This window comes from Streptomyces millisiae, assembly GCF_031845425.1.
Classification (GTDB): Bacteria; Actinomycetota; Actinomycetes; order Streptomycetales; family Streptomycetaceae; genus Streptomyces; species Streptomyces millisiae.
In genome coordinates, this window is record NZ_JAVREM010000011.1 from 1 (window position 1) to 57333 (window position 57333).

The 57333-nt window shown below is 72.5% G+C and carries 47 protein-coding genes and 1 tRNA gene (1 of these 48 only partly in view); 31 read left to right on the forward strand and 17 right to left on the reverse strand.

The window, feature by feature from the left end; all coding sequences use genetic code 11:
• Positions 1-240: 240 nt before the first annotated feature.
• Genes RNC47_RS12015 through RNC47_RS12025 form a run of 3 tightly spaced genes read left to right on the forward strand, consistent with a single transcriptional unit; the run spans position 241 to position 3357 of the window.
• Positions 241-1557, forward strand: coding sequence for a sugar ABC transporter substrate-binding protein (locus RNC47_RS12015; protein WP_311598117.1), 1317 nt, complete (start codon positions 241-243; stop codon positions 1555-1557).
• Positions 1547-2536, forward strand: coding sequence for a carbohydrate ABC transporter permease (locus RNC47_RS12020; RefSeq protein ID WP_311598118.1), 990 nt, complete (start codon positions 1547-1549; stop codon positions 2534-2536). The genes RNC47_RS12015 and RNC47_RS12020 overlap by 11 nt, the downstream gene beginning before the upstream one ends.
• The gene (locus RNC47_RS12025; protein ID WP_311598120.1) at positions 2533-3357 is read left to right on the forward strand and encodes a carbohydrate ABC transporter permease; all 825 of its coding nucleotides are present in this window, start codon (positions 2533-2535) and stop codon (positions 3355-3357) included. Before RNC47_RS12020 ends, RNC47_RS12025 begins: the two co-directional genes overlap by 4 nt.
• Before the next feature lie 10 nt (positions 3358-3367).
• Here the strand turns inward: RNC47_RS12025 and RNC47_RS12030 are convergent, their stop codons facing one another.
• Positions 3368-3751, reverse strand: coding sequence for a VOC family protein (locus RNC47_RS12030; RefSeq protein WP_311598121.1), 384 nt, complete (start codon positions 3749-3751; stop codon positions 3368-3370).
• A gap of 22 nt (positions 3752-3773) precedes the next feature.
• On the opposite strand from RNC47_RS12030, the gene RNC47_RS12035 reads away from it, so the two are divergent.
• Positions 3774-4112 carry a chorismate mutase gene (locus RNC47_RS12035; RefSeq protein WP_311598122.1) on the forward strand — a complete coding sequence of 113 codons (339 nt, stop codon included), beginning with the start codon at positions 3774-3776 and terminating at the stop codon, positions 4110-4112.
• 42 nt (positions 4113-4154) lie between these two features.
• Here RNC47_RS12035 and RNC47_RS12040 read toward each other — a convergent pair whose 3' ends face one another.
• Complete coding sequence (locus RNC47_RS12040; protein ID WP_311598124.1) at positions 4155-4364, reverse strand: hypothetical protein; 210 nt, start codon at positions 4362-4364, stop codon at positions 4155-4157.
• A 191-nt stretch (positions 4365-4555) separates the two neighbouring features.
• On the opposite strand from RNC47_RS12040, the gene pepN reads away from it, so the two are divergent.
• A complete protein-coding gene (pepN, locus tag RNC47_RS12045; RefSeq protein WP_311598126.1) occupies positions 4556-7060 on the forward strand; it encodes an aminopeptidase N in 2505 nt (834 codons plus the stop codon).
• On the opposite strand, the gene RNC47_RS12050 is transcribed toward pepN, so the two are convergent.
• Positions 7057-7704: an NAD(P)-dependent oxidoreductase gene (locus tag RNC47_RS12050; RefSeq protein ID WP_311598128.1), complete on the reverse strand. Its 648-nt coding sequence runs from the start codon at positions 7702-7704 to the stop codon at positions 7057-7059. The genes pepN and RNC47_RS12050 overlap by 4 nt on opposite strands.
• Positions 7705-7770: 66 nt before the next feature.
• Here RNC47_RS12050 and RNC47_RS12055 point away from each other — a divergent pair, with 66 nt between their 5' ends.
• The 4 genes from RNC47_RS12055 to pyk all read left to right on the forward strand — a co-directional run bounded on the left by RNC47_RS12055 (position 7771) and on the right by pyk (position 12796).
• Positions 7771-8154, forward strand: a complete 384-nt coding sequence (locus RNC47_RS12055; protein WP_311598129.1) for a winged helix-turn-helix transcriptional regulator — start codon at positions 7771-7773, stop codon at positions 8152-8154.
• A 143-nt stretch (positions 8155-8297) separates the two neighbouring features.
• The gene (locus RNC47_RS12060; protein WP_311598131.1) at positions 8298-9827 is read left to right on the forward strand and encodes a pyridoxal phosphate-dependent decarboxylase family protein; all 1530 of its coding nucleotides are present in this window, start codon (positions 8298-8300) and stop codon (positions 9825-9827) included.
• Positions 9814-11217 carry a lysine N(6)-hydroxylase/L-ornithine N(5)-oxygenase family protein gene (locus RNC47_RS12065; protein ID WP_311598132.1) on the forward strand — a complete coding sequence of 468 codons (1404 nt, stop codon included), beginning with the start codon at positions 9814-9816 and terminating at the stop codon, positions 11215-11217. The genes RNC47_RS12060 and RNC47_RS12065 overlap by 14 nt, the downstream gene beginning before the upstream one ends.
• Before the next feature lie 145 nt (positions 11218-11362).
• Positions 11363-12796: a pyruvate kinase gene (gene pyk, locus RNC47_RS12070; RefSeq protein ID WP_311598133.1), complete on the forward strand. Its 1434-nt coding sequence runs from the start codon at positions 11363-11365 to the stop codon at positions 12794-12796.
• A 63-nt stretch (positions 12797-12859) separates the two neighbouring features.
• On the opposite strand, the gene RNC47_RS12075 is transcribed toward pyk, so the two are convergent.
• Positions 12860-12942: transfer RNA gene (locus RNC47_RS12075), tRNA-Leu, on the reverse strand.
• A gap of 93 nt (positions 12943-13035) precedes the next feature.
• Here RNC47_RS12075 and RNC47_RS12080 point away from each other — a divergent pair.
• From RNC47_RS12080 to RNC47_RS12105, 6 genes are all read left to right on the forward strand, one after another.
• Positions 13036-13713 (forward strand): ANTAR domain-containing response regulator, encoded by a 678-nt coding sequence (locus tag RNC47_RS12080; protein WP_311598135.1) that lies wholly within the window; start codon positions 13036-13038, stop codon positions 13711-13713.
• A 366-nt stretch (positions 13714-14079) separates the two neighbouring features.
• Complete coding sequence (locus RNC47_RS12085; protein ID WP_311598137.1) at positions 14080-15207, forward strand: branched-chain amino acid ABC transporter substrate-binding protein; 1128 nt, start codon at positions 14080-14082, stop codon at positions 15205-15207.
• Between the two features lie 111 nt (positions 15208-15318).
• The gene (locus RNC47_RS12090; protein ID WP_311598138.1) at positions 15319-16242 is read left to right on the forward strand and encodes a branched-chain amino acid ABC transporter permease; all 924 of its coding nucleotides are present in this window, start codon (positions 15319-15321) and stop codon (positions 16240-16242) included.
• On the forward strand, positions 16239-17609 hold the full coding sequence (locus RNC47_RS12095) for a branched-chain amino acid ABC transporter permease (RefSeq protein ID WP_311598139.1): 1371 nt from the start codon (positions 16239-16241) through the stop codon (positions 17607-17609). The genes RNC47_RS12090 and RNC47_RS12095 overlap by 4 nt, the downstream gene beginning before the upstream one ends.
• Complete coding sequence (locus RNC47_RS12100; RefSeq protein WP_311598140.1) at positions 17606-18574, forward strand: ABC transporter ATP-binding protein; 969 nt, start codon at positions 17606-17608, stop codon at positions 18572-18574. Before RNC47_RS12095 ends, RNC47_RS12100 begins: the two co-directional genes overlap by 4 nt.
• An 8-nt stretch (positions 18575-18582) precedes the next feature.
• A complete protein-coding gene (locus RNC47_RS12105; protein WP_394814764.1) occupies positions 18583-19341 on the forward strand; it encodes an ABC transporter ATP-binding protein in 759 nt (252 codons plus the stop codon).
• Positions 19342-19348: 7 nt separating this feature from the next.
• Here the strand turns inward: RNC47_RS12105 and RNC47_RS12110 are convergent, their stop codons facing one another.
• Together RNC47_RS12110 and RNC47_RS12115 are read right to left on the reverse strand one after the other, a co-directional pair.
• Complete coding sequence (locus tag RNC47_RS12110; RefSeq protein ID WP_311598142.1) at positions 19349-19846, reverse strand: PaaI family thioesterase; 498 nt, start codon at positions 19844-19846, stop codon at positions 19349-19351.
• A gap of 13 nt (positions 19847-19859) precedes the next feature.
• Complete coding sequence (locus tag RNC47_RS12115) at positions 19860-22169, reverse strand: FdhF/YdeP family oxidoreductase (RefSeq protein WP_311598143.1); 2310 nt, start codon at positions 22167-22169, stop codon at positions 19860-19862.
• A gap of 132 nt (positions 22170-22301) precedes the next feature.
• Here RNC47_RS12115 and polA point away from each other — a divergent pair, with 132 nt between their 5' ends.
• The 5 genes from polA (at position 22302) to coaE (ending at position 30313) form a co-directional block, all read left to right on the forward strand.
• Positions 22302-25016, forward strand: a complete 2715-nt coding sequence (gene polA / locus RNC47_RS12120) for a DNA polymerase I (protein WP_311598332.1) — start codon at positions 22302-22304, stop codon at positions 25014-25016.
• Positions 25017-25133: 117 nt separating this feature from the next.
• Positions 25134-26579 (forward strand): lytic transglycosylase domain-containing protein, encoded by a 1446-nt coding sequence (locus RNC47_RS12125; protein WP_311598144.1) that lies wholly within the window; start codon positions 25134-25136, stop codon positions 26577-26579.
• A gap of 525 nt (positions 26580-27104) precedes the next feature.
• Positions 27105-28607: a 30S ribosomal protein S1 gene (gene rpsA / locus RNC47_RS12130; protein WP_311598146.1), complete on the forward strand. Its 1503-nt coding sequence runs from the start codon at positions 27105-27107 to the stop codon at positions 28605-28607.
• A gap of 149 nt (positions 28608-28756) precedes the next feature.
• Positions 28757-29710 carry a proteasome assembly chaperone family protein gene (locus RNC47_RS12135; protein ID WP_311598148.1) on the forward strand — a complete coding sequence of 318 codons (954 nt, stop codon included), beginning with the start codon at positions 28757-28759 and terminating at the stop codon, positions 29708-29710.
• Between the two features lie 9 nt (positions 29711-29719).
• Entirely contained in the window at positions 29720-30313 is a 594-nt protein-coding gene (coaE, locus tag RNC47_RS12140) for a dephospho-CoA kinase (RefSeq protein WP_311598150.1), read from the forward strand.
• Between the two features lie 80 nt (positions 30314-30393).
• Here the strand turns inward: coaE and RNC47_RS12145 are convergent, their stop codons facing one another.
• From RNC47_RS12145 to RNC47_RS12160, 4 genes are all read right to left on the reverse strand, one after another.
• Positions 30394-31677 (reverse strand): YrhB domain-containing protein, encoded by a 1284-nt coding sequence (locus RNC47_RS12145; RefSeq protein WP_311598151.1) that lies wholly within the window; start codon positions 31675-31677, stop codon positions 30394-30396.
• Entirely contained in the window at positions 31670-31954 is a 285-nt protein-coding gene (locus RNC47_RS12150) for a YrhB domain-containing protein (RefSeq protein ID WP_311598152.1), read from the reverse strand. Before RNC47_RS12150 ends, RNC47_RS12145 begins: the two co-directional genes overlap by 8 nt.
• A gap of 29 nt (positions 31955-31983) precedes the next feature.
• Entirely contained in the window at positions 31984-33471 is a 1488-nt protein-coding gene (locus RNC47_RS12155) for a toxin glutamine deamidase domain-containing protein (protein WP_311598154.1), read from the reverse strand.
• A 145-nt stretch (positions 33472-33616) separates the two neighbouring features.
• A complete protein-coding gene (locus RNC47_RS12160; protein ID WP_311598155.1) occupies positions 33617-34864 on the reverse strand; it encodes an FUSC family protein in 1248 nt (415 codons plus the stop codon).
• Positions 34865-35074: 210 nt separating this feature from the next.
• Here RNC47_RS12160 and RNC47_RS12165 point away from each other — a divergent pair, with 210 nt between their 5' ends.
• Both RNC47_RS12165 and RNC47_RS12170 read left to right on the forward strand, forming a co-directional pair.
• Entirely contained in the window at positions 35075-37765 is a 2691-nt protein-coding gene (locus tag RNC47_RS12165; RefSeq protein WP_311598157.1) for an AAA family ATPase, read from the forward strand.
• Positions 37766-37804: 39 nt separating this feature from the next.
• Positions 37805-38173: a 6-pyruvoyl trahydropterin synthase family protein gene (locus RNC47_RS12170; RefSeq protein ID WP_311598158.1), complete on the forward strand. Its 369-nt coding sequence runs from the start codon at positions 37805-37807 to the stop codon at positions 38171-38173.
• Here RNC47_RS12170 and RNC47_RS12175 read toward each other — a convergent pair.
• Both RNC47_RS12175 and RNC47_RS12180 read right to left on the reverse strand, forming a co-directional pair.
• Positions 38170-38631, reverse strand: coding sequence for a hypothetical protein (locus RNC47_RS12175; protein ID WP_311598160.1), 462 nt, complete (start codon positions 38629-38631; stop codon positions 38170-38172). The two genes, RNC47_RS12170 and RNC47_RS12175, sit on opposite strands and share 4 nt — an antisense overlap.
• Positions 38632-38692: 61 nt before the next feature.
• On the reverse strand, positions 38693-39061 hold the full coding sequence (locus tag RNC47_RS12180) for a VOC family protein (RefSeq protein WP_311598162.1): 369 nt from the start codon (positions 39059-39061) through the stop codon (positions 38693-38695).
• Between the two features lie 28 nt (positions 39062-39089).
• Here RNC47_RS12180 and RNC47_RS12185 point away from each other — a divergent pair, with 28 nt between their 5' ends.
• Both RNC47_RS12185 and RNC47_RS12190 read left to right on the forward strand, forming a co-directional pair.
• Entirely contained in the window at positions 39090-39731 is a 642-nt protein-coding gene (locus RNC47_RS12185) for a nucleoside/nucleotide kinase family protein (RefSeq protein ID WP_311598164.1), read from the forward strand.
• Between the two features lie 111 nt (positions 39732-39842).
• Positions 39843-40283, forward strand: a complete 441-nt coding sequence (locus tag RNC47_RS12190) for a DUF6224 family protein (RefSeq protein ID WP_311598166.1) — start codon at positions 39843-39845, stop codon at positions 40281-40283.
• 13 nt (positions 40284-40296) lie between these two features.
• Here the strand turns inward: RNC47_RS12190 and RNC47_RS12195 are convergent, their stop codons facing one another.
• Complete coding sequence (locus tag RNC47_RS12195) at positions 40297-41292, reverse strand: zinc-binding alcohol dehydrogenase family protein (RefSeq protein ID WP_311598333.1); 996 nt, start codon at positions 41290-41292, stop codon at positions 40297-40299.
• Between the two features lie 108 nt (positions 41293-41400).
• Between RNC47_RS12195 and RNC47_RS12200 the strand changes: the two genes are divergently transcribed.
• From RNC47_RS12200 to RNC47_RS12220, 5 genes are all read left to right on the forward strand, one after another.
• A complete protein-coding gene (locus tag RNC47_RS12200; RefSeq protein WP_311598167.1) occupies positions 41401-42687 on the forward strand; it encodes a VWA domain-containing protein in 1287 nt (428 codons plus the stop codon).
• Positions 42687-43484: a hypothetical protein gene (locus RNC47_RS12205; RefSeq protein ID WP_311598169.1), complete on the forward strand. Its 798-nt coding sequence runs from the start codon at positions 42687-42689 to the stop codon at positions 43482-43484. Before RNC47_RS12200 ends, RNC47_RS12205 begins: the two co-directional genes overlap by 1 nt.
• An 84-nt stretch (positions 43485-43568) precedes the next feature.
• On the forward strand, positions 43569-44024 hold the full coding sequence (locus RNC47_RS12210; protein ID WP_311598170.1) for a type II toxin-antitoxin system PemK/MazF family toxin: 456 nt from the start codon (positions 43569-43571) through the stop codon (positions 44022-44024).
• Between the two features lie 34 nt (positions 44025-44058).
• Entirely contained in the window at positions 44059-44811 is a 753-nt protein-coding gene (locus RNC47_RS12215) for a PIG-L deacetylase family protein (protein WP_311598172.1), read from the forward strand.
• Positions 44812-45210: 399 nt separating this feature from the next.
• Complete coding sequence (locus RNC47_RS12220) at positions 45211-45933, forward strand: M23 family metallopeptidase (protein ID WP_311598174.1); 723 nt, start codon at positions 45211-45213, stop codon at positions 45931-45933.
• Between the two features lie 118 nt (positions 45934-46051).
• Here RNC47_RS12220 and RNC47_RS12225 read toward each other — a convergent pair whose 3' ends face one another.
• The gene (locus tag RNC47_RS12225; protein ID WP_311598176.1) at positions 46052-46645 is read right to left on the reverse strand and encodes a methylated-DNA--[protein]-cysteine S-methyltransferase; all 594 of its coding nucleotides are present in this window, start codon (positions 46643-46645) and stop codon (positions 46052-46054) included.
• A 38-nt stretch (positions 46646-46683) separates the two neighbouring features.
• Entirely contained in the window at positions 46684-47661 is a 978-nt protein-coding gene (locus RNC47_RS12230; protein ID WP_311598178.1) for a glycerophosphodiester phosphodiesterase, read from the reverse strand.
• A 183-nt stretch (positions 47662-47844) separates the two neighbouring features.
• Here RNC47_RS12230 and uvrB point away from each other — a divergent pair, with 183 nt between their 5' ends.
• The gene (gene uvrB / locus RNC47_RS12235; RefSeq protein WP_311598179.1) at positions 47845-49965 is read left to right on the forward strand and encodes an excinuclease ABC subunit UvrB; all 2121 of its coding nucleotides are present in this window, start codon (positions 47845-47847) and stop codon (positions 49963-49965) included.
• Between the two features lie 54 nt (positions 49966-50019).
• Here the strand turns inward: uvrB and RNC47_RS12240 are convergent, their stop codons facing one another.
• Complete coding sequence (locus tag RNC47_RS12240; RefSeq protein WP_394814762.1) at positions 50020-53469, reverse strand: phosphodiester glycosidase family protein; 3450 nt, start codon at positions 53467-53469, stop codon at positions 50020-50022.
• 145 nt (positions 53470-53614) lie between these two features.
• On the reverse strand, positions 53615-56548 hold the full coding sequence (uvrA, locus tag RNC47_RS12245; RefSeq protein ID WP_311598180.1) for an excinuclease ABC subunit UvrA: 2934 nt from the start codon (positions 56546-56548) through the stop codon (positions 53615-53617).
• 197 nt (positions 56549-56745) lie between these two features.
• Between uvrA and RNC47_RS12250 the strand changes: the two genes are divergently transcribed.
• On the forward strand, positions 56746-57333 hold the 5' portion of the coding sequence (locus tag RNC47_RS12250; RefSeq protein WP_311598182.1) for a maleylpyruvate isomerase family mycothiol-dependent enzyme. The gene runs 102 nt beyond the window's last position; the window shows 588 of its 690 coding nt (coding positions 1-588); its start codon is at positions 56746-56748; its stop codon lies beyond the right edge, outside the window.

Sequence of the window (57333 nt, forward strand, 5' to 3'; positions counted from 1 at the left end):
GTCGGGCAGCTCGCCGCCGGCCATGGCGGTCGTGATCCGGTCGTGGGCGTCGGCCCACTGGATGAACTGCACGTCGAGCGTCGCGCCGGTCGTCGCGTCAGTGGTCCAGTCCACAAACGGTGCCGTTCCGTGATCCGCGGGCCTGGATCGGGTGAAGTGGGCGCTGTCACAATCGACCCTCAGCCGGCCGGTGATCTCACTGGTCGTCGAAGCGTGTGCGCCGTCAGGAGGGGACAGGTCATGTTGCGAACTCCCGGGGGTGCCTCCCCCCTTGCCCGCCGCCGGCGTCTGGTCGCCGGGGTCGCCGCGTTGTCGCTCGGCGCGCTGACCGCCTGTGGCGGCGGTGGTGACGAAGAGGGCGACGGTTCGGGCGAGGGCACCACGATCGAGCTGTGGATCATGGAGGGGACCAACCCCGACGCCGAGCCCTATGTCGCGGACCTGCAGGCCGCGTTCGCCGAGCAGACCGGCGCGACGCTCGACGTGCAGTTCATCCAGTGGGCCGACGCCCACGACCGGATCACGACCGCCATGGCCGGCGGCGAGCTGCCCGACGTGGCGGAGATAGGCACCACCTGGGCGCCGGAGTTCGGCGCCGCGGGGGCGCTGACCGACCTCGCCGGCAGCATCGAGGAGAGCGGCCTCGCCGACGACCTGGTGCCCGCGCTCTCCGAGGCGGCCACGGTGGACGGCGCCGTCTACGGCATGCCGTGGTACGCCGGCACGAGGTCGCTGATGTACCGGGCCGACGTGTTCGCCGAGCACGATCTGCAACCCCCCACCACCTGGGAGGAGTTGCGGGAGGTGGCGCTCCAGCTCAAGGAGCTGGAGCCGGACATGATCCCGTTCCCGGTGATCGGCGGCGGCGAGTACAGCGTGGACGCCTTCATCTGGGGGGCCGGGGGCCAGATCGCCGAGCAGGGCTCGGACGGGCAGTGGGCGTCCACCATCAACTCCCCGGAGGCCGTGGAGGGCATCGAGTTCTACACGTCGCTCGCCACCGAGGACGAACTGTCGGTGGCCGCGGCCAGCACCTGGCTGGAGACGGACCAGCTGGAGAGCTTCCAGAACGGCGAGGCCGCCATGGTCATCAACGGCAACTGGACCGTCAACACCCTGCTGGAGGCGGACGCCTCGTGGGCCGACCGCATCGGCGTGGTGCCCATCCCCGGGCAGACCGGCGGCTTCAGCCCGTCCTTCGTCGGCGGCTCGCTGCTCGGCGACTTCAGCAGTGACGAGCCCGAACTCGCCTGGCAGCTCATCGAGTTGATGAGCACCGGCGAGTTCGCCAGCCAGTGGGCCGAGTCCTCGGGCTACTTCCCGGGACAGCAGTCCCTGTTGGAGGCCGTGCAGCAGGAGGACGACCCGCTGGTGGCGCCGTTCGCGCGGCAGATGGCCGAGGCCGGCGCGAGCGTGCCGGTGACCGAGCAGTACGGGGCGATCCAGGGCGAGCAGGTGATCCCGCAGATGCTCCAGTCCATCCTCTCCGGCGACAAGAGCGTTCAGCAGGCGGCGGACGACGCCGCGGCGGCCATGGACCAGACCTTTGGCGGCTGAGCTCACCCGATCGGACCGCGAGCGGGCGCCGGCTCCGGCCGGCGCCCCCGCGGGCCCGCGCGCCTCCGGGGCCAGGCGCGCCACCTGGACGCGCGCCCTCCGCCCCTGGCTGCTGCTCACGCCGGCGCTTGCCGTGCTGGCCGTCCTGCTCTTCTGGCCCCTGGTCAGGGTCCTGCTGCTCTCGTTCCAGGACTATGGCCTGCGGCAGATCAACACCGGCGAGAGCAACTACACCGGCTTCGACAACTACCGCGAGATCCTGGGCGACTCGTTCCTGTGGCGCACGGTGCTGCCCAACACCGTGCTCTTCGCGGTGACCTGCGTCGTGCTGACCGTCGTCGTCGGCACCCTCGTCGCGCTGCTGCTGCAACGCCTCGGCCGCGTCTGGCGCGTCATCTGCTCCAGCGTGATCATGATGGCCTGGGCCATGCCCGCGGTCACCGGCACCTACGTCTGGATCTGGGTCTTCGACCCGCTCAACGGCGTGGTCAGCGGCGGTCTCGACGGCCTCGGCGTGATCGAGCCCAGGGAGACCAACTGGTTCACCGACCGCTGGTCCTTCTACGCCATCGCCGCGCTCAACGTCGTCCACCACGGCTTCCCCTTCGTGGCCATCACCGTGTTCGCGGCGCTTCTCACCATCCCCAGGGAGCTGCCCGAGGCCGCCATCGTCGACGGCGCCAACGCCTGGCAGCGGTTCTGGCGCATCACGGTCCCCACCATCAGGCCGGTCTTCCTGGTGGTCACCATCCTGTCGACCATCTGGGACTTCAAGGTCTTCGCCCAGATCTACCTGATGCCGGGCGGCGCCGGCTCCAACCAGGAGGTGCTCAACCTCGGCGTCTGGTCCTACATCCAGTCCTTCAGCCGCAACCAGTACGGCATGGGCTCGGCCATCGCCGTGCTGCTGACGCTGCTGCTGCTCGCCATCACCGTGGGGTACGTCAGGGCCCTGTCCAACGAGAGGGACGAACTGTGAACCGCACGTCGACCGCGGGGCGGCTCGGGCTCGGCGTGGCCGTCGTCGCGCTGCTCGGCTTCACGCTCTTCCCCGTGTACTGGATGGTCTCCTCGGCCTTCGACCCGGGCGCCGACCACCGCGGGTCCGCCGTGCTGCCCTCCGGGTTCACCCTCGACCACTTCCGGTACGTCCTCGACACCGGCGAGTTCGGCCGCTACCTCGCCAACTCGGCGCTCGTCGGCGTCGGCACGGTGTTGCTCTCCGGGGTGCTCGCGCTCTTCGCCGCCATCGCCGTCGCCCGCTTCCAGTTCCGGATGCGCACCAAGGTGCTGGTGATGATCCTGGTCGTGCAGATGGTGCCGCTCGAAGCGCTGGTCATCCCGCTCTTCCTGCAGATGCGCAGCCTCGACCTGCTCAACAGCCTGCTCGGCCTCACCATCGTCTACCTGGCGTTCTCCCTGCCGTTCGCCATCTGGACGCTGCGCGGCTTCGTCGCCACCGTGCCCAGGGAGGTCGAGGAGGCCGCCTACCTGGACGGCTGCGGCTGGTGGCGGATGTTCCGCAGCGTGCTGCTGCCCCTGGTGGCCCCCGGGCTGGTCGCCACCAGCATCTTCGCCTTCATCGTCGCCTGGAACGAGTTCGTCTTCGCCTTCACGTTCATGCAGGACGACGGCAACTACACCGCCGCCGTCGGGCTGCACCGCTTCTTCGGCCAGTACAGCACCGACTGGGGCGCCGTGATGGCCGGATCCACGCTCATCACGCTGCCCGTGCTGGTGTTCTTCGTCCTCGTGCAGCGGCGGCTCGCCGGCGGCCTCGCCGCCGGCGCCATCCGCTGACCGCCGTGGCTCAGCCGTTCTGCCCGTAGCACAGGCAGAACGGCTTGCCCGCCGGGTCCGCGTACACCCGGAAGCCGCTCCGCTCCCCGCCGCTGTCGTGCAGCAGCGTCGCGCCCAGCGCCAGGACCCGCTCCTGCGCCTCGGCCATGTCCTCGATCCTCGGGACGTCGAAGTCCAGGTGGAACTGCTGCGGATGGTCGGGGTCCGGCCAGCGCGGCGGCCGGTACTCGCCGTACACCTTCTGGAAGGCGAACCTGGCGCCCGTGGGCGGCGTCAGCCACACCCAGTCCTGGTCCGAGTCGTCCACCTCCCCACCGAGGATCTCCCGGTAGAAGCGGGCCAGCGCCGCCGGGTCGGGACAGTCGATCACCGTGGACTGCAGAGTCGCGATCATGCTCGCAGCATAGGGTGGACGCATGAACAGCAGCACCCAGCTCGACGAGAGCGTCCGCGCGGAGCTGACCGCGCTGCGCGACAGCATCGACAACATCGACGCCGCCGTGGTCCACATGCTCGCCGAGCGTTTCAAGTGCACCCAGCGTGTCGGCCGCCTCAAGGCCGAGCACAACCTCCCCGCCGCCGACCCGGCGCGCGAGGCCCGGCAGATCGCCCGCCTCCGCCAGCTGGCGGAGAGCGCCAAGCTCGATCCGGCCTTCGCCGAGAAGCTGTTGAACTTCATCATCGCCGAGGTCATCAGGCACCACGAGACGATCGCCAACGAGCACGTGAACAGCGGCGATCCCGAGCCGACCTGATGCCCTACGGGCGGGCCGGCCGGCTCGGTCGCGCGCCCGGGGCTACTGCTGCCGGCCGGCGTCCGCCGGCACGATCGTCAGCTCCGTCGGCGCGCACGTCGCCGGCGGCGACGGATTGCCACCGCAGTACGCCTGCCCCTCGTCCGACGGGGTGACCTGCTCCGACCCGGCGGTCGGCTCGGACGAAGTCCCGGAAAAGCCCGTCCACATCACGGCGCCAGCCAACAGGACGCCCACCATCACACGCTTCACGCACATCTCCCTCGCTCAGGTGAAGGCACCGTAACGGCCGACGGCCGAGCGGGGGAGCCCACATCCGGCCGCAATCGCGCCGATGCCGTCGAAGCGATCCCGGCGGCGAGGAGACCGACGACTTCGCGGCCGCGCACGGCCGCCCGTAAAGCCACTGCGACCGCCGGGGCGGGTGGGGCAGCATGACCACCATGGCCTCACTCACCCGTACCGAAGCAGAAGACCGCGCCGCGCTCCTCGACGTGCACCGCTACACCGTCGACCTCGACTTCAGGCAGGCCGCCGACGGCGCGGACACGTTCCCCTCGACCACCGTCATCCGCTTCACCGCGCGCCACGCGGGCGACACCTTCGTCGAGCTGCGGCCCACCACGCTGCGTCGGGTCACCCTCGACGGACGGCCGCTCGACCCGGCCGCCCTGGCCGACGGCCGGCTGCCGCTGACCGGCCTCGCCGCCGGCGAGCACGAGCTGCGGGTCGAGGCCGACATGCCCTACTCCCGCACCGGCGAGGGCGTCCACCGCTTCACCGACCCGGAGGACGGCCTCACCTACCTGTACAGCATGTGCTGCATGACCGAGGGGCCGCTGGTCTTCGCCGCCTTCGACCAGCCCGACCTCAAGGCCGTCTTCGACGTCACCGTCAGCGCGCCCACCGGCTGGACCGTGCTGGGCAACGGCATCGCCACCGAGGAGAGCCCGGGCCGCTGGCGCTGCGCCACCACCCCGCCCATCGCCACCTACTTCATGGCCGTCGCCGCCGGCCCCTACCACTCCGTCCGCACCGAGCACGCCGGCCTGCCCTTCGGCCTCCACGTCCGGCGCTCCCTCGCTCCCCACCTGGACAAGGACGCCGAGGAGATCCTCGACATCACCCGCCGCTGCTTCGACCGCTACCACCAGGTCTTCGCCGAGCCCTACCCGTTCGACTCCTACGACCAGGCGTTCGTCCCCGAGTTCAACGCCGGCGCCATGGAGAACCCCGGTCTCGTCACCCTCCGGGACGAGTACGTCTTCCGCTCCGCCGTCACCGACACCCAGCGCGAGGTCCGCGGCGTGGTCATCGCCCACGAGATGGCCCACATGTGGTTCGGCGACCTCGTCACCCTCCGCTGGTGGGACGACACCTGGCTCAACGAGTCCTTCGCCGAGTTCATGGGCTACCAGATCCTCACCGAGGCCACCGCGCTACGGCCCTGGACCGAGTTCGCCGTCACCCGCAAGAGCTGGGGGTACGACGCCGACCAACGCCCCTCCACCCACCCCGTCGCGCCCGAGCCGGACGCCGTGCCCGACACCGCCTCGGCCTGGACCAACTTCGACGGCATCTCCTACGCCAAGGGCGCCTCCGCCCTCCGCCAGCTCGTCACCTGGCTCGGCGACGAGGCCTTCCTCGCCGGCATCAACCTCCACTTCGCCCGCCACCGCTTCGGCAACGCCACCCTCGCCGACTTCATCGACGCCATGGCCGAGGCATCGGGCCGCCCCGTCCACCAGTGGGCCGACGCCTGGCTGCGCACCACGGGACCTGACACCCTCACGCCCGAGGTCACCGTCACCGACGACGCCTGGCGGGTCGCCGTCCACCACACCGGCGGGTGCCCCCACCGGCTCCGCCTCGGCGCCTATGACGCCGCCGGCGAGCGGCGCCTCACCGCGCGGGAGCCGGCCGTCGAGATCGAGCTGCCCGCCGCCGACGGCACCACCGTCCACGAGCAGCCGGGACGCCGCCCCGACCTGCTGATCGTCAACGACGGCGACCTGACCTACGCCAAGGTCAGGCTCGACCCCGACTCCTGGGCCACCGCCCGGCGCGCGCTCGGCTCGCTCCCGGAGCCGCTCAGCCGCAGCGTGGTGTGGAACGCGGCCCGCGACATGGTCAGGGACGGCGAACTCGACCCCGGCGCCTACCTGGAGGCCGCCCGCGGCCACCTCCCGGGCGAGACGGCGACCGCCCTGCTCCAGGGCGTGCTCGACTTCGCCCGCCGCCAGATCGCCGACCAGTACCTGCCGGACGACCGCCGGGCCGCGGCCCTGGGCACCCTCACCGAGCTGGCCGAGGACATCCTGGAGCGCACCGCCGACGGCGGCGACCCGGCCCGCCGGCTGATCGCGGTCCGCACCCTCATCGGCGCCGCCACCACCCCCGACACCCTCCGCCGCTGGTGGGCGGCGGGCACCGTCCCGGGCGGCCCCGAGCTCGACCCGGAGCTGCGCTGGCAGCTGCTGCACCGGCTCGCCGTGCTCGGCGCCACCGACGAGGCGGAGATCGCCGCGGAGGCCCGGCGCGACCCGAGCGCCACCGGCGAGGAGGGCGCCGCCCGCTGCCGCGCCGCGCTCCCGGAACCGGCCGCCAAGGCCGCCGCCTGGGAGGCCATGTTCGACCCCGCGGACCGGCTCTCCAACTACCTGTTCGTCGCCACGGCCCAGGGCTTCTGGCAGCCGGAGCAGCGGGCGCTCCTCACCGACCACGTCGAGCGCTACTTCCAGGCGGCCATCGCGCTCGCCGAGCGCCGCGGCCACTCCCTCGCGGTGGCCGCCGGCCGGAACGCGTTCCCCAGGATCGTCGACGAGCGCACGCTCACCCTCGGCGAGACGGCCCTGCGCGAGGGCGGCCCGACGCCCGCCCTGCGCCGCGCCCTCGCCGACCAACTCGACGACCTGCGGCGGGCGTTGGCCGTGCGCGCCGCCGGCTAGCCGGCGGTCACCGCGAGATGGATCCGGTGGTGGCGCGGCTCGGCGAGCTCGTCGAGCAGCGCCACCGCCAGGTCCTGGTAGCTGATCCGGTCCGCCAGATCGCCGCCATGGTCGGCGACCCGGTAACGACCGGTCCGCCCGCCCTCCTCGTCGAACAGGCCGGAAGGGCTCAGATACAGCCAGTCGACGTCCCCGCCCTCGGTCCGCAGGATCTCGAGACCGGCGCCGTGCGCCCGGCAGAACGGCAGTGCCTCGGCCGGGATCGCCGGCGACTCCAGCAACGGCCGGCCCGCGGCGTCCGGCAACAGCGCGCCAAGACCCACCACCAGCAGCCGCCGCGCCCCGGTCGACCGCGCCGCCCCGAGCAGCGCCCGCGTCGAGTCGGCGAAGAACGCGTCCGGATCGCTGCCGGGACCGTAGGCGGCCGCCGCCGACACCACGGCCTCGTGCCCCGCCACCAGTTCGGCCACCCGCGCCGCGTCCGTGACGTCCCCCGCCACCACGCGCACCCCGTCGGCCGCGAGCCCCGGATACCGCGCCGGATCCCGCACCACCGCGGTCACCCCGAGGCCACGCCGCCGCGCCTCGTCGACCGTCCGCCGGCCGGCCCTGCCGCCGGCCCCGAAAACCACCAACTCAGTCATGGCGCCGGACCGTAGCGCCCACCCCGGTATCCCCCGGGATACCGGCCGCCCGGCTACCGTGACCGCATGAGGGAACCGCTGCCACCCGACATGTTCGAGGAGCTGTGCCCGTCCGGCCTGGTGCCCATCCGCTTCGGCGACAAGTGGGCCGGCCTCGTCCTCGCCTGCCTCAGGACCGGGCCCCGCCGCTACTCGGAACTCCGTGTCCCGCTCGCCCGCGTCACGCCGAGGGTCCTCACCAGGTCGCTGCGCGCCCTCGAACGCGACGGGATGATCACCCGCACCGTCGAACAGTCCCCGCCCCGCGTCGAGTACCGGCTCACCCCGCTCGGCCACAGCCTGATGGAGCTCTACGCCACCGTCTGCGACTGGACGGCGCGGCACTGGGACGAGCTCCTCGACGCCCGCGAGGCCTACGACGCCGAGCACGCCGAGGCCACGGCCCGGTAGCCGGACGGCGGCGCGGATCCGGCCCTGTCCCTCCTTCGGGGGAACGCGGGGAAAGCCGGGCACCTACCGCGCGGGCGCGGCGTAGCTTGTGGCCGTTGTCCCGGCGCGCGGCACCGCCGCGCCCCATCGGAAGAGGTCAGCCCATGCTCGCGCTGCCAGCGCACGACCCCAGCCTGCTCGCGGGCGGCACCTCGGGCCCGCGTGCCCTCCGCCCCCTGCTGGACACCGTGCTCGGCGCGCTCGCCGAGGGCGCCGCCGCCCGCTGCGGACCGCTGCCGGCCGGTGGCCCGGAGCGCGTGCGTGACCGGCTCGCCGAGGCGGCCCCCGGGCCGGCGCTCCCCGCCCACGGCGCCGGCGCCGCCCCCGCGCTCCACCAACTGGTGCGCGCCCTGGCCGAGGGCGCCGCTGATCCGGCCGACCCGCACTGCGCCGCGCACCTGCACTGCCCACCGCTCGCCGTGGCCGTCGCCGCCGACCTGGCAGCCAGCGCCCTCAACCCGTCCCTGGACTCCTGGGACCAGGCGCCGGCCGCCTCCGAGCTCGAGGACCGGATCAGCCGCGAGCTCGCCGCCCTCGTCCACCCCGCGGGACCCGAGCCGCACGCCCTCATCACCACCGGCGGCACCGAGTCCAACCTCCTCGGCACCCTGCTGGCCAGGGAACACCTCGCCGGGACCGCCGACCGCCCGCTCCGGGTGATCTGCGGGGCCAACGCCCACCACAGCGTGCACCGGGCCGCCTGGCTGCTCGGCCTGCCCGCCCCCCAGGTGCTGCCCACCCCCGCCGGCGTCCTCGACCCGGCCGCCGTGCGGGACGCCCTGCTCGGGCTCGACGCCCTGGCGTGCGTCGCCACCGGCCCCGCCCCCGCGCTGGTCGTGGCCACCGCGGGGACCACCGACAGCGGCGCCATCGACCCGCTGCCCGCGCTCGCCGACACCGTTGCCGCCGCGCGGCACGGCGGACGGCCCGTCGGCCTGCACGTCGACGCGGCCTACGGTGGCCCGCTGCTCCTCAGCCCCACCCACCGGCACCGGCTGGCCGGCCTCGACCGCGCCGACACCGTCGGACTCGACCTGCACAAGCTCGGCTGGCAGCCCGTCGCCGCGGGGGTGTTGACCGTGCCCGACGCGGCCGCCCTCGCCCCGCTCGGCCAGCGCGCCGACTACCTCAACGCCGAGGACGACACCGAGGCCGGGCTGCCCGACCTCCTCGGCCGCTCCCCGCGCACCACCCGCCGACCCGACGTCCTCAAGATCGCGGTGACGTTACGCGCCCTCGGCCGCACGGGCCTGGCCGCCCTCGTCGACCGCGTCTGCGCCGCGGCCGCCGAGTTCGCCGCCCTGGTCGCCGCCGAGCCCGGGCTCGAACTGCACTCCCGACCGACGATCAGCACCGTGCTGTTCCGCCCCGCCGGCGCCACCGACGCCCAGGTCGCGGCCGTCCGGCGCCGGCTGCTGGTCGACGGTCGCGCCGTGCTCGGCCGCGCCACCGTCCGCCGCCCCCTCGGCGGCGCCCCGGCCCTCTGGCTCAAGGCGACCCTGCTCAACCCCCACGTCCACCCCAGCGACCTCGCGGCGCTGATCAAGCTCGTCCTCGACCAGCATGACGGCACGGACGGCGCACCCGGCACCGATGTCACGACCCAGAGAGACCCCGGCGATGACCACCAATGAGATCGAAGCCCCGCTGGACCTCGCGGGCATCGGCGTCGGCCCCGCCAACCTGTCGCTGGCCGCACTGAGCTACCCGATCCCGGGGCTCCGCTGCGCCTGGTACGAGCGGCGCCCCGACTTCCAGTGGCACCCCGGACTGCTGATCGAGGGCACCACCCTCCAAGTCCCCTTCCTCGCCGACCTGGTGACCCTCGCCGACCCCACCAACCCGTGGAGCTTCCTCAACTACCTGCGGCACCAACAGCGCCTCTACCCCTTCTACTTCGCCGAGCGCTTCCACAGCCACCGCGCCGAGTACGACGCCTACTGCCGCTGGGTCTCCCGTCAGTTGCCCGGGCTGAACTTCAGTCACCAGGTCGACGCCATCCGGTGGAACGCGGAGAACGCCGTCTTCGACCTGGACTTCACCCGCCTCGGCCCGCAGGGCGAGGCCGAGGCCGTCGGCCGGGCCCATGCCCGCAACATCGCCATCGGCATCGGCACGGCCCCGCACATCCCCAAGCCGCTGCGGCCGCTCGCCGAGACCACCACCATCCCGGTGATCCACTCGGCCGACTACCTCGACCACCGCGACCGGCTGCTCGCCGCCGACCACGTCACCGTCGTCGGCTCGGGGCAGTCGGGGGCCGAGATCTTCCTCGACCTGCTGCGCCGCCGCCCCGAGGGGCACGAGCGGCTGCACTGGCTCAGCCGCACGCCGGCGTTCGCGCCGATGGAGTACAGCAGGCTCGGGCTCGAACACTTCACGCCCGACTACGCCCGCTACTTCTACGGGCTTCCGGAGTCCACCCGGGACGAACTGGTGCGCCGGCAGTGGCAGTTGCACAAGGCGATCGACCACGAGACGCTCGCCGCCATCCACGACGAGCTCTACCGCCGCTCGGTGCACGGCGCCTGGCCGGACGCCGTGCTCGTCCCCGGTGTCAGCGTCCGGACGGCGGGGCGCCTCGGCACCACCGGGATCGAACTGCACCTGGAGCACGAGGAGCAGGGCGAGCGCTCCCGGCTCACCACCGGCGCCCTGGTGTTGGCCACCGGCTACCGCGAGCGGTCGCTCGACCCGCTGCTGCCCGCCCTCGACCAGGCGCTCCGGCGGGACGCGGCGGGCCGGCCCCGGATCCACCCCGACTACCGGCTGGACCTGGACCCGGCCGTCACCGGCTCGATCTTCGTGCTCAACGCCGAGCGGCACACGCACGGCGTCGGCGCGCCCGATCTGGGGCTGCTGGCCCACCGCAGCGCCGTCATCCTGAACGCGCTGACCGGCGAGCGCTGCTACTCGTTGCCCGAACGGGCGGCGTTCACCACCTTCGGGTTGCGCGCGGACACCGTGCGCCGGCGCACCCCGGAGTTTGCGACCCGCGGGAGGGGGCACTCTCCTTTTCGTTAGGCGAGATGAGTTACCCATAAAGCGGAGCTCAAAAGAGCGGGGCCACGCTCATTCTGTGAGTTGTGGGTCTCCTCTTTAAAATCCGGCCGTCGTGTGGTCACTTTCGCATAGCCCGCTACTCACTGGTAACTCCTACAGTTGGCCTATGCGCCGAGCAAAAATCGTTTGCACACTTGGGCCAGCTACCGACTCATATGAGCGCATCGTGGCGCTCGTCGAAGCCGGAATGGACGTGGCGCGGCTCAACCTCAGCCATGGCGCCCACCGCGAGCACGAGCTGCGCTACCAGCGGGTCCGGCGGGCCGCCGAGGAAATGGGGCGTAGCGTCGGAATTCTCGCGGATCTCCAGGGGCCCAAGATCCGGCTCGGCAGCTTCAGGGAAGGTCCCGTCCTCCTGGAGACCGGCGACGAATTCACCATCACCACCGAGGACGTGGCCGGCGACCACAACCGCTGCGGCACCACCTATCCGGGCCTCGCCGCCGACGTCTCGGCCGGCGAGCGCATTCTCGTCGACGACGGCCGGGTCGCGCTCGAGGTGTCCGCCGTCGAGGGGCCCGAGGTGCGCACCGTCGTCGTCGAGGGGGGCCTGGTCTCGGACCACAAGGGCCTGAACCTCCCGGGCGTCGCGGTCTCCGTCCCCGCCCTCTCGGGCAAGGACATCGAGGACCTGCGCTGGGCGCTGCGCACCGGCGTGGACGTCATCGCCCTCTCCTTCGTGCGCTCCGGTGACGACATCAAGGACGTGCACCGGGTGATGGCCGAGGAGGGGCGGTTCCTGCCCGTCATCGCCAAGATCGAGAAGCCGCAGGCTGAGGAGAACCTGCGGGACATCGTCGACGCCTTCGACGGGATCATGGTGGCCCGCGGCGACCTGGGGGTCGAAGTGCCCCTGGAGTCCGTGCCGTTGGTCCAGAAGCGGGCCGTCGCGCTGGCCCGGCGCAACGCCAAGCCGGTCATCGTGGCCACCCAGATGCTCGACTCGATGATCGAGTCCTCCCGGCCCACCCGCGCCGAGGCGTCGGACGTGGCCAACGCCGTCATGGACGGCACCGACGCGGTGATGCTCTCGGGCGAGACCAGCGTCGGCCGCTACCCGGTCGAGACCGTCCGCACCATGAGCCGCATCGTGGCCGCCGCCGAGGACGAGATGCTCTCCCGCGGGCTGCCGCCGCTGACCGAGTCGACCAAGCCGAGGACCCAGGGCGGCGCCGTGGCCCGGGCCGCCGCCGAGGTGGGCGACTTCCTCGACGCCAAGCTGCTGGTCGCGTTCACCCAGAGCGGCGACACGGCCCGCCGGCTGGCCCGCTACCGCTCGCCGATCCCCGTGGTCGCCTTCACCCCCGACCCCGCCACCTACGCCCAACTCACCCTGACCTGGGGCGTGGAGACCCATCTGGTGCCCACCGTGCAGACCACCGACGAGATGGTCGCGCAGATGGACGAGCGGCTGCTGGACAGCGGCCGGTGCCGGAAGGGCGAGATCGTGGTGATGACGGCCGGCTCGCCGCCCGCCACCCCGGGCACGACCAACCTGGTGCGGGTCCACCACGTGGGTGAGGACGACTCACCGCGCTGACACGCGGGGGGTGCGGGGATGCGGGGCCGGGGGTCCCCCGGACGGGCGCGGGGGGCGAGGGCGTGCCGGGTGCGGGATTCGAACCCGCAAGCCCTTTCGGGCAGAGGTGTTTGAGACCTCCGTGTATGCCGTTCCACCAACCCGGCGGGGGAGCGCTCGGCGAGTGTATCGGCTCAGCCGCCGCGGTGACGAATGGGTACTCTCGTGAGTGCCCCATCAGGCAGGAAACGAGGAGCATCGTGAGCACCCCCGACGTCCCCGACGAGCCCACCACTCCGGCCCAGGCCACCACCGAGGCGGACACCGCTCATGTCCCGCCGAACACCACCCGCGTCGTCATCGCCGAGGACGAGGCCCTCATCCGGCTCGATCTCAAGGAGATGCTGGAGGAGGAGGGGTACACCGTCGTCGGCGAGGCGGGGGACGGTGAGCGGGCCGTGGAGCTGGCCCGCGAGCTCACGCCCGACCTGGTGATCCTCGACGTGAAGATGCCGGTCATGGACGGCATCTCGGCCGCCGAGAAGATCGCCTCCGAGTCCATCGCGCCGGTGCTGATGCTGACCGCGTTCTCGCAGCGGGACCTGGTCGAGCGGGCGCGCGACGCGGGGGCCATGGCCTACCTGGTGAAGCCGTTCAGCAAGAGCGACGTGGTGCCGGCGATCGAGATCGCCGTCTCGCGGTTCAACGAGCTCAGGAGCCTCTCCAAGGAGGTCGCCGACCTCGCGCAGCGGCTCGAGACCCGGAAGCTGGTCGACCGGGCGAAGAGCGTGCTGCAGACGCAGTACGGCCTCACCGAGCCGGCCGCGTTCCGGTGGATCCAGAAGACCTCGATGGACCGCAGGCTCTCCATGCACCAGGTGGCCGAGGCGGTCATTCAGGACGCCGAGGAGAAGCGGCAGAAGCAGCAGCAGAAGTAGTGGTTTCGGCCATGAGTTAACGGCCTGTTAATTCACCACATTACGGGTCAGAGCGCGCCCGGGGTTCCCCACCCCGGGCGCGCTCTTTTGCGGGTGGGAACACTCGGTCCGGGATGAGTGGATCTTGGATGGATCGTCCGGTGACCGGTGAGGCGTGTTCTGTTTCCGGCATGTGCCAGAGGTCACGAGGCGATCACATCTGTCGCTGTGGTGTGTTCGCGCAGCACACGGGGCAATAGATTCCGCTGCACGCCGCACCGGTGTGCCTTGCGCATGGGAGCTGTGCGGTGACGACACACGTCTGGCTCGCTCCAGGGGGTTCTGGAAGTGCTCAACAAATCCATCGCGCGGTTCGCGATACCCATCGTGGCTGGGGCGCTCGTGCTCACCGCCTGCGGCAGTGACGACGGGGGCGACGGCGGAACGACCTACAAGATCGCTTATCAGGGGCCGCTCTCCGGGCAGAACGTGGGCCTTGGCGAGAATATGCAGAACGGCGTACAGCTCGCGATCAACGAGGCGAATGAGTCGGGCGACTACGACTTCGAGCTCGAGTACTTCGCCGCCGACGACCAGGGTTCCGAGACGCAGGCCACCACGGCCGCCCAGAGCGCGATCGACGACAGCGACGTGGTCGCGGTCGTCGGCCCCGCGTTCTCCGGTCCGACCAACGTCTCGGCGCCGCTCTACGGGCAGGCCGGCCTGGCCGCCGTGTCCACGTCGGCGACCAACCCGACGCTGACCGAGCAGGGCTTCCCGACGTTCCTGCGCGCGGTGCCGAACGACAACGCCCAGGGTGCCGCGATGGCCGACTTCCTGGCCGGCACGGACGGCGTGGACGACGTCGTCGTGATCGACGACGTGACCCCCTACGGCGAGGGCCTCGCCGACGTCGCGGAGGCCGACCTGGGCGCCGCCGGCCTCTCGGTGACCCGGGAGAGCGTGCCGGCGGACACGGTCGACTACGGCAACGCCGCCCGTTCGGTGGTGGAGTCCGGTGCCGACGCGCTGATCTACGCGGGGTACTACGAGGCGCTGGCGCCGTTCGCGACCCGACTGAACGAGGCGGGCTACGAGGGCATCGTGATGTCCGGCGACGGCTCGAACGACGACGAGCTGATCAACCTGGCCGGGGACGCGGTGGACGGCTTCTACCTCACCTGCCCCTGCACGGACGCCACCCAGGAGGAGGCCACCCAGTCGTTCGCCGAGCGCTACGAGGCCGAGTTCGGCGTGGCGCCCGGCACGTACTCCGCCGAGTCGTACGACGCGGCGAACATGATCATCGAGCAGATCGCGGCGCTGCACGCCGAGGGCTCGGTGGACCGGCAGGCGCTGTACGAGGCGCTGGCCGGCGCGGAGTACGAGGGGCTGACCAAGACCTTCTCGTTCGACGAGAACGGTGAGTTCACCCAGCAGGCGATCTACCTGTACCAGGTCGAGGGCGACGCGATCGGCTACGTCGGCGCCGTCGAGGAGCTGGTGGGCGGCTAGCGGCCGCCCGGGCCGGTGGGGCCGGGACGCGAACCGTCCCGCCCCGCCGGCCCGTCCGCCCCGCAGGCTCGAAAGGCCCGCTGCCGTTCGTTCCCACAAGGAAGTCAGTCCATGTCCCTTTCCGATATCTGGGACGTTCTTGTCCTGGGTGTGGTGCTCGGCTCGCTGTACGCCGTCATCGCCATTGGCTACACGCTCGTCTACGGTGTTCTCCAACTGCTGAACTTCGCGCACAGCGAGGTCTTCATGTCCGGCGGATTCGGGGGAGTCATCGCGCTCACCCTGATCGAACCGGTCGCCGACCCGTCAGGCCCACAATCCGTCCTGTATGTGCTGCTCGGCATCTGCGCCGGCGCGGCATTGGGCGGCCTGGTCGCGTTCGGACTCGAAAAGGCGGCATATCGGCCCCTTCGCAGACGGAACGCGCCACGTCTGGTCTTCCTGATCACGGCCATCGGCGCGTCGTTCTTTCTGTACAACCTGGCGGGCAAGCTGTTCGGGCGTTACCCGATCCCGATGCCGTCCATGTACGAGAACCGGCGGCTCTTCGACTTCTTCGGCGCCCCGGTGAGCGTGACGCAGCTGATCATCGTGGTCACGGGCGTGGCGATGCTGATCACGGTGGACTTCGTGGTCAACCGCACCAAGCTGGGCTCCGGCATCAGGGCGGTGGCGCAGGACCCCGAGGTCGCCTCGCTGATGGGCGTGGACATCGACAAGGTGGTCTCCCGGACCTTCGTGCTGGGTGGACTGATGGGTGGCGTCGCCGGCTTCCTGTTCGGCACCAACCTCCAGGTGGACTACCAGATGGGCTTCCTGCCGGGCATCACGGCGTTCGCGGCGGCCGTGCTCGGCGGCATCGGCAACGTCCGCGGCGCCATGCTCGGCGGACTGACGCTCGGCGTGGTCGAGTCGTTCACCGTCGAGCTGTGGGGTGACGCCTGGCGCTACGTCGGTGCCTTCGCCGTCCTGGTGCTGGTGCTGATGTTCCGCCCGACCGGCATTCTCGGCGAGCGCGTGGGGAGGACGGCATGAGTGCCGATGTGAGCGTCCGCAAGCCGCTCTCGGCGGCCGCCCGGCTCCGACAGCGCCGCTGGTACCAACAGCCCCGCTGGCAGCGGCTGTTCGGCATGGTCGTGCTCGCCGTGGTGATGGCCCAGGTGACCGGTGAGCAGGGCGAGCGCAACGACCTGTTCCACGCCATCCAGGCGAACTTCCAGAGCACCGGCGTCCTGGTGTGGCTGGCCATCCTGGTCGGCGTCTGGGCGGTGCGCGAGTTCTACGGCGAGCAGGTGGGCACCCAGGGCCGGCGGTGGGGCGGGGAGATCACCCGCCCGATCCAGCGTCTGGTGGGACAGGTGCGCGGCCAACGCGCCTACCGCTGGGGCGGCCTCGGGGCGCTGCTGGTGTTCCTGATCATCCTGCCGCTGCTCGTCTCCACCTTCTGGCAGCAGGTGCTGGTCGACCAGATCGGCGTCTACGTGATGGTCGCCATCGGCCTGAACGTCGTCATCGGCTGGGCCGGCATGCTGGACCTGGGCTTCATCGCGTTCTTCGCGATCGGCGCCTACAGCGCGGCCTTCTGGACGGGCGGCCTCCCGGTGGAGCCCCCGTTCGAGCTGAACAACTTCCTGGTGATCCCGATCGCCGTGCTCACCTGCCTCATCGCGGGGGTGCTGCTCGGCGCCCCGACGCTGCGGCTGCGCGGCGACTACCTGGCCATCGTGACGCTCGGCTTCCACGAGATCGTCTACCTGCTGGCCAGGAACCTGAACGAGTTCACCGGCGGCACCCGGGGCGCGCAGGGCCTGGACAAGTTCTCGGTCGACCTGGGGTTCTGGTCGTACGACTGGGAGTTGGACCCGCAGCCCTACTACTGGGTTCAGCTGGCCGCGATCGTGATCGTGCTGGTGCTGTTCATCCGGCTCGAACACTCCCGGGTGGGCCGCGCCTGGACGGCGATCCGCGAGGACGAGGTGGCGGCGGCCGCCACCGGCGTCGACACGGTCCGCTTCAAGCTGCTGGCGTTCGCCATCGGCGCGTCGACCTCCGGCGTGGCGGGCGTGATCTACGCCAGCAAGCAGGGGTTCATCAACCCCGAGCAGTTCGTGGTGATGATGTCGGTGCTGGCGCTCGCCTACGTGGTGTTCGGCGGCATGGGCTCGATCCCGGGCGTGCTGCTCGGCACGGCGATCCTGGTGTGGCTGCCCGAGTACCTGCGGGACACCGTCGACCCCCAGGACCGTTTCCTCTACCTGGGCGGGCTGCTGGTCCTGATGATGATCTACCGCCCGCAGGGCCTGTGGCCCTCGCGGCGCCGGCAGCACGAGTTGAAGATGGCCGAGGAGGGCACCGCGGGCGCTGACGCGCTGGGCGCCCAGCCCGGAGGTGCGCAGTCATGACCACGGAGATGCAGGAGGCGGCGCGGGCCGCGGCGGCCCGGCAGGCCGGCGACGACGTGCTCGACGCCTCCGCGGTGACGCTGCGGTTCGGCGGCCTCACGAGCCTGGACGCGGTCGCGCTGCGCATGGGGCGCGGCGAGATCCTGGCTGTGATCGGCCCGAACGGCGCCGGCAAGACATCGCTGTTCAACTCGCTGACGGGCGCCTATGTCCCGCAGGAGGGGACGATCACCTTCCGGCCGCGGGCCGGCGGCGCGCACGAGCTGCGCGGCCAGAAGCCGCACAAGATCAGCAGGTTGGGGGTGGCCCGCACCTTCCAGAACATCCGGCTGTTCGGCGCGCTCACCGTGCTGGAGAACGTCAAGATCGCCGTCGAGACACGACAGCGCACGGACGCCGTCTCCATCATGCTGGGGCTGCCCAACGCGCGGCGCGACGAGCGGGCGAGTGACCGGAAGGCGCACGAGGTGCTGTCCTTCGTGGGCCTCGAAGGTCGGATCAACGAGCTGGCGTCGGCGCTCAGTTACGGCGAGCAGCGGCGGCTCGAGATCGCCCGGGCGCTGGCCACGGACCCCGAGGTACTGCTCCTCGACGAGCCGGCGGCCGGCACCAACCCGACCGAGAAGCGGGACCTGGAGGTGCTGATCCGCCGGATCAACGGCGAACTGGCTGTCAGCGTCCTGCTGATCGAGCACGACATGCGCCTGGTGATGTCGGTCGCGGACCGGGTGGTGGTGCTCAACTTCGGCAAGAAGATCGCCGAGGGCACCCCCGCCGAGGTGCAGCAGGATCCGGCGGTGATCGAGGCCTACCTCGGCGCGCCGGCCGACGACGACGAGCAGGCCGCCGTCGCCGAGCTGGTGGCCGAACAGGCCGAGCACGCGGCCCAGGCGGCCGCCATCCCGGAGGCGAGGACCGGCGACGCCGAGAAGCGTGCGGCGGCGGACGGCGAGGAGGAGTCGTGAGCACCGAGGTGGAGCAGGAGCCACGGCGGTCCGCCGAGGACACGGAAGGCGGCACCCCGCTGCTCGAACTGCGGGACCTGCACGTCTACTACGGCGCCATCGAGGCGCTCAAGGGCGTGAGCCTGACGGTCGGCGAGGGCGAGGTGGTCGCGCTGCTCGGCGCCAACGGCGCCGGCAAGTCCACCACGCTCAAGACGGCCTCCGGCATGATCCAGCCCCGCCAGGGCCAGGTGCTGCTGCGCGGCGAGCGGGTGGACGGCATCAAGTCGCACGAGCTCGTGCAGTTCGGCATCGGCCATGTGCCCGAGGGCCGGCGGGTGTTCGCGCGGATGACGGTGCTGGAGAACCTGCGGATGGGCGCCTACCGGCTCAAGCGCCCCGATCCGGCGGACCTGGACCGGGTGTTCACCCTCTTCCCGCGCCTCGCCGACCGGCGCAAGCAGGTCAGCGGCACCCTGTCCGGCGGCGAGCAGCAGATGCTGGCCATCGGCCGGGCGCTGATGGGCAAGCCGGAGCTGCTGCTGCTCGACGAGCCGTCGATGGGTCTCGCGCCGCTGATCGTGCAGCAGATCTTCGACATCCTGCGGGAGATCAACGCGCAGGGCACGACGCTGCTGCTGGTGGAGCAGAACGCCTCGCAGGCGCTCCAACTGGCCGACCGCGGCTACGTCCTGGAGACGGGCGCCGTCGTCATGTCCGACGAGGCCGGGGCGTTGCTGTCCGACGCCCGGGTGCGCGCCGCCTACCTGGGCGAGGCCATCGAGTAACCGGGGCTCAGCCGGACGTCGTCGGGTCCGCCGCCTGGCTCTGCTGGGCGGCGGGCCGCAGCGCGCAGGTGAGGCGCGCCGTGCACACCCGCTTGCCCTGGTCGTCGGTGAGGACGATGTCGTAGGTGGCCGAGGTGCGGCCGGCGTGCGCGGGGGTGGCGACGCCGGTGACCAGGCCGGTGCGCACCGCCCGGTGGTGGGTGCAGTTGAGGTCCACGCCCACCGCGATCTTGTTCGGCCCGGCGTGCAGCATGGCGCCCACGGAGCCCAGGGTCTCCGCGAGCACGGCCGAGGCGCCACCGTGCAGCAGCCCGTACGGCTGGGTGTTGCCCTCGACGGGCAGGGTGCCGACCACGCGCTCGGGCGCCGCGGTCAGCAGGCGGACGCCCATCCGCTGGCCGAGGGCGCCGGCGGAGAACAGCGCGGCGAGGTCGAGGCCGAGGCCGGCCCACTGCTCGACGATCTGGGGTGGGAACTCGGTTCCGTGCTCGTTGTGCTCGCCCATGGGGTGCGTTCTATCAGGTCGCGTCCTGGCGCGGGACGGCCGGGGTGAGCCTGACGACCAGCGACTTGCTGGTCGGCGTGTTGCTGACGTCGGCCGTGGAGTCCAGGGGCACCAGCACGTTGGTCTCCGGGTAGTAGGCCGCCGCGCAGCCGCGGGCCGTCGGGTAGAGGACCACCCGGAAGCCGGGCGCGGTGCGCTCGCTGCCGTCGGTCCACTCGCTGGTGAGGTCGGCGTGGTCACCGTCGGCCAGGCCGAGCGCCGCCGCGTCCTCGGGGTGCACCAGCACGACGCGGCGGCCCCGGGAGATACCGCGGTAACGGTCGTCGAGGCCGTAGATCGTGGTGTTGTACTGGTCGTGCGAGCGCAGCGTCTGCAGCAGCAGCCGACCCTCGGGCGCGGCGGGGAACTCCACGGGCGCGGCGGTGAAGTTGGCCTTGCCGGTGGCGGTGGGGAACCGCCGCTCGTCGCGCGGGGCGTGCGGCAGGGCGAAGCCGCCGGGGCGGGCGACCCGGGCCTCGAAGTCCTCGAAGCCGGGGACGACCCGGGAGATCCGCTCCCTGATCAGCCGGTAGTCGGCCTCGAACTCCTCCCAGGGCGTGGCGCTCCGCTCGCCGAACACGGCGCGGGCCAGCCGGCAGACGATGGCCGGCTCGGACAGCAGCCGCTCGCCGGCCGGCCTGAGCCGCCCGCGGGAGGCGTGCACGATGCCCATGGAGTCCTCGACGGTGACGAACTGGTCGCCGCTCGCCTGCGTGTCGCGCTCGGTGCGGCCCAGCGTCGGCAGGATCAGGGCCCGGGCGCCGGTGACGCAGTGCGAGCGGTTCAGCTTGGTCGACACGTGCACGGTGAGCCGGGCCCGCCGCATGGCGTCCTCGGTGACCTCGGTGTCCGGGGAGGCGGCCACGAAGTTGCCGCCCATCGCGAAGAACACCTTGACCCGCCCGTCGCGCAGCGCGCGGATCGAGTCCACCACGTCGAGACCGTGGGCCGCGGGGGGCGTGAAGCCGAACTCCCGCTCGATGGCCGCCAGGAGCTCCGGCGCCGGCCGCTCCACGATGCCCATCGTGCGGTCGCCCTGCACGTTGGAGTGGCCGCGCACCGGGCAGACGCCCGCGCCCGGCCGGCCCACGTTGCCGCGCAGCAGCAGGAAGTTGACGACCTCCCTGATGGTGGGCACCGAGTGCTTGTGCTGGGTGAGCCCCATCGCCCAGCAGACCACGACGCTCTTGGCGGCGAGCACCATCTCCAGGGCGCGCTCGATCTCGTCCCGCCGCAGACCGGTGGCGCGCATCGTCTCGTCCCAGTCGGCCTCGTCGGCGACCTTGGCGAAGTCGTCGAAGCCGTGGGTGTGTTCGCGGATGAACGCGGTGTCCACGGCCGCCGCGTCGCCGTCCGCGTGGCGGCGCAGCAGCAGCGCGTTGAGCATCCGGAACAGCGCCTGGTCGCCGCCGAGCCTGATCTGCAGGAAGAGGTCGGTCAGCGCGGTGCCGCCGCCGGCCAGGCCGCGCGGCGTCTGCGGGTTGCGGAACCGCTCGAGACCCGCCTCGGGCAGCGGGTTCACGGTGATGATCCGCGCCCCGGCCTCCTTGGCCTTCTCCAGCGCGGAGAGCATCCTGGGATGGTTGGTGCCGGGGTTCTGGCCGGCGACGATGATCAGGTCGGACCGGTACAGGTCGTCGAGCAGCACGCTGCCCTTGCCGATGCCCAGGGTCTCGGTGAGCGCGAACCCGGACGACTCGTGGCACATGTTGGAGCAGTCCGGCAGGTTGTTGGTGCCGAACTCCCGGGCGAACAACTGGTAGAGGAACGCCGCCTCGTTGCTCGTGCGGCCCGAGGTGTAGAAGACGGCCTCGTCGGGCGAGTCCAGGGCCCGCAGCTCCTCGGCGACCAGCGCGAACGCCCGCTCCCAGCTGACCGGTTCGTAGTGCTCGGCCCCCTCGGCCAGGTACATGGGGTGGGTGAGCCGACCCTGCTGCCCCAGCCAGTAGCCGGAGCGGGACGCCAGCTCGGCCACCGGACGGGCCGCGAAGAACTCGGGCGTGACCCGACGCAGGGTGGCCTCCTCGGCCACCGCCTTGGCGCCGTTCTCGCAGAACTCGGCGGTGTGCGGCTTGTCCGGCTCGGGCCAGGCGCAGCCGGGACAGTCGAAGCCGCCGTGCTGGTTGACCCGCAGCAGGGTGAGCGCGGTGCGCCGCACCCCCATCTGCGCCTGGGCCGTCCTCAGCGCCTGCCCGATGGCCGGCAGCCCGACCGCGGAGTGTTTCGGCTCGCCGACCCTCGGTGCGTCCTGCACCGGATCGGCGGCGGGCGGCTTGGCGGCCATGGCGCGACTCCTCTTTCCCGGATCACTTCCCGGATCTTCGTCACCGATCGTGCCACGGCGGAACCTGGACTGTCAGTGGTCCATGGGAGGATCGGCCACGTGGCTGAGAACAAGAGCTCCGGGAAGGCTGAGATGTCCGAGAAGGAGAAGGCCGAGGCGGCCCCGCCCAGCGCCCCGCGCCTGATGCTGCTTGACGGGCACTCCCTGGCGTACCGGGCCTTCTTCGCCCTGCCCGCGGAGAACTTCACCACCGCGGTCGGCCAGCCGACCAACGCGATCTACGGGTTCACCTCCATGCTGGTGAACACGCTGCGCGACGAGGCGCCCACGCACCTGGCCGTCGCCTTCGACGTCTCGCGCACCACCTGGCGCTCGGACCGTTACGCGGAGTACAAGGCCACCAGGTCGGCCACGCCCGACGAGTTCAAGGGCCAGGTCGAGCTGATCGGCGAGCTGCTCGACACCATGCGGGTGCGCCGGTTCGCGGTCGCCGGATACGAGGCGGACGACGTGATCGCCACGCTGGCCACCCAGGCCGCGGACGAGGGCTTCCAGGTGTCCATCGTCACCGGCGACCGGGACGCGTTCCAGCTGGTCAGCGACCGGATCACCGTGCTCTACCCGACCAAGGGCGTCTCCGAGCTCACCCGCTTCACGCCCGAGAAGGTCCAGGAGAAGTACGGCCTGCCGCCCGCCCTCTACCCGGACTTCGCCGCCCTGCGCGGCGACCCCTCGGACAACCTGCCGGGCATCCCGGGCGTCGGCGAGAAGACGGCCACCAAGTGGATCAACCAGTTCGGCTCGCTCGACGGCCTGGTGGAGCGCGCCGAGGAGGTCAAGGGCAAGGCCGGCCAGAATCTCCGCGACCACCTGGAATCGGTCAAGCTCAACCGGGTGCTCACCGAGCTCGCGCGGGACGTCGAGCTCGGCTGCCTCCCCGCCGACCTGGCGCGCCAGCCCTACGACGAGTCCGCGCTCACCGTGCTGCTCGACGCCCTGGAGTTCCGCAACCCGAGCCTCCGGGAGCGGCTGTTCGCCGTCGACCCCGGCCGGTCCGAGGAGCCAGAGACGGGCGCGCTCGGCGAGTTCACCGTCGACGGCGTCCTGCTCACCGCGGGCGGCCTCGAGCCCTGGCTGGCGGAGCGCGGCGCGGCCCCGCTCGGCGTCGCGACCCTGGACGACTGGAAGCTCGGCGCCGGCAGCGTGCACGCCGTCGCGCTGGCCGCCGCGGACGGCCCGGCCGCCTGGTTCGACCCGGCCGTGATCGACGAGGCCGACGAGCGGGCCTTCGCCGGCTGGCTCGCCGACCCCGAGCGGCCCAAGGTGGTGCACAACGCCAAGGCCGTCCGCCGGGTCTTCGCCGAGCACGGCTGGGCGCTCGCCGGCATCACCATGGACACGGCGCTCGCCGCCTACCTCGTCCAGCCGGGGCGCCGCTCCTTCGCGTTGGACGGGCTGAGCGTGGAGTTCCTGGCCCGCGAGCTGGCCCAGCCGGCCGACCAGGGCGGCCAGTTGGCCTTCGGCGCCGACGACGAGGCCGAGGCGGAGTCGCTGATGCGGCAGGCGCGCACCGTGCTCGACCTGGGCGAGGCGTTCGCCGGCCGCCTGGCGGACGTGGGCGCCAGCGAGCTGCTGACCGACCTCGAACTGCCCACCTCGGAGCTGCTGGCCCGGATGGAGCGCGCCGGCATCGCCGCCGACCGCGCCTGGCTGGAGCGGCTCGAGCAGCAGTTCGCGGCGGCCGTCCAGCAGGCGGTCACCGAGGCGCACGCCTCCGTGGGCCACGAGTTCAACCTGGGCTCGCCCAAGCAGCTCCAGGAGGTCCTCTTCGGCGAGCTCGGGCTGCCCAAGACCAAGAAGACCAAGACGGGTTACACCACCGACGCGGACGCCCTCGCCTGGCTCGCCACCCAGACCGAGCACGAACTGCCGGTGATCATGCTGCGCCACCGGGAGCAGGCCAGGCTGCGCTCCACCGTCGAGGGCCTGATCAAGACGATCGCCTCCGACGGCCGCATCCACACCACCTTCCAGCAGACCGTGGCCGCCACGGGCCGGTTGTCCTCCACCGACCCCAACCTGCAGAACATCCCGGTCCGCACCGACGAGGGCCGGGCCATCCGGCGCGGCTTCGTGGTCGGCGACGGCTTCGAGGCCCTGCTGACCGCCGACTACAGCCAGATCGAGCTGCGCGTGATGGCGCACCTCTCCCAGGACGCCGGCCTGATCGAGGCGTTCACCTCGGGCGAGGACCTGCACGACACCGTCGCCTCGCAGGTCTTCGGCGTCGAGCGGGGCCAGGTCGACGCCGAGATGCGGCGCAAGATCAAGGCCATGAGCTACGGCCTGGCCTACGGCCTCTCCGACTTCGGCCTGTCGCAGCAGCTGAACATCGCGCGGGACGAGGCGCGGGCCCTGATGGACACCTACTTCGAGCGGTTCGGCGGCGTGCGGGACTACCTGCAGCATGTGGTCGACGAGGCCAGGGCCATCGGCTACACCCAGACGCTGCTCGGCCGCCGCCGCTACCTGCCCGACCTCACCAGCTCCAACCGCCAGCGCCGCGAGATGGCCGAGCGGATGGCGCTCAATGCCCCGATCCAGGGCACCGCCGCCGACATCGTCAAGATCGCCATGCTGCGGGTGGACGAGGCGCTGCGCCGCGAGGGGTTGGCGTCCCGCATGCTGCTCCAGGTCCACGACGAGATCGTGCTCGAGGTCGCGCCCGGCGAGCGCGCGCCGTTGGAGGCGCTGGTGCGGCGCGAGATGGCCGGCGCGGTCCAGCTGCGCGCGCCCCTCGACGTCTCGGTCGGCTGGGGCGAGAACTGGGAGTCCGCGGCCCACTGACCCCAACTGCCCCTCCCTCCAGACCAGTAGGGTCCCTGGCCCGGGAACCGACACCTGTCGTACTGTCGTCCAGGTCACCGCACCGAGTCGCCGAAGGGCCGATGGAGGGGAAGAGGCGTGGGGTTGCGAATCAGCAGGATCCGCAGGGGAATCTCGGGGTCCGCCGTGGCCGCCGCGGCCATGGCGGCGCTCACCGCCTCCCAGGCGTCCGACGTGCTGGGCAGCGACACGGCCGGTCCACCCGAGCCTGTCGAGCGCCCCGGCATCGAGGAGCCGGCCGAGGTCGAGGAGCCCGCCGAGGTGGGCGACCCGCCGTACCACACCGACCTGCCGCCGCTCGACACCGCCGAGGGCGGCGGGGGCGGCGCCGGCGCCGAGGGCGGCGGCCGCAGCGAGGCCGGCATCCCCGCCACCGTCCTCGACGCCTACCGGCGGGCCGCGGAGACGGTCGCCGGGACCACCCCGGGCTGCGGCCTGGAGTGGGAGGTGCTGGCCGGCATCGGCAAGGTCGAGTCCGGCCACGCCAGGGGCGGCGACGTGGACGCGGACGGCACCACCACGACCCCGATCCTCGGCCCGGTGCTCGACGGCAACGGCTTCGCCCAGATCCTCGACACCGACCGCGGCCAGTGGGACAGCGACTCCCGCTACGACCGGGCGGTGGGGCCCATGCAGTTCATCCCCTCCACCTGGGCCCGCTGGGGCGCCGACGGCAACGGGGACGGCGTCTCCAACCCCAACAACGTCTACGACGCGGCCCTGGCCGCGGCCAACTACCTGTGCGCCTCCGGCCGCAGCCTGGCCGACCCGGACAACCTCGACCAGGCGCTGCTGAGCTACAACCACTCGTGGGACTACGTCCGGACGGTCAGGTCCTGGATCGACTACTACCGCGACGGCGTCCACGAGGTCCCGGACGGCGAGGGCGACCTGCCGACCAGCCCCGGCCCCGGCAACCCGCGGAACCCGGCCGTCCCGGACCGGGACGGCGGCCGCACCCCGGCCGGCCGGGACACCACCGACGACCAGGAGCCGCCGGCCGCCGACGACCGGCCGGACACCCCCCGGCCGCCCGTCGAGAGCGACGGCTCGATCAACCTCCCGCCGGAGGAGGACGAGGAGGACCCCGGGACGGACGAGCCGCAGGAGCCGGAGGAGCCGGACACCGAGGAGCCGCAGGAGCCGGAGGAGCCGGACACCGAGGAGCCGACCGAGCCCGAGGAGCCGGGCACCGAGGACCCCACGGACCCGACGGACCCGACGGACCCGGAGTGCCCGACCGAGCCCGAGGACCCGACCGACCCGGCTGACCCCGACGACCCCGAGGCCCCGGAGACCGGCACCCCCGCCCCGGAGGAGCCGGAGAGCCCCGAGGAGCCTGCCGACCCGACCGACCCCGAGAACCCCGATGACCCGGAGAACCCGGACGACCCCGCTGAGTGCGGGGACCCGGAGGACCCCGAGGACCCCACGGACCCGGAGGACCCGGCTGAGGACGGGGACGAGGAGCAGCAGGACGGCACGGAGGAGCCGACGGCCACCGCGACCCGTCGGGCGGTCTGAGACCCACCCGACACCGGCCCGGGGGAGCGCGCTCCGCCGTTCCTCCGGGCCGATCGCTCCGCCGGGGCGGGCACCCCGCACGCGCCCGGGCGGGCCGCCCCGACCCACGGCGTGCCACGCCCGGACCGGCAGCAGCACTCTCCCACCAGCGCCGATCCCGGTCCGAAGGACCCGCTATCCGGCGCGCCGCACGTGGCGCGGCGGCCCCTTCGAGCCGTTCGCTCGGGCAGGAGCGCCTGGTTTGGCCCGTTAGCGCCCCTCGTGGGGCGAAGCGCGCATTGACCCCGCTCCGATGCGCCCGTATGCTATAAGGCGCGTCGCGGGCCTGCGCGCCTCGGACGGAGTAGGTCGCGCTCGCATCTGTTGTATGTCCCCTCGGTTGTCGAGGCGTCTCCGGTTCAAGGGCCCGTTCGGGCTCGCGGGCCACCAGGAGCGCGCTTCTCAGGCTGTCCGGCTTCGGCAGTGCGATACTGGGCCTCCGGCGTAGCAGTGCCTACGAATGTCCGTACCGGAGCCCTTTACCACATGACGAGCAGCACCGAGACAACCGTGACCACCCCGCAGGTTGCGGTCAACGACATCGGTTCCGAGGAAGCCTTCCTCGCCGCGATCGACGAGACGATCAAGTACTTCAACGACGGCGACATCGTCGACGGCGTCATCGTGAAGGTCGACCGGGACGAGGTCCTGCTCGACATCGGTTACAAGACCGAGGGCGTCATTCCCTCGCGCGAGCTGTCGATCAAGCACGATGTCGATCCCAACGAGGTCGTCGCCGTCGGTGACGAGATCGAGGCGCTCGTCCTCCAGAAGGAGGACAAGGAAGGCCGCCTGATCCTGTCCAAGAAGCGCGCCCAGTACGAGCGCGCCTGGGGCACCATCGAGAAGATCAAGGACGAGGACGGCATCGTCACCGGTACCGTCATCGAGGTCGTCAAGGGCGGCCTCATCCTCGACATCGGTCTGCGTGGCTTCCTGCCCGCCTCCCTCGTGGAGATGCGCCGGGTCCGCGACCTCCAGCCGTACGTCGGCAAGGAGCTCGAGGCCAAGATCATCGAGCTGGACAAGAACCGCAACAACGTGGTGCTCTCCCGCCGCGCCTGGCTGGAGCAGACCCAGAGCGAGGTCCGCCAGACCTTCCTCACCACCCTGCAGAAGGGCCAGGTGCGCTCCGGCGTCGTCTCCTCGATCGTCAACTTCGGCGCCTTCGTCGACCTCGGCGGCGTGGACGGCCTGGTGCACGTCTCCGAGCTCTCCTGGAAGCACATCGACCACCCCTCCGAGGTCGTCGAGGTCGGCCAGGAGGTCACGGTCGAGGTCCTGGACGTCGACATGGACCGCGAGCGCGTCTCGCTGTCGCTCAAGGCGACCCAGGAAGACCCGTGGCAGCAGTTCGCCCGCACCCACCAGATCGGGCAGGTCGTGCCCGGCAAGGTCACCAAGCTGGTGCCGTTCGGCGCGTTCGTCCGGGTGGACGAGGGCATCGAGGGTCTGGTGCACATCTCCGAGCTGGCCGAGCGCCACGTGGAGATCCCGGAGCAGGTCGTCCAGGTCAACGACGAGATCTTCGTCAAGGTCATCGACATCGACCTGGAGCGTCGCCGGATCAGCCTCTCGCTGAAGCAGGCCAACGAGAACTTCGGGCCCGACCCGATGGCCGTGGAGTTCGACCCCACCCTGTACGGCATGGCCGCCTCCTACGACGACCAGGGCAACTACATCTACCCCGAGGGCTTCGACCCGGAGGCCAACGACTGGCTGCCCGGCTACGAGAAGCAGCGGGAGGAGTGGGAGCGCCAGTACGCGGAGGCCCAGTCCCGCTTCGAGCAGCACCAGGCGCAGGTCATCAAGTCCCGCGAGGCGGACGCCCAGGCCGAGGCCGAGGCCGCCGGCTCGGGCGGCGGTGGCCAGCAGGGCGGCTCCGGCGGTGGCTCGTACTCGTCGCCGCAGACCGAGGACTCGGGCGCCCTGGCGTCCGACGAGGCCCTGGCGGCGCTGCGCGAGAAGCTGGCCGGCGGCCAGAGCTGATCGGAGACCGCGAGGTCCGCACCGTTGTGACGGCGAGGCCCGCACCCCCTCGGGGGTGCGGGCCTCGCCCGTTTCCGCCACGGGAATGCCGTGCGGGAGCGGGGTGTTGTCGCGTGAGTACGCGAAACAGCGGAAGGGGAGCGGTCACGGTGCGCGATCCGCGGGAGTTGTACTCATGGGAGCCGCGCGGCCTGGCACAGGTCGACGAGGCGACCGGCGGCTCGGACAGCGCCGGCCCGGTGCTGATCTATCACTTCGAGGGCTTCATCGACGCCGGCGAGACCGGTGGGCAGCTGATCGAGCAGCTGCTCGACGGGCGCCCCTACACGACGGTGGCCAGGTTCGACCACGACCGCCTGATCGACTACCGCGCCCGGCGGCCGACCATGACCTTCCGGCGCGACCGGTGGACCTCCTACACCACGCCCTCCATCGAACTGCGGCTGCTACACGACGCCACGGGCCAGCCGTTCCTGGTGCTCTCGGGCCCCGAGCCGGACGTCGAGTGGGAGAGCTTCGCGCTCGCCGTACGGCAGATCGTCGAGCGCCTCGGCGTGCGGCTCGCCGTGACCTTCCACGGCATCCCGATGGGCGTGCCGCACACCCGCCCGGTCGGCCTCACCCCGCACGGCAACAGGGCGGCCGAGCTGATGCCGGGACACCGGAACATGTTCGACGAGGCCCAGGTCCCCGGCAGCGCCGCCGCACTCGTGGAGCTGCGCCTCTCCGAGTCCGACCACGGGGTGCTCGGCGTGGCCGCGCACGTCCCGCACTACATCGCCCGCTCCCGCTACCCGGACGCGGCGCTCGTCGTGCTCGAGGCGATCACCGCGGCCACCGGTCTGGTGCTGCCCGAGACGGCGCACGCGCTGCGCGGCCGCGCCCTGAAGACGCAGAACGAGATCGAGCGCGAGCTGGCCGAGGGCGACTCGGAGCTGGTGGCCGTGGTGCGCGGCCTCGAGCAGCAGTACGACGCGCTCGCCGGGATCGCCACCCGGGGCAGCCTGGTCGCCGAGCCGGTCGAGCTGCCGTCGGCGGACGAACTGGGCGAGGTCTTCGAGCGTTTCCTGGCCGAGCGGGAGGACGGCGAGGGCGAGCGATAGCCTGCGGGCATGCGGACAGTGGGCCTGACCGGCGGCATCGGTGCCGGCAAGAGCGAGGCGGTGCGGCTGCTGGCCGCGCGCGGGGCGGTGATCGTGGACGCGGACCTGATCGCCCGTGAGGTGGTCGCCCGCGGCACTCTCGGGCTGGCAGCCGTGACGGCCGAGTTCGGCCCCGAGGTGCTGACGCCCGAGGGCACGTTGGACCGGGCGCGGCTCGGCGAGATCGTCTTCGCCGACGAGTCACGCCGGCGGGCGCTGAACGCGATCGTCCACCCGCTGGTGGCCGCCCGCTCCGCCGAGCTGCAGGCCGCCGCCGGGCCGGACGCCGTCGTCGTGCACGACGTGCCGCTGATCGCGGAGGGTGGGCTACAGGACCGCTACGACGTGGTCGTCGTGGTGGACGCCTCCGAGAAGACCAGGCTCGACCGCCTGGTGCGCCTTCGTGGCATGACCGAGGAGGAGGCCCGCGCCCGGATGGCCGCCCAGGCCACCCGCGAGGAGCGCCTGGCCATCGCCGACTTCGTGCTCGACAACGACGGCACGCTCGACGACCTGGAACGCCAGGTCGACGAGCTGTGGCCCCGCCTCGCCGGGACCGCCTGACGCGACGGAACCGCTGAGCGGGCCGGCCACGACGGCGCCGCGGAGAGAGGCGGCCCGGCGCGGCACTCCCGGCAGAGCGCTCAGCGGTAGCGGATCAGGTGCAGGGCCCTGATGCCCTCGGTCTCCAGGGACGCCGACTCGCCGGTCATGCTGTCGAGCAGGATGATGCCGTCGGCCGTGCACATGCCGTTGAGCAGCAGGCCCACGGACTCCCGGCCCCGGGCGTCGCTCCTGCGGACCCAGACCACCGCCCTGCTTCCCTCGGGGAAGCGCGCCAACTCGGCCGTCAGCGACGGCCAGTCGGCGTGGTCGCTCGTCGAGAGGACACCGCCGAGGCGGCTCATCGTCGGGGCGAGCCAGGCGGCGGGACCGGGCTGCGGGGGCGCGACGGGCGGTGTGCCGCCTTCCTGCCACTGGCGGAGCCAGGTCCAGGGCGCCGAGTTGGGCAGGGCGAAGGGCTGGGCCGTGTTCCTGGGGACGACCAGGGCGGCGTCCAGCATGCCGTCCGCCCAGTGGCCCGTTTCGGCGAAGCTCTTGGTGTTGCAGGCGAAGAGCCAGCCGCGCGGCCCCTCGTCCGCGGGGTCGGGGGCGACGAGGACCGCCTCCCCGCCGTAGATCTCGCCGAGCCAGGCCTCGGCCTTGGCGACCGCCGCGTCGAAGCTCTCGGCCGGCGTCTGCCAGCCGGGGCCGGCGGCCACGGGCGCGGGTGTCGGGCCGGGGCTGGGGGCCACCGCCAGGACGAGCTCTCTGACGCCCTGCGTCTCGGTCCGGCCAAGCCGGCCGGCCATCGGGTCGACCAGCGCGACCTGGCCCTTGGTGTGGTGCGCGTAGAGCAGGTGGCCGCTGGACTCCACCCCGTGGAGCTCGCGGCGTATCCACACCAGCCCCCGCGCGTCAGGGCCGTACACCTCGACCTCGGTGGCCAGTTCGTTCCAGTCGTCGAACGAGGCCACGTCGGCGTCGGGCGAGAACTGGCGCACCAGCCGCTCCCACCAGCCGGGGCTCTCGTGCTCGGGCCGCCACGGCAGCGGCGTCGCCTTCGCGCCGCCCAGCGCCGCGTGCATGGCCAGGACGCAGCCTCGGGCGTTGGTGCGCCGGGCCTGGGCGAGCGGGTCCCGGGGGCTCGGCGCGGCGTCGAAGGCCGCGAGGTCGGCCCCCGGGTCGTCCGTCGCCGGGTGGAACGGCGTGCTGGCGTTCTTCGGCACGGCCAGCGAGGCGTTGAGCATGGCCGATCCGTCGGTCGTGGCACAGGCGAAGAGCCAGGTCTCCGGCGTCTCCTGGACGGGGGCGGGACCGTGCAGCGCGACCCGGCCCCGGTAGGTCTGGTCGAGCCACCGCTCGGCCCGCTGCCGGGGATCACTCATCGCGGGGCCCGAGCTGCGCCTCGAACTCGCTCACGGACCAGGCCGAGGGCGGCCACCACGGCGTGGACCCGTCCTTCGGCACCAGGAGCACGCGTGTCATCGGGGCCTTCGTGAAGTCCCCGGTGTCCAGGTGCTCCTGGGTGTCGAAGCGCACGGCCCACACGGTCCGATATCCCTGCGTGAGCTCCGGCTGCATCACGAACGTGTACTGCTCGTTCCGATAGGCATTCTGCAGATATTCCAGTGCGATCCGCATCGCTTCGTCTTGCGAAATCATGTGGATATTCCCTCGTGGAGTCCGGAGCGCTAGCCCCGATAGGGGAGGTGGGATATCGAGGATACGCCTTCTTCCAGGTACCCCAACTGGCCTGACTGGCCGTCCAGAAAGACGATCCCCTGCGGGGAATTAACCGCGTTGAAGACATGGGCCGTACCGTTGGGCCTCGAAATGTACACGACGCTTCTCGCCCCCTCTCCTCTGCGTATCAGATTCTGGGCGATGTCGTCGTAACTCGTCGCGTTCTGCCATTGCACACTCTCTGCGCGCAGTGCCGCCTGGTTCACCCATCCGGGACCCGCCATCGGCGCCGCGGTCACCCGGAAGCCGTCGAGCCGGCGGTCGACGGCGACGACACAGTTCGTGCAGTTCTGGGTGTGGCCGGGGAAGCCCGTGGCGTTCACCTCGCCGAGCCACGGGTAGTTGGTGTCGATGAACCGTTGCGCGTCGACCGGGTTCATCGAGCCCGCGTGAATGACGGGTGGCGGCTGCCGCCTGAGCCTGCTCGCGACGCGGCGCATCGCCACGCCCATGCCGCGGAGACCGCCCCGCAGGGCGGTGATGCCACCCCTGAGCCCCATGGCGAGGCCGCCGAGGGTGGTGAGGCCCTTCATGCCGGGGATGCAGTCGAGGGCGGCGAAGGCGACGTCCCACAGTGTCGCTCGGCCGTTGGCGTAGTCGTAGAGGGTGTCGGCCAACACCACCAGCGCCGCCGCCAGGACGACCCAGGCCAGGGGGCCGCCGATGATCATGACCACGATGCCCAGCACCGCGACGACGACCTTGCAGACCGCGACGATGGTGTCCCAGTTCTCGGACACCCAGTGAACGGCGTCCTCCCACCACCGCCGGTTCTGGATGCCGGCGTCCGACGCCTCGTCGATCTCGTCCGCACAGACCCGGGCCGCGTCCTCACGCATCTCCTTGGCCTGTCGGGCGAGTTCACGCGCGGCGGAGAGCGCCTCCTCGGCGGCGTCCACGCGGGACCGGGCGGAGGAGGCCGCGCTCTGGGCGGCGGTGGCGTCACGGGTCGCGGCGCGGACCTCGGCCTCGGAAGGCGGCTCGATGTCGTCGCGCTCGCCCTCACGTTCCAGGCGCTCGGCCTCGTCGCCGGCCCGGGAGACCCAGTCCTGCGCGTCGGAGAGCGCGGCCTGCGCGGAGGAGAGGTCGGCCTGCGCCGCGATCGCGCGGTCCAGGGCGCGGTCGGCCATGCCCTGCGCGGTCTCCAGCTTCGGCCAGTACGTCTGCAACGCCTGGGCGGCCATGTCATACGAGGTCTGGAGCTTCTGCAGGTTGCCCGGCACGCCGTCGAACTCGGCGCGGAACGCCTCGGCCGACAGACCCGCCCAGTCCAGGACGGCCCGCTCCTCGGCCATGCCCCGGACGCGGCCGAGTGCCTCGCCCACCTCGTCGGCGAAGGTCTGGAGTTCGTCGGCGAGGTGCCGAACGTCGTCCGGGTCACCGGGTGTCGGGTCCGAGTCCATGTCGACCGGAGACCAGTCAGACGGTCGTGCCATGTTCCGTGTGCCCCCGTGTGATCAGCAGATCTATGTGTCCCCGGCACGGTAGACGCCAGCTCGTGCCCGGCTCAACCGGGGTTGTGTCGCAGGTTCGTCGCAGGCGTCACCGACCGCCGGCCGAACCGGCCTCGGGCCGACGGCGTCAGCTTCCGCTCCCCGCGCCGAGGCGGAGGCTCGGCAGCCGGCGCCTGACACGGCGCGCGGTGCCGGCGATGCGGCGCAGCCGGGGGTAGCGGCGGCTCTCCTCGCGGGACATCCGGTCCAGCTCCTCGGCCAGGTGCGCCGAGCGCTTCTCGATGTCGAGCTCGTCGAGCATCCGGTCGACGTCGGCCAGCAGCGAGCCGTGCAGCTGCCACTGCTGCGGATGCTCCTGAACCCGGGTCAGCAGCAGCTTCGCGACGTGCTCCCGGCTCAGCCTGGCGGCGTCGAGCTCCACCGCGAGGAACTTCTCGGCCTCGTCGGCCGCGCTGCTGACCTGGCTGGTGATCAGCGTGGCGAAGCTGTCGATGGCCCCGGCCAGGTAGGTGAACAGCTCGCGCAGCGCCGACGCCACCTCGGGCGGGAACAGCGGCTCGTCGGTGCGGCGGGTGGCCAGGTCCGTGAGGTTGCGCGACATGGTGCGCAGGATCACCGCGCAGGACTCCAGAGTGTCCAGGCCGGTGCGCAGCACGATCCTGGTCAGCAGCGGCTCCTTGACGCGCGGGTTGAGGCGCAGGCTCTCCTCCGCCTGGGTGAGCGTGGCGTCGACCTCGGCGATGGCCTCGTCCAGGCGGCGGGCCTCCTCCATCTTGGCGGCGATCCGCGAGACCGGGGTCCGGGGCTCGTCCGCCTCCTCGCCGAGCCGGTTCAGCAACTCCCGCATCCGGCGCGCCTGCTGCTCGATGTCCTCGCCGGCCGGGCGCACCCAGATGGGGGGCAGGATCACCAGGTTGAACAGCAGCCCGACGACCGCGCCGATCAGCGTCTCCAGCACCCGGTCCCACGCGGTCTCCGCGTGCTGGGTGACGCCGAGCACCAGCATGGCGCTGATCGCCACCTCGGGCACGAACTCGTCGACCCGCACCAGGTGACCGAGGGCGAGCGCGCTGAGGATCAGCAGCCCGAGGCTCCACCAGCTCAGGCCGACCAGAACACTGAAGGCCGTGGCGATCAGAACCCCGGCGATCACCGAGTTGACCCGGCGCACGCCGGCGGTGAGCGTGGCGAAGAGGGTGACCTGGACGACCAGCAGCGCGGTGAGCGGAGCGAGCAGCGGGGCCGTGACGTTGGTGAGCCAGAGGGCGACGATATAGGCCAGGGTCGCCGCGGTCGCGGAGCGGAGGGTCTGCACGACCACGGGCTCACCACCCCGCTTGGCCAGATCGACCAGGCTCTCCGGTACGTCCGGCACGCCCGACCCCTTTCGTGGTGAAGCGTCCATCGACTGGCTGCCCGAGCTTACCGTGACAAGGCGGACGAACGGGGGCATTGGCGGCGGTGCGTGCTGGCCGGGCGGGCGTGGGTTCCCTGTGGCCTGGGGGCGGGTTCGTCTAAGGTGATCCCCGGTGATCAACGTGCGCTCACCGACATCGATCCGCCGTTGGCGAGATGGGGGAGGACGATGGTGCCGGCCGCCTTTGTCGATCGAGTCGACTCGATGAGCAGACTCTCCGGGGTGGTGCGCGACCTCGCCGCCGGCCGGGGGCGGGTGCTCGCCGTCGAGGGCGGCTCGGGGATGGGCAAGTCGGCGCTGCTCGCCGCGTTCGTCCGGCAGGTCGAGGAGGATCCGGAGCTCGACGCTCGCTGCCGGATCGTCTCCGTGCGGTGCGACCCCGAGGGCGGCCCCGACACCTCGTTCCTGATGGCGCTCGAGGCGCTGCTCGCGCTGCGGCCGCCGGCCGAGGTCGAGGGCGTCTGGCGGCGCCTCGGCTCGGCCGCCTTCCGGTCCGTCCCCCAGCTGCTCGGCATGGTCGTGCCCGGGCTCGAACCCCTGATGACGGTGGGGCGGGAGGTCACCGAGGCCGCCCTGCGCACCGGATCCCTGCCGGGGGACAGCCTGCAGCCGCAGCAGGAGGCGATCGCCGCGCAGGTCGCCGGAGAGCTGCTGGCCCAGGCCGGGGCGGGGAAGCCGGTGGTGATCGTCGTCGACGACGTGCAGTTCATCGACTTAACGAGCCTTCAGGTCCTCGACCGGCTGGTCGCCGGCCTGCCGGACCAGCCGCTCAGCCTGGTGCTCGGCCACCGCACCAGGGACGGGATGGTCGGCGGCAACGCGCCGGCCGTCGCCGAGCTCCTGGAACGGTGGGAGTTCGCCGACCGCCTGGAGCGCGAGCCGCTGGCCGGGCTGCCGGCGGACGCCGTCGCCGAGCTGGTGCGGCTGCGGGTGCCGGGCGCCGGCTCGACCACCCTGTCCGCCCGGCTGAGCAGCGCGACGGGCGGACACCCGATCTTCGTCGAGCAGTGCCTGCGCCTGGTGCGCGCCACCGGCCTCGGACAACAGGACGCGCTGCCCGCCGAGTTGCCGATCGCGATCAGCCGCCGCTTCTACCGTCTCGCCGAGCCGGTGCGCGAGCTGCTGCTCAGCGGTGCGGCCCAGGGACAGTCGTTCCTCTCCCGGGCCGTCGCCGAGGCCACCGGGGTGCCGCATGACGAGGCGGTCGAGCTGCTGCGCAGGACGGCGCGCGACCACGGCCTCGTCAGGGAGCGGGCCGACCGGCCCGAGTGGCTGCTCTGGCTCGGCTCCGACCTCTACGAGTTCGAGCACGCCGCGCTGCGGGAGGGGATCTACGCCGAGCTGACGGCGGCCCAGCGGATGCGCCGACACGCGGACCTCGCGCGGGTGCTGACGGAGCTCGCGCCGCAGGCCGGGGCGGACGGACCGCCGTGGGCCCTGCGGCTCGACCTCGCCGCGCAACTGCGCCAGGGCGGCCCCGGCTGCCTGGCCGACTCGGCGGACGTCCACCTGGGCCTGGCCAGGGAGGCGGCCGTGGAGGGGCTGTCCTTCTCCGACGCCGAGCGCTACTGCACCGAGGCCATCGAGGCCGCCCGGCGGCTGCGGCCGGACGGCGGCGCCCGGGACCGGCGTCTCGCGGAGGCGGCCGAGCTGCTGCTGAGCCTGACGGAGGTGCGCTGGCGTGGCCAGGGACCGCACGCCGGCGTGCCCGACATCGACGCGCTCGCCGCCGAGGCGGAGGCCGCGGCCCGCCGGCTCGCCGATCCGCGGCTGCTGGCCCGCACCGCCCTGCAGCGCGGCAAGACCCTCATGGCCACCCAGGGCCTCGACCCTTCGCTGGCCAAGCTGCGGGAGGCCGTGGAGCTCGCGGAGCGCGGCGGCGACCCGGTCACGCTCTTCGTGACGCTGGTCGAGTACGGGCGGCAGCTGCCGAAGAGCGACCTGCACGCCGGCATCGAGGTGCTGCGTCGGGCCGAGGAGATGTACGCGGCCGAGCCGAGCCTGGGCCGCAGGGACGACCCGGTGCTCCAGCACGCCCGCAACCTCAACCAGATGCAGCTCGGCGTCAACCTCTTCGACGCCGGCCGCTTCGGCGAGGCCCACGCCCGGCTGACCCGTTGCGTGGAGCGGCTGCGCTCCGAGAAGCTTCGCGCCGAGCTGCCGATCGCCCTCAACTACCTGGCCCAGCTGCTCATCGCCCTGGGCGAGGACGGGGCGGCCGAGGCGGCGCTCACCGAGGCCAGGAGCTTCGAGGAGGCCCGCGGCGGCGAGAGCGGCTGGCACGCGTACAACACGGCGCTGCTCGCCACCGTCCTGGCCCGGCGTGGCGCCAGCCGCGAGGCGGCACGGGAGCTGGCCGAGGCGGGCTGGCTGGAGACCGAGCGCACCTGGCTGGCCAACCTGGTGCCGATCGTGCGCAACCTCTACGCCGAGGTGGTGCTGGAGACGGCGGCCGGGCCCGGCGACCTCGACCAGGCGGAGCGTCTCGCGCTGGCGACCTGCGCGGAGACCGAGCGCAGCGGGATGACGCGCAGCACCATCGCCGCCCATGTGCTGCGATCCCGGGTGCTGCTGCTGCGCGGCGCCGTCGACGAGGCGGCCGCGGTGGCGTGGGAGGCCCTGGCGATCCTGGACCGGGAGGGCGACAAGCCGGCGCTGCGCACCGAGGAGGTGCTGTGGCACGCCGCCCGGGCGATCCGGGCCGCGGGCGGGGAGGCCGAGGCCGAGGCGCTGCTCCGGCGGGCCGGGGCGGAGGTCCGCCGGAAGGCGGACAGCATCGGCGACGCGGAGCGGCGGCGGCGCTTCCTGATGGAGGTGCCGCTGAACCGCTGGATCCTGGAGGGGACGGCCGGGGACTGACGGGCTACAGTGCGACGAGAGCAGGAAGCGGGGATCGGCATGTTCACGATCACCAAGGAATTCCACTTCTCGGCCAGCCATGTCCTCGACCGGCTGCCCTCGTGGCATCCCTGCGCCCGCATGCACGGACACAACTACGTGGTCGTGCTCGAACTCTCCGCCCGGGCCGACCAGCTCTCCGCGACGGGTTTCGTCCGCGACTACCGGGACCTCGACGACTTCAAGAAGTGGCTCGACGACACGCTCGACCACCGGCACCTCAACGACGCGCTGGGTCCGGACCTGCCGCCCTCGGCCGAACTGCTCGCCAAGTGGATCTTCGACATGTGGCGCGACCGGATCCCCGAGCTCACGACCGTGAGCGTCTCCGAGACCCCCAAGACCTGGGCCCACTACCGACCGGGCTAGGCCTCGCCCTCGGGCAGCATCCCGCTGGCGCGCGCGATCGCGTCGACCTCCAGGCTGTCGCTGTCCCGCTGCTCCCTGCGGAGGCGCTCGCCCTCGTCCAGCCGGCGGCGCATCTCGGCCAGCCGCTCGGGATCGTCCGCGACCTCCCGCGGCACCAGCGACCTGGCGCCCTTGACGTGCTCGCCGTCGCCCAGCTCCACCACCACGTGGTCGGCCCGGTCCTCGTGGCCCGGGGAGAGCGCGCCGACCAGGCCCATCAGGGTCAGCATCTCGCTCTGCACCTCGGGCGTGAACAGCTCCTGCTCGTCGGACTCCAGGTGCAGCCGCATCATGCCGCCCCCGCCCGTCAGCCAGGCGTTGAAGGCGCGCATCAGCAGGATGAACTGACTGGCGGGCATCCGGGCGCGCAGCGCCTCCACGTACAACTCGAGCCGCGCCCGGCCGGTCTCCTTGTCCATTGCTCTATCGTGCGACCGCCGGGACGCGGAGGGAAGGACGCCTCGACCCGCGGTGACCCCGCTACGGGTGGCTCGTGTCGATCACGCAGAACCTGTTGCCCTCGGTGTCGGCGAGGACCACGAAGTCCGGGTCCTCCGGGTAGAGATCCCAGTCCACCCGCTCGGCACCCAGCGCGACCAGCCGCTCCACCTCGGCCGCCTGGTCCGCCGCGTCGGCCGCGTACAGGTCGAGGTGGACCCGGGGGTGCCGCTGCGGCGGGGTCTCGCTCAGGCCGAGCGCTATCCCGGGCCCCGAGCGGTCCGGCGGCACCAGCACCGCCCAGTCGTCCTCGACCTCGTCCCTCGGCACATAGCCGAGGGCCTCGCTCCAGAAGGCCACCGCCCGCCGGACGTCCGCCACACCCAGCACAATCGTTCCGATACCCACCATGCGGTCGATAGTAGGAGGAGCCACTGACATGCGCCTTTCGGCGATCACCTGGGAACGGTTGGCCGGCGAGCTCGCGGCGCGTGTCGACGAGGCGCGGGACGGCGACGGCGGCCCGTGGCGGCGCGTGCTGGTGGACGGCGCGCCGGCGGCCGAACCGGGGGCGCTGGCGGGCGAGGTGGCGCGCGAGCTGCGGGTGCGCGGGCGGGCGGCGCTCGTGGTGGGCGCGGCCGGCTTCCTGCGCCCCGCGTCGTTGCGCTTCGAGTTCGGCCGCCAGGACCCGGACGCGTACTACGAACGGTGGCTGGACACCGGCGCGTTGTGGCGCGAGGTCCTGACGCCGCTCGATCCGGACGGCACCGGCCGGGTGCTGCCCGACCTGTGGGACGCGGAGCGCGATCGCGCCACGCGCAGCGACTACGTGACGCTGCCGCCCGGCGGAGTGCTGCTGCTCCACGGCGCGTTCCTGCTCGGGCAGTGGTTTCCGGCCGACCTGGCCGTGCACCTCGCCCTGAGCCCCGGCGCGCTCGCCCGCAGGACCGCCGAGGGACTGCGGTGGACGCTGCCCGCCTTCGACCGGTACGAGGCGGAGGTGCGGCCGGCCGAGGCGGCCGACGTCGTGGTCAGGGCCGACGATCCGCACCGGCCCGCCTGGGGCGCCAGGACGGTGTGACCGGAATCGACTCCTGGGGCTGCTGAAGTGGGGCGAACCGGCTCCAGCCGGTCCCGAACCTGCCACACTGGGTACTCGCTCGATAGGCGGACGGTGAGCAGGGGGCGGCGGATGAACGGCGAAGTGAGACCGTACACCAAGGACGAGGTGCTGCACGCGGTGGCGCTGATCCAGGCGCACCTCGCGGAGGACGAGGAGGCCGTGCGGGCGCTGCAGGACGAGTCGGAGGAGAGCGCCCGGCAGTGTGCCCGGGCGATGTTCGCCCTCGCGCACATCATCGTCTTCGGCCAGATCATCCCGGAGATGTGGGTGATCAGGAAGAACCTGGACTTCGGGCACACCAGCCACGTGCCCGAGCTCAACCTCGCCATCCACGTGCTGAAGCGGATGGAGGAGCGGGTCGAACTGGCCCATGTGCATCCCGTGGTGGGCGCCCTCTCCGCCGGGGACGTGATGGACCTGATCGTGCAGTGCACGGGGACGAGGATGGAGGACGTGCCGGGCTTCCTCGACTCGGTTCGCGAACGCACGCTGCGCTCGGCGGAGTTCTGAGGGTGAGTCCGCGTCAGCCCGCGGCGGGCATGGTGAGGACCGCCGCCCCGTTGACCCGGTCGGCCGCGAGGTCGTCGAGCGCCCGGTCCGCCTCCTCGAAGGGATAGGGCACCACCGTCGTCCTGATCGGGTGTGCGGCCGCCGTCGCCAGGAACTCCCGCCCGTCGTCACGGGTGTTGGCCGTCACGCTGCGCAGCGTCCGCTCCCGGAACAGGTGGCGCTCGTAGTCCAGTGACGGGACGGCCGAGAGGTAGATGCCCGCGACGCTCAGGGTGCCGCCGCTGTCCAGCGCGGTCAGCGCCACCGGCACCAGATCGCCGACCGGCGCGAAGAGGATGGCGGCGTCCAGCGGTTCGGGCGGCTCGGCGTAGGAGTCGGCGGCCGAGGCCGCGCCGAGTTCGAGGGCCAGGGCGCGGGCGGCCGGGGCCCGGGTGAACACGTGCACGGTGGCGCCCTCGGCGAGGGCCACCTGCGCCGTGAGATGGGCCGAGCCGCCGAAGCCGTAGATACCGAGCCGGCCGCCGGGCGGCAACTCGGCCCGGCGCAGCGCCCGGTAGCCGATGATGCCGGCGCACAGCAGCGGGGCGAGCTCCTGGTCCGAGTAGCCGTCGGGCAGTTCGTAGGCGTAGGCCGCCGGCACGGTCAGGTACTCGGCGTAGCCGCCGTCCGCGTCCCAGCCGGTGTAGCGCGAGGAGGGGCACAGGTTCTCCTGGCCGCGCCGGCAGTAGCGGCAGGTGCCGCACGTGCGGCGCAGCCACGGCACGCCGACCCGGGAGCCCACGGGGTGTCCCACCGCGTCCGGGCCCGCGGCCACGACCTCGCCGACGACCTCGTGTCCCGGTACGACGGGGGACCGGTGCGGCGGGAGGTCCCCGTCGCGGACGTGCAGGTCGGTGCGGCACACGCCGCAGGTGCGCACGCGGACCAGCAGCTCGTCGGCGGCCGGCGTCGGCACCGGCAGCTCCACCGCGTCGAGGCGGCCGGGGGTGCGCACCACCCAGGCGCGCATGGTCGTGGGGATCGCGCCCACGTTCTCGTCCATGCCGCACAAGGTACCGGCGCGGGGCGAGCTGACGGCGTTTTGGGAGAGCGGGCCACGGATCAATAGGATCCGAAGATGATCATAAGACGATGGTCGGCGGCGGCCCTCAGCGCCCTGTTCGCCGTCCTGACGACGGGCGCCCTGACGACGAGTGCGGTCGCCGATCAGTCCGAGCCCGAGGCCGAGGAGGGGCCACCGCCGCGGGTCGAGCTGGTCCTCGACGTGAGCGGCTCCATGCGGGAGCGCGACATGAGCGGGGGCGAGTCCCGCATCGCCGCCGCCCAGCAGGCGTTCAACGAGGTCATCGACGCCGTCCCCGCCGAGGTGCACCTCGGCATCAGGACGCTGGGCGCCGGCAACCCCGGGGACGACCGCGAGGCCGGCTGCCGGGACAGCGAACAGCTCTACCCGGTGGGTCCGGTGGACAGGACCGAGGCCAGGACCGCGGTCGCCACCCTGCGGCCCACCACCGGCTTCACCCCGATCGGCCTCGCGCTGCGCGGCGCCAACGAGGACCTCGGCGACGAGCCAGGGACCCGGAGGATCGTGCTGATCACCGACGGCGAGGACTCCTGCGGCGAGCCAGACCCGTGCGTGGTCGCCCGCGAACTGGCCGCCAGCGGCACCAACCTGGTGGTGGACACCCTCGGCCTGACGCTGGACGACGCGGTGCGCGAGCAGCTGAGCTGCATAGCCGAGGCCACCGGCGGCACCTACACGGCCGTCCAGGACACCGACCGACTGGCCGAACGGCTCAACCAGTTGGTGGGCCGCGCCGAACTGCCGGTCGAGAACCCCACCGCGGTGACCGGCGCCGAGCGGTGCCAGGACGCGCCGCGCCTGGGCGTCGGCGTCTACGCCGACCGTGAGGAGTTCGGCCAGCACCGCTTCTACCAGGTGCCGCTGGCGGCGGGTCAGGAGCTGCGCGCCTCCGTGAGCGTCGCCGCCGACCGCCCGGTCGACCCGGACTACGGCGTGCTGCTGCGCGCGCTCGACGAGGACGGCCAGGAGCTCGTGCGCGGCACCGGGGCGGGCAGCGGCCGCACCGACGTGATCTCCACCGGGCTGCGCTATCCGCTGCCCGAGGTGGACGGCGAGGACGGTGACGACCAGGAGCGGCGCGTCGTCTGCCTGGAGGTCGGCAGCTCGTTCTCGGCGCCCGACGCCGTCGAGCGCACCCCGGGACTGCCCGTCGAGCTGACCGTCGACGTGGTGTCGGCGGCCGACGAGCCGTCGGACGTCGCCGCCTTCGGACTGGCCAGGGGCTGGGTGCCGCTGGTGCTGCTGACGGTCGTCGGACTGCTCGTCGGCCTGGTGTGGGGCCTGTGGGTCCGTATGGGAACCGCTGTGGGGAGGGCCTGATGGGCAGGGCACTGCGACTTTCGCTGCTGACCGCGGCCGTGCTGCTTGCCGGGACCGGGCCGGCCGGCGCGGAGGACGTGGAGATACCGGCCGAGGCGGGCACCAACTTCAGGACCGCCACCGTCCTCGACCAGGGGCAGCAGGGCGGGGCCATGGCCTCGACCGGCGACTACCTGTACTGGATGTTCCCGGTCGCGGCGGGCCAGACGGCCACCGCCGAGGCCACCGTCACCCTGCCGGACCCGGCGGCCCGCAGCGGCCCCTCGACCTGGCGGGTGGACGTCTACGACGGGCTGCGCCGACGGCAGGCGTGCACCGGGGGCGAGCAGCTGGCCACGGCCGCCGAGGACGCCGGCTCGGTGACGCTCAGCTGCACCATCCGCACCGTGCGGAGCTGGGCCGAGCCCTGGTCCGACGACCCGCTGCCCGGCGCCTACTACCTGCGGGTGACGGTGGCCGAGCTCCCGGAGCGCGACCTCGGGCAGCCGATCGACGTCGAGGTCAGGACGGCGGTGGAGGACGCGGGCGGCTCGGCGGACCGGGGCGGCGAGCTGGCCACCCCGCTGCTGCCGGTCGGCACGGCCGGGGTGCTCGCCACCGGTGACGGCACCGAGGACGAGGCGGACGAGGACCGGGCGGAGCCCTACCTGGCGGCTCTTCCCGAGCCCGAGGGCGGCTGGAGCGGCGGCTGGTGGACCCCCCGCTGGCTGTGGACGGCGGGCGGCGGGGTGCTCGGCGCCCTGGCCTGCGCCGGCGGCTACCTGCTGGCCCGCCCCCGTCGCGGCGGCGCCGGCTGACGGGCCGGGACAGAGGGGGACGACGGCGACGCCGGCGTCGTCCCCCTGGGGTGGAGTGATCGTCGCCGGCGATAGCGTGTGCGCATGGATCGCAGTGAGATCGGCATAGACGAGATCCCCGGCCGGAGTGGCCCAGGTGCGACGGTCGAGGTGGAGCCCCGCGCCGTGGGCGCGGTGCGCACCACCTACGCGCCGGAGCCGGACGGCGACCCCGACCCGGGGGAGATCGTGTGGACCTGGGTGCCCTACGAGGAGAACGACGGGCGCGGGAAGGACCGGCCGGTGCTCGTGGTAGCCCGCGAGCAGGCCGCCGAGACCCTGCTCGCCGTCCAGCTCTCCAGCCAGGACCGGGACCACGACCGCGAGTGGATGCCGCTCGGGTCGGGGCCCTGGGACCGCTCGGGGCGGGAGTCCTGGGTGCACCTGGACCGGGTGCTCCGGGTGCACCCGGACGGGATGCGGCGCGAGGCGTGCGCCCTGGACCGGGCCAGGTTCCAGCAGGTCGTCCACAACCTTCAGCTGCGCCACGGCTGGCGCTGAACCCGATCGGCGAGAAGCGGAGAAGTCGAGGACCATGCCCCACCCGTCCGACATCGTGCCCCTGGAACCCATGCCCGTGGACTGGCGGCGGGCGCTGGCGATCGTCGCCCACCCCGACGACGTGGAGTACGGGACGGCCGGAGCCGTCGCCGAGTGGACCGCGGCGGGCAAGGAGGTGGCCTATGTGCTGGTCACCCGGGGTGAGGCGGGGATCGACGGGATCGACCCGGCGGAGTCCGCGCGGATCAGGCAGGGCGAGCAGCTCGCCAGCGCCGCGGCGGTGGGCGTGCGCGAGGTGGAGTTCCTCGATCACCCGGACGGGGTGATCGAGGAGGGCCCCGCGCTGCGGGCCGACCTGGCCGCGGCCATCCGGCGCCATCGACCCGAGCTGCTGATCACCATCAACCACCGGGAGACCTGGGGCGGCCGGGCCTGGAACACGCCCGACCACCGGATCGTGGGCCGGGCCGTGCTGGACGCGGCCGGGGACGCCGGCAACCGGTGGATCTTCCGGGAGCAGCTGGGGGAGGGCGGTCTCCAACCCTGGGGCGGGGTGCGCTGGGTCGCCGTGGCCGGCTCGCCCGAGCCGACCCACGCCCAGGCGGTGGGGGAGGCGGCCCTGGAGCGTGCGGTCGCCTCGCTCGCGGAGCATCGCGCGTACATCGCGGCGCTCAGCGACCTGGCGGCCGAGGAGTACGCCAGGGATCTCCACCGCCAGGCGGCGGCGGTCGTGGCGGAGCGGTTCGGCGGCGTTCCCTGCGTCGGATTCGAGGTTTTCCCGCGCTGATCGGTGGCCTTCCGGTGGCCCTCGTCACAGCCTCTAGACGAGCTACGAAAAGCGATAGAAGGGAAATGTGACAAGAGGCCCGGGACTTTTGGCCCGGGGGTCCGGGCAGAACGGCAGAGGGCTCGGGTGCCTGCCGGCCCCCGGGGTGACATCGCAGGTCAGAGGGGCTTCAGTCGGGCCGGGGCGGATCGCCCCGGCCCGTTTCTTCCGGGGTGGGGGCCCTCGACGGAGGGGTGTGGAGGGACTTTCCTCCCTCGTTTTCACTACGCGGTCGTCTAGTAACAACGGTCCTTGAAAACGGGCAAACCGGTCGTTATCAATGAGATTCGACCGGCTGATTTGATGCTTCTCGCTCGGGTCTGGCCGGAATGTCCCCCGAATCGCAGAGGTAGGTCCCCCATGCCGAACACCACCGCGAACCAGCCCCGCAAGATCTTCGGTGTCCGCAAGCGAGTCGCCGCCGTCGTGACGGCCGCCGTGTGCGGTTCCGTGGCGCTGACGGGCGTGGCGGCGGCCGAGGGCGGCCACGCCGACGTATTCGCCTCGCACACCGCCAGCCAGCTGGCCGACACGACGCAGAGCCAGGCGCACGCCCAGCAGACGGCCGCCAAGGCCGCCGAGGCCCAGGCCGCCGCCAAGGCGAAGGCCGAGGAGGCCGCGCAGGCCGCCGCGCAGGCCGCCGCCAAGGAGAAGGCGGAGAAGACCTGGGTGTCGCCGATATCCGACGACTACTCGCTGACCGCCACGTTCGGCAACAGCGGTGACCGCTGGGCCCACAAGCACAGCGGCCAGGACTTCGCGGTGCCGGTCGGCACCGACGTCCACGCCGTGCACGACGGCACCGTCGTCAAGGCCGGCGGAAACGGCGCCGGCGACGGCCCCGCCTACGGCAACGCCGTCGTGATCAAGCACTCCGACGGCGTCTACACCCAGTACGCCCACCTCTCGAAGATCGAGGTCCGGGTGGGTGAGCGGGTGTCCACCGGCGACCTCATCGCCGAGTCCGGCAACACCGGAAACTCGAGCGGCCCGCACCTGCACTTCGAGGTGCGGAGCACGGCGAACTACGGCTCGGCCGTCGACCCCGTCGCCTTCCTCAAGAAGCACGACCTGGACATCTGAGCCCAGCGACGAACCACCGTCCAACCACGCGCTGACCCCCCGGCCCCCCGTAGGCCCGGGGGGTCAGCGCGGTGTGACGGGGCCGCGCGGCCGCGGCTCCGCCGCCTGCGGCCCCCGCTCAGAACAGCGGCGCCGGGAGCACCCCCTCGAGCGCGAGCAGCGCCCGCTTGGTCTCCAGGCCGCCGCCGAAGCCGCCTATCCCGCCGTCCGCCGCCAGCACCCGGTGACAGGGCACGATCACCGGCAGCGGATTCGCCCCCATCGCGGCGCCCACCGCACGCGCCGCGCCCGGATCGCCGACCCGGTCGGCCAGCTCGCCGTACCCGACGACGCCGCCGAACGGCACCGAGGCCGCGAGCTCCCGGAGCACCTGCCCGGTGAAGCCGGGCGCGAGCGACCAGTCGAGAGCCGTGTCGAAGGACCGCAGCCGCCCCGCGAAGTACGCGTCGAGCTCGGCCCACGCTCCCTCGACCAGCGGGCCGGCCACCGGCTCCTCCGCCGCCGGCACCGGGCGACGCCCCAGGGCCCCCTCCAGACGGGCGAGCGCCCGCCTGGCCGCGCGGTCGTCCGCGTGGAAGACCACGAGCACCAGGCCGCGCTCCGTGGCGGCGAGCAGCAGGGGCCCGATGGGCGTCTCCCGCACCGACCAGGCGCAGGTGGGCCGGGGGTCCGGCTCGGGCCCCGCGGGCCCCTCGCGCGTGTCACGACTCATGTGGGGCAGCCTAGGCCGCCCCACTGACAGTCGGGCGCTCAGTCGCCCAGGCCCGCCCTGACCCGGTCCGGGAAGTCGGTGATGATCCCGTCCACCCCGAGTCCGGCGACCGTGGTCGCCGTGGCCGCGTCGTTGATCGTCCAGGAGTACACCTCGAGCGGCCTGCCGTGCGCGCCACGGACGGCCTGGATGCCCGCCACGTACTCGGCGGTCAGGTCCCGGTACCGCGGGTTGATCTGGTCGACGAACTCGGCGTACTCGGGCACGTCGGCCAGCGCCGGGGTGCCGAGGAAGCCGGTGACCACCCGGGGCACGAGCTCGTGCACGGTGCGCACCGAGTCGGCGTTGAAGCTCTGCACCACGAGGCGGTCGCCGGGACGGCCGCGCAGCCACCCCTCCTCCCGCAGCTCGGCGACGATGTCCTCCTCGATGCCCGGGTAGAGCTCCGGGGACTTGATCTCGAGCAGCAGGCTCTGCCCGTTCTCCTCGAGCAGGTCCAGGTAGTCGCCCAGCGTGGGCACCGGCTCACCGGCGAACTCGGGGCCGAACCAGCTGCCGGCGTCCAGCTGGGCGATCTCCTCGGCCGTGAAGTCCGAGACGTTCCACGGGGCGCGGTCCGGGAAGACCTCCTCGACGTCGGTGGTGCGGCTGAGCGTGGTGTCGTGCAGCAGCACCAGCTCGCCGTCCGCGGTCTGCTGCACGTCGGTCTCGACCCACTCGGTGTCCAGCTCGTGGGCCACGTCCGCCGCGGCCAGGGTGTTCTCCGGCGCGTACCCGGAGGCCCCCCGGTGCGCCACGAGCCGCGGGCCCCGCTCGTGGTCGGCCGCCGCGCCCTCCGCGACCACGGCCGCGGACGCCGCCGACGCCTCGGTGGCGGGCACGGACTCGGGCGACTCGGCGGCCAGCGAGGACGCCGACACCGCGAGTGCCCCGCCGGGGACGAGGAGCGCGAGCGCGCCGACCGTGACGAGCACGCTGATCCGCCCCTTCGGGGTGGGCTTACGCAACTTCGGCATGGGGGGACTCCTGACTTCGGGGCGAAACCCGGGCGACGCCGTGCACCCGGGCGGGGTGGGACGCGGGGAGCCTCCCCGTTCCTGGAAACGAGGAGGGAGAACGACGGTTACCGAGAGTTGAACCCGGGGGGACGACCGGTCAGCCCGCCCGCGTTGTCAGTGCCTGGTCGTACGGTTGGTGCCATGCGGCCCGTTTCTCACATCGAACGTACGGTGGCGCCCTTCGAGGTCGTCAGCCCTTATCAGCCAAGCGGCGACCAGCCTTCGGCCATCTCCGAGCTGGAGAAGCGCGTGAGCGGGGGGGAGAAGGACGTCGTCCTGCTCGGCGCCACCGGCACCGGCAAGTCGGCCACCACGGCGTGGATGATCGAGCGGCTGCAGCGCCCCACCCTGGTCATGGCGCCCAACAAGACGCTGGCGGCCCAGCTGGCCAACGAGTTCCGCGAGCTCCTGCCGAACAACGCGGTGGAGTACTTCGTCTCGTACTACGACTACTACCAGCCCGAGGCGTACGTCCCGCAGACGGACACGTACATCGAGAAGGACTCCTCGATCAACGAGGAGGTCGAGCGGCTCCGGCACAGCGCGACGAACTCGCTGCTCACCCGGCGTGACGTGGTCGTCGTCGCCTCCGTCTCCTGCATCTACGGCCTGGGCACCCCCCAGGAGTACGTGGACCGGATGGTGCCGCTCAAGATCGGTCAGGAGATCGACAGGGACGCGCTGCTGCGGCGCTTCGTGGACATCCAGTACACGCGCAACGACCTGGCGTTCACCCGGGGCACCTTCCGGGTCCGCGGCGACACCATCGAGATCTTCCCGGTCTACGAGGAGCTGGCCGTCCGCATCGAGATGTTCGGCGACGAGATCGAGGCGCTGTCCACCCTGCACCCGCTCACGGGCGAGGTGATCTCGGAGGACGACCACCTCTACGTGTTCCCCGCCTCGCACTACGTGGCGGGGCCCGAGCGGATGGAGCGCGCCATCTCCGGCATCGAGGCGGAGCTGGCCGACCGCCTCGGCACCCTGGAGCGGCAGGGCAAGCTGCTGGAGGCCCAGCGGCTGCGCATGCGCACCACCTACGACATCGAGATGATGCGGCAGATCGGCACCTGCTCCGGCATCGAGAACTACTCGCTGCACGTCGACGGCCGGGAGTCCGGCTCCCCGCCGCACACCCTCCTCGACTACTTCCCCGAGGACTTCCTGCTGGTCATCGACGAGTCGCACAACACGGTCCCGCAGATCGGCGCCATGTACGAGGGGGACGCCTCGCGCAAGCGCACCCTGGTCGACCACGGCTTCCGGCTGCCCTCGGCGATGGACAACCGGCCGCTGAAGTGGGAGGAGTTCCTGGAGCGGGTCGGGCAGACCGTCTACCTGTCCGCGACCCCGGGCGCCTACGAGCTCTCCCGCGCCGACGGGGTGGTCGAGCAGATCATCCGCCCCACCGGGCTCGTCGACCCCGAGGTGGTCGTGAAGCCCACGGAGGGCCAGATCGACGACCTCGTGCACGAGATCCGCACCCGGGTCGAGAAGGACGAGCGCGTCCTGGTCACCACGCTGACCAAGAAGATGGCCGAGGACCTCACGGACTACTTCCTGGAGCTGGGCATCCGGGTCCGCTACCTGCACAGTGACGTGGACACCCTGCGCCGCGTCGAGCTGCTGCGTGAGCTGCGCAGCGGCGAGTACGACGTGCTGGTCGGCATCAACCTGCTCCGGGAGGGCCTGGACCTTCCCGAGGTCTCGCTGGTGGCCATCCTGGACGCGGACAAGGAGGGCTTCCTGCGCTCCGGCACCTCACTGATCCAGACCATCGGCCGTGCCGCGCGGAACGTGTCGGGTCAGGTCCACATGTACGCCGACCGGGTGACGCCGGCCATGGAGCGCGCCATCGACGAGACCAACCGGCGCCGCGCCAAGCAGGTCGCCTACAACGAGGCCAACGGCATCGACCCGCAGCCGCTGCGCAAGAAGATCAACGACATCGTGGCCACCATCGCCCGCGAGGACGTGGACACCCAGGAGCTGCTCGACACCGGCTACCGGAAGTCCGAGGCGGCCAAGAAGGGCAAGGCGCCGCTGCCCGCCGCCTCGCGGGCCGGGGGCAGGGGCGGCAGGGGCGAGAAGGAGCTCACCGACCGGCCGGCCGCCGAGCTGGCCGAGACCATCGAGGAGCTGACCGCCCGGATGCGGGCGGCCGCCGCCGAGCTCCAGTTCGAGATCGCGGCACGGCTGCGGGACCAGGTCTCCGACCTCAAGAAGGAGCTGCGCCAGATGCGGGAGGTGGGCCTCAAGTAGCGCCCGGGGAGGGGTGGGGGCCGCCCGCGCGCCGGCGGCCCCCACCCGGCCGGCTCAGCGGGTGACGCGGATCTCCGCTGCCCGGCGCACGCCGCCGACCGTCACCGTGAGGGTGACGGCGCCGGGGCGCAGGGCGGTCAGCCGCCCGGTGGCCGGGTCGAAGGCCGCCACGGCACCGCGTCCGGCCTCCTCGGCCGGGCCCAGGTGGAGGCCGCGTGAGCCGGCCCAGTCGGCGCTGACCGGGAAGGCCACGGGGACCTCACGGTCCCCCGAGGCGAGGCGCTGGGTGAGCGTGGCGTCCGCCGTCGCCGTCTCGCCGGCCCGCAGCGTGGCGGGCGCGGACAGGTCGAGCGCGTCCACGTGCGGGCTGGTCCGCACGGTCAGCCAGTCCGGCAGCAGGGTCTCGGGCGACCGCCTGGCCTCGGCCTGCTCGTGCGGTGAGACCCGGTCCACGCCCACCAGCGCCCAGCCGGTGAAGCCCCCCTCGTCCGGCGCGGCGGCCGGCGCCTTGCCCGCGTCGCCGCCGATGAAGTACGGCACCCCGTCCGTCCGGTAGCCGTCGAAGACCCCCACGTGCGCGCCGAAGAACGCGGCGCCCTTGCCGGTCTCCCGCCGGAACTCCGCCAGCCACCGCTCGAGCAGCGCGGCCTCGAGACGGTCCGTCAGCTGGCTGGCCGGCCGCACCGTGGTGTCCCGCGGCGGCACGTGTGACATCACCACCACGGAGCCGATCGAGCGGTCCCGCGCCGCCGCGTCGAGCTGCGCCCGCAGCTCGCGCAGCTGGGCGAGGCCGCCGCCGCGCAGGGTCAGCGAGGAGCTGTCCAGCGTGACGAAGCGGGTGCCCTCGTGGTCGAACGTCAGCCGGGCCGGGCCGAACTCCTCCTCGAAGCCGTCGAGGGAGCCGCCCATCACCTCGTGGTTGCCCGGCACGTAGTACCAGGGGACGGCGTCGCCCAGCTCCTCCTCGATCACCTGGCGGGCGAACGCCAGGTCGGCCGGCGAGCCCTCGTCCACCCAGTCGCCGTTGATCACCACGAAGTCGGGGTCGGCGGCCCTGGCCTCGCGCAGCGTCCGCCTGGCCAGGGCCACGATGTCGCTGTCCGGGTCCCGCGCCACGAACTGGGCGTCCGAGACCACGGCGAACCGCCAGTCCCTGGCCGCCGTGTCCGCGGCGGAGCCGATCAGCGGGTCGGTCGAACGGGCGGTCTCGGGGAGCGCCACCTCGGGCGGGGTCTGGGCGCGCAGCTCGTCGAAGACGATCTCGTCGGCGTACCGGGTGTCGGGCCGGGTCTCGGCGACGTAGAAGCGGCGCACGGACACCGGGTAGGCCACGCCCTGCGGCACCTGGAAGGTGATCTGGCGCCACCCCTCCCAGGTGATGTGGGGGCCGCGCAGCACCTGGCCGACACCCTGGGCGTCCACCAGGTGCAGCGAGGGCCAGGAGCCGCGGCCGTCGCCCTCCACCCAGAGCGTGAAGCTCTGCGGCTGGCCGGGGACGGGGATGTCGGCCGGCGGGGTCGCGTAGGCGGCGCGGGTCGCGGTGGAGAGCGAGAAGTCGTAGGCCATCCGCACCCCGGTGCCCTCCCGCCCGGCCGGCTCGGGGGTCAGCGAGCCGCCGGCCCGCGCGTGGCTGAAGACCCAGCGGTCGGCGTCCTCGAAGTCGGCCACCACGGTGTCCCGGAGGCCGACGGTCACCGCCACCGTGGTGGTGACCCCGGCCACCGTCGCGGTGACCAGTCCCGAGGCGGTGGCGGCGTCGGAGGCCGCGGTCACCGTGAAGCCGCCGGCCGCCGGGTCGGGCTCGATCCGGAACAGCGAGGCGTCGTAGTCGAGGGCGACGTCGGCCGGCTCGACGGGCGCCGAGCCGCCGGCGGCGTCGTGGCCGAGCACCCCGAAGAAGCCGGCGGCGCCCGGATCGGCGAGGCCGAGGCGTCGGGTGGTGGGGGTGATCCGGGTCAGCTCGCCGAGCACGGTCAGCTCCGTCGATCCCGCGGCCCGGTGCCGGGAGGCGGTGACCTCGACGGTGCCCGGGCGCCGGGCCGTGAACACGCCGTCGCCGTCCACGACGCCCACCGACGGGCGGGACGAGCGCCAGCGCGGGCCCTCGGCGGCGCCGGCCGGTCCGTGGGTCTCGTCGTGCCCGGTGGCGGTCAGCCGGCGGGTGAGTCCGGGGAAGACCCGCTCGGGGTGGCCGCCCGGCACGGGATCGGCGGTGGGGGCCAGGTCCGGGTCGACGGCGGTGGAGACCCGGTAGCCGGCCACCGCGCCGCTGCCCTCGGGGGCGGTGATGGCCAGGCCGTTGGGCACCTCGCGCTGCCGGCCGTCCGAGGGGCTGTTGACCACGGTGGGCGCGGCGTCGCCCGGCGCCCGGGCGAGCATCGTGGTGGAGCCGCCGCCGTCCAGGTTGAGCGCGCTGTAGGCGCCCAGGTCGGCCATCAGCAGTGCCAGCTCGGTCAGGGTGACCCCGCCGGAGTGCGCCTGCCGGCCGTCCACGGTCAGCACGTACATCTCCCGGCCGTCCCGCGAGAAGCCCACCGCGGTGCGCGGGGCGGTCGCGTTGTTCGGCAGGCCCTCCCAGTTCACCGGCTCGCCCTCGGAGACCAGCACGCCGCGGCCGCCGACCGCGGTGCGCGGCAACGGCCCCCCGTCGCCGGTGCGGGGCGCGTACTCGGTGGTGACCGGGTCGCCGGCGGCCAGCTCGTCGAGGGCCCGGGCCCCGGCGTCCCGGCCGAGCAGCACGTAGGAGTCGTCCGGGATCGGGCCCGCGCCCGGCTTCTCGGACACCGAGGCCACCTGGTCGTCCACCACCACGACCTCGGTGACCTCGGCCGCCCCGGCGACCGGCAGCGCCCGGTCGGCCTCGCCCCACAGGGGGGTGTAGAGGCCGACGCCGCCGGCGGGGACCGTGGCCGCGTTGAAGCCGGTGAGGTCGAGTTCGCCGGCCGGCAGGGTGAGGGTGCCGTCGAAGTAGAGGTCCAGGACGCGGCCCGCGCCGTCGGGGCCGATGGCGGCGGTCTGGACGGCGCTGCCGGAGCCCGAGTGGCGCAGCTCGCCGTCGGCGACGCCGGGACCGAGAGGGGCGCTCGAACCGTTGATGTCGAAGAAGTCGCCGTTGATGGCGGCCACGGTGGTGCGCCCCTCGCCCGGGTCGTGGCCCGCGACCAACTCCTCGACCGTGGCCGCCTCCGCCACCTCGTCGGCCGCGAGGTAGTCGACGCGCAGCTCGCTGGTCAGGTCCACGGTGAGCGCCTGGGCGCTCAGCCACTTGTCGGACTCCAGGCGCCGGTAGGTCGTCAGCTCGGCGCCGGGCGCGACCGGTTGCTCGGTGCGGGACAGCTCGATGCCGTCGCCGTCGGCCACCGACGCGGGGACGGCGCGGACGAGGGCCGGCACCGATGCGGCCACGGCCGGCGGTGGCGCGGACAGGACCGCGAGCGCCGAGGCCACCCCCAGCACGAGCAGTGAACGGGCGCGCGGTCTGAAGCGCGCGGCGACTCCTGACACAGGAACTCCCTAGGACGCGGGCCGCTGTCGGCGCGGTGCGCGCCGACAGCGGCTCAGCGTTCCAAGGAGAACCGGTCTATACCAGAGGGCCGACGAGAACTCTGGGGGAACAACCCCACCGGCCCCGACGGATCCTCACGGGGTGTCAGCTCCGCTTGGCGGCCGCCCGCTTCGCGCGGCCCCGGCCCGGGGAGGTCTTGCCGGTGGTCCCGCCGTCGGCCGGGGACCCGGCGGACGGCAGGTCGCCCAGCAGGTCCCGGAGGAACTTGCCGGTGTGGCTGGCCGGCTCGGCGGCGACCTGCTCGGGGGTGCCCTCGGCGACGACCTGGCCGCCGCCCGAGCCGCCCTCCGGACCCATGTCCACCACCCAGTCCGCGGTCTTGATCACGTCGAGGTTGTGCTCGATGACGATCACCGTGTTGCCCTTGTCGACCAGCCCCGACAGCACCGAGATCAGCTTGCGGATGTCCTCGAAGTGCAGCCCGGTGGTGGGCTCGTCCAGCACGTAGACGGTGGATCCGGTGGAGCGCCGCTGGAGCTCGGCCGCCAGCTTGACCCGCTGGGCCTCGCCGCCGGAGAGCGTGGGCGCCGGCTGGCCGAGCCTGACGTACCCGAGGCCGACGTCCCGCAGGGTGCGCAGGTGGCGGGCGATGCCGGGGACGGCCTCGAAGAAGTCGAGGGCCTCCTCGATCGGCATGTCCAGCACCTCGGCGATGGACTTGCCCTTGTAGTGCACCTCCAGGGTCTCCCGGTTGTACCGGGCGCCGTGGCAGACCTCACAGGGCACGTACACGTCGGGCAGGAAGTTCATCTCGATCTTGATGGTGCCGTCGCCCGAGCAGTTCTCGCAGCGGCCGCCCTTGACGTTGAACGAGAAGCGGCCCGGCTGGTACCCGCGGACCTTGGCCTCCGTGGTCTCCGCGAAGAGCCGGCGGACGTGGTCGAAGACGCCCGTGTAGGTGGCCGGATTCGACCTCGGGGTGCGGCCGATCGGCGACTGGTCGACGTGCACCACCTTGTCCACCAGGTCGTCGCCGGTGATCCGGGTGTGCCGGCCGGGGACCGCCCTGGCGCGGTTGAGCTCGCGCGCCAGGTGGGTGTAGAGGATGTCGTTGACCAGGGTGGACTTGCCCGACCCCGAGACGCCGGTGACGGCCGTCAGCACGCCGAGCGGGAAGCTGACGTCGACGTTCTTGAGGTTGTGCTCGCGGGCGCCGTGCACGGTGAGCTGCCGCTTGCGGTCCACCGGCCGCCGCACCTCGGGGGTGGGGATCGAGCGCTTCCCTGACAGGTACTGGCCGGTCAGCGACTCCTCGTTGGCCAGCAGCTCGGCCAGCGGCCCGCTGTGCACCACCTTGCCGCCGTGCTCGCCGGCGCCCGGGCCGATGTCCACCACCCAGTCGGAGGTGCGGATGGTGTCCTCGTCGTGCTCGACGACGATCAGCGTGTTGCCCAGGTTCCGCAGGCGGACCAGGGTCTCGATCAGCCGGTGGTTGTCCCGCTGGTGCAGGCCGATCGACGGCTCGTCCAGCACGTACAGGACGCCCACCAGGCCGGAGCCGATCTGGGTGGCGAGCCGGATGCGCTGGGCCTCGCCGCCCGACAGGGTGCCGGCGGCGCGGTCGAGCGACAGGTAGTCGAGGCCGACGTCGACCAGGAAGCGGAGCCGCTCGTTGACCTCCTTGAGGACCCGCTCCGCGATGGTCTTCTCGCGGTCGGTGAGCGTCATCTCGCGCAGGAAGTCGGCGCAGGCGCTGATCGACATGCCCGCCACGTCCGCGATGGACCTGCCCTGCACCGTGACCGCGAGGACCAGCGGCTTCAGCCGGGTGCCCCGGCAGCCGGGGCAGGGCGCCTCGCGCATGTAGCCCTCGAAGCGCTCCCTGCTGTTGTCCGTCTCGGCCTCGGCGTACCGGCGCTGGACGAACGGGATCACGCCCTCGAAGGCCGTGGTGTAGGCGCGCTCCTGGCCGTGCCGGTTCTCGTAGCGCACCTCGATCTTGGACTTGTGGCCGTGCAGGATCGCCTTGCGGGCGCGCTGCGGCAGCCCCTCCCACGGGATGTCCGTGCGGAAGTTCAACGCCTTGCCGAGGGCGCCGAGCAGCAGGTTGAAGTACCCCCTGGTCTGCCCGTGCGACCACGGGTGGATGGCGCCCTCCTCCAGGGTCTTCTCCGGGTCGGGCACGATCAGCTCGGGGTCGACCTCCATCCGGCTCCCGAGGCCGCTGCACTCGGGGCACGCGCCGAACGGGGAGTTGAAGGAGAAGGAGCGCGGCTCCAGCTCCTCGAAGGACAGGTCGTCGTACGGGCAGTACAGGTGCTCGGAGAACATCCGCTCGCGCTGCGGGTCGTCCGCCGGCAGGTCGACGAAGTCCAGCACGACCATGCCGCCGGAGAGGCCGAGGGCGGTCTCCACCGAGTCCGTCAGCCGGCGCTTGGCGCTCTCCTTCACCGTGAGGCGGTCCACGACCACCTCGATGGTGTGCTTCTCCTGCTTCTTCAGCTTCGGCGGATCGGTCAGCTGGACCGTCGCGCCGTCCACCCTGGCCCGGCTGTAGCCCTTGGTCTGCAGGTCGGAGAAGAGGTCGACGAACTCACCCTTGCGCTCCCGCACCAGCGGCGACAGCACCTGGAAGCGGCTGCCCTCCTCCAGCGCGAGCACCTTGTCCACGATCGCCTGCGGCGACTGCCTGGCGATCGGACGGCCGCACTCGGGACAGTGCGGGCGCCCGATGCGGGCGAAGAGCAGCCGCAGGTAGTCGTAGACCTCGGTGATCGTGCCCACCGTGGAGCGCGGGTTGCGCGAGGTCGACTTCTGGTCGATGGAGACCGCGGGGGAGAGGCCCTCGATGAAGTCCACATCCGGCTTGTCCATCTGCCCGAGGAACTGCCGGGCGTAGGAGGACAGCGACTCGACGTAGCGCCGCTGGCCCTCGGCGAAGATCGTGTCGAAGGCGAGCGAGGACTTGCCAGAACCCGACAGCCCGGTGAAGACGATGAGCGAGTCGCGGGGCAGGTCGAGCGAGACATTCCGCAGATTGTGCTCGCGAGCGCCTCGCACGATGAGTCGGTCGGCCACGCCGGATGGCACCTTTCGTGTGAATCCCGGACCGCCCGCGGAGCGCAGGCGGCCCGTTCAAGAGTATGGGCGGCATCTGACGAATGTCCCCCGGATGCCTCGGGCCCTGCGCTCCGCACCCTATAGCACGCCCGTTCGATTCCCGGCGGCTTCCCGCCATCTTCACTCGAAGGTGTGAGGGAGATAGCGTGGTGATCATGACCGGACCCACGGCCGACCTCGCCGGCCTCAACGACGCCACGGAACGCCTCGTCGCCGAGGTCGCCACCCTGGACGACGCGGCGGTCACCCAGCCCTCCCGCCTCCCCGGCTGGACCCGCGGCCACGTCCTCGCCCACCTCGCGCGCAACGCGGACGCCCTGGTGAACGTGTTCCAGGGCCGTCCCATGTACCCCAGCCTCGAGGCCAGGAACGCCGACATCGAGCGCGACGCGCCCCGGCCGCTCGCCGCCCACCTCGCCGACCTGCGGGACAGCGCCGACCGGCTCGCCACCACCACCGCGCGGCTCACCGACGACGAGTGGCGCGCCGTCGTGACGCTGCGTGACGGTCAGCGGGACGTGGCCTCCGTCATCCCCCTCCGCCGCTGGGTGGAGATCGAGCTGCACGGCATCGACCTCGACATCGGCCGCACCATCGCCAGCCTGCCGAACGCCTTCCTCGACCGCGCGCCCGAGTACCTCGCCCGCCGCCTCGCCGACCACCCCGACGTGCCGCCCGTCGAGCTGCGCGCCGAGGACGGCCGCAGCTGGCGCACCGGCCGCGCCGGCGAACCGCCGCGGATC

Coding starts and splice junctions, on each gene's coding strand:
- RNC47_RS12015 (WP_311598117.1), top strand. CDS start 241: ATGTTGCGAACTCCCGGGGGTGCCTCCCCCCTTGCCCGCCGCCGGCGT.
- RNC47_RS12030 (WP_311598121.1), bottom strand. CDS start 3,751: ATGATCGCGACTCTGCAGTCCACGGTGATCGACTGTCCCGACCCGGCG.
- RNC47_RS12035 (WP_311598122.1), top strand. CDS start 3,774: ATGAACAGCAGCACCCAGCTCGACGAGAGCGTCCGCGCGGAGCTGACC.
- pepN (WP_311598126.1), top strand. CDS start 4,556: ATGGCCTCACTCACCCGTACCGAAGCAGAAGACCGCGCCGCGCTCCTC.
- RNC47_RS12050 (WP_311598128.1), bottom strand. CDS start 7,704: ATGACTGAGTTGGTGGTTTTCGGGGCCGGCGGCAGGGCCGGCCGGCGG.
- RNC47_RS12055 (WP_311598129.1), top strand. CDS start 7,771: ATGAGGGAACCGCTGCCACCCGACATGTTCGAGGAGCTGTGCCCGTCC.
- RNC47_RS12060 (WP_311598131.1), top strand. CDS start 8,298: ATGCTCGCGCTGCCAGCGCACGACCCCAGCCTGCTCGCGGGCGGCACC.
- RNC47_RS12065 (WP_311598132.1), top strand. CDS start 9,814: ATGACCACCAATGAGATCGAAGCCCCGCTGGACCTCGCGGGCATCGGC.
- pyk (WP_311598133.1), top strand. CDS start 11,363: ATGCGCCGAGCAAAAATCGTTTGCACACTTGGGCCAGCTACCGACTCA.
- RNC47_RS12090 (WP_311598138.1), top strand. CDS start 15,319: ATGTCCCTTTCCGATATCTGGGACGTTCTTGTCCTGGGTGTGGTGCTC.
- RNC47_RS12095 (WP_311598139.1), top strand. CDS start 16,239: ATGAGTGCCGATGTGAGCGTCCGCAAGCCGCTCTCGGCGGCCGCCCGG.
- RNC47_RS12100 (WP_311598140.1), top strand. CDS start 17,606: ATGACCACGGAGATGCAGGAGGCGGCGCGGGCCGCGGCGGCCCGGCAG.
- RNC47_RS12110 (WP_311598142.1), bottom strand. CDS start 19,846: ATGGGCGAGCACAACGAGCACGGAACCGAGTTCCCACCCCAGATCGTC.
- RNC47_RS12115 (WP_311598143.1), bottom strand. CDS start 22,169: ATGGCCGCCAAGCCGCCCGCCGCCGATCCGGTGCAGGACGCACCGAGG.
- polA (WP_311598332.1), top strand. CDS start 22,302: ATGTCCGAGAAGGAGAAGGCCGAGGCGGCCCCGCCCAGCGCCCCGCGC.
- rpsA (WP_311598146.1), top strand. CDS start 27,105: ATGACGAGCAGCACCGAGACAACCGTGACCACCCCGCAGGTTGCGGTC.
- coaE (WP_311598150.1), top strand. CDS start 29,720: ATGCGGACAGTGGGCCTGACCGGCGGCATCGGTGCCGGCAAGAGCGAG.
- RNC47_RS12145 (WP_311598151.1), bottom strand. CDS start 31,677: ATGAGTGATCCCCGGCAGCGGGCCGAGCGGTGGCTCGACCAGACCTAC.
- RNC47_RS12150 (WP_311598152.1), bottom strand. CDS start 31,954: ATGATTTCGCAAGACGAAGCGATGCGGATCGCACTGGAATATCTGCAG.
- RNC47_RS12155 (WP_311598154.1), bottom strand. CDS start 33,471: ATGGCACGACCGTCTGACTGGTCTCCGGTCGACATGGACTCGGACCCG.
- RNC47_RS12165 (WP_311598157.1), top strand. CDS start 35,075: ATGGTGCCGGCCGCCTTTGTCGATCGAGTCGACTCGATGAGCAGACTC.
- RNC47_RS12170 (WP_311598158.1), top strand. CDS start 37,805: ATGTTCACGATCACCAAGGAATTCCACTTCTCGGCCAGCCATGTCCTC.
- RNC47_RS12175 (WP_311598160.1), bottom strand. CDS start 38,631: ATGGACAAGGAGACCGGCCGGGCGCGGCTCGAGTTGTACGTGGAGGCG.
- RNC47_RS12180 (WP_311598162.1), bottom strand. CDS start 39,061: ATGGTGGGTATCGGAACGATTGTGCTGGGTGTGGCGGACGTCCGGCGG.
- RNC47_RS12185 (WP_311598164.1), top strand. CDS start 39,090: ATGCGCCTTTCGGCGATCACCTGGGAACGGTTGGCCGGCGAGCTCGCG.
- RNC47_RS12190 (WP_311598166.1), top strand. CDS start 39,843: ATGAACGGCGAAGTGAGACCGTACACCAAGGACGAGGTGCTGCACGCG.
- RNC47_RS12195 (WP_311598333.1), bottom strand. CDS start 41,292: ATGCGCGCCTGGGTGGTGCGCACCCCCGGCCGCCTCGACGCGGTGGAG.
- RNC47_RS12200 (WP_311598167.1), top strand. CDS start 41,401: ATGATCATAAGACGATGGTCGGCGGCGGCCCTCAGCGCCCTGTTCGCC.
- RNC47_RS12205 (WP_311598169.1), top strand. CDS start 42,687: ATGGGCAGGGCACTGCGACTTTCGCTGCTGACCGCGGCCGTGCTGCTT.
- RNC47_RS12210 (WP_311598170.1), top strand. CDS start 43,569: ATGGATCGCAGTGAGATCGGCATAGACGAGATCCCCGGCCGGAGTGGC.
- RNC47_RS12215 (WP_311598172.1), top strand. CDS start 44,059: ATGCCCCACCCGTCCGACATCGTGCCCCTGGAACCCATGCCCGTGGAC.
- RNC47_RS12220 (WP_311598174.1), top strand. CDS start 45,211: ATGCCGAACACCACCGCGAACCAGCCCCGCAAGATCTTCGGTGTCCGC.
- RNC47_RS12225 (WP_311598176.1), bottom strand. CDS start 46,645: ATGAGTCGTGACACGCGCGAGGGGCCCGCGGGGCCCGAGCCGGACCCC.
- RNC47_RS12230 (WP_311598178.1), bottom strand. CDS start 47,661: ATGCCGAAGTTGCGTAAGCCCACCCCGAAGGGGCGGATCAGCGTGCTC.
- uvrB (WP_311598179.1), top strand. CDS start 47,845: ATGCGGCCCGTTTCTCACATCGAACGTACGGTGGCGCCCTTCGAGGTC.